The 57,671-nt window shown below is 72.9% G+C and carries 38 protein-coding genes and 1 pseudogene (2 of these 39 running past the window's edge); 20 read left to right on the top strand and 19 right to left on the bottom strand.

Translation table 11 applies throughout. The features are described 5' to 3' along the window. A protein-coding gene (locus BKI49_RS02880; protein ID WP_095932568.1) for an MFS transporter crosses the window boundary here: on the bottom strand, positions 1–428 show its start. 1,054 nt of this gene lie to the left of the window's left edge; 428 of the gene's 1,482 nt are visible here — the first part of the coding sequence; it begins with the start codon at positions 426–428; the stop codon falls past the left edge of the window. A gap of 85 nt (positions 429–513) precedes the next feature. Here BKI49_RS02880 and BKI49_RS02875 point away from each other — a divergent pair, with 85 nt between their 5' ends. Then, complete coding sequence (locus BKI49_RS02875) at positions 514–927, top strand: MarR family winged helix-turn-helix transcriptional regulator (RefSeq protein ID WP_095932567.1); 414 nt, start codon at positions 514–516, stop codon at positions 925–927. A gap of 79 nt (positions 928–1,006) precedes the next feature. Here the strand turns inward: BKI49_RS02875 and BKI49_RS02870 are convergent, their stop codons facing one another. Together BKI49_RS02870 and BKI49_RS02865 are read right to left on the bottom strand one after the other, a co-directional pair. Next, a complete protein-coding gene (locus tag BKI49_RS02870; protein WP_095932566.1) occupies positions 1,007–1,747 on the bottom strand; it encodes a maleylpyruvate isomerase family mycothiol-dependent enzyme in 741 nt (246 codons plus the stop codon). Between the two features lie 121 nt (positions 1,748–1,868). Beyond that, the gene (locus BKI49_RS02865; protein WP_179332308.1) at positions 1,869–3,068 is read right to left on the bottom strand and encodes an MFS transporter; all 1,200 of its coding nucleotides are present in this window, start codon (positions 3,066–3,068) and stop codon (positions 1,869–1,871) included. A gap of 665 nt (positions 3,069–3,733) precedes the next feature. Here BKI49_RS02865 and BKI49_RS02860 point away from each other — a divergent pair. From BKI49_RS02860 to BKI49_RS02805, 8 genes and pseudogenes are all read left to right on the top strand, one after another. Then, the gene (locus tag BKI49_RS02860) at positions 3,734–4,849 is read left to right on the top strand and encodes a GNAT family N-acetyltransferase (protein ID WP_095932565.1); all 1,116 of its coding nucleotides are present in this window, start codon (positions 3,734–3,736) and stop codon (positions 4,847–4,849) included. A gap of 503 nt (positions 4,850–5,352) precedes the next feature. After that, a complete protein-coding gene (locus BKI49_RS02855) occupies positions 5,353–6,798 on the top strand; it encodes a glyceraldehyde-3-phosphate dehydrogenase (protein ID WP_095932564.1) in 1,446 nt (481 codons plus the stop codon). 595 nt (positions 6,799–7,393) lie between these two features. After that, the gene (locus tag BKI49_RS02850) at positions 7,394–9,118 is read left to right on the top strand and encodes a fatty acyl-AMP ligase (RefSeq protein ID WP_095932563.1); all 1,725 of its coding nucleotides are present in this window, start codon (positions 7,394–7,396) and stop codon (positions 9,116–9,118) included. Between the two features lie 237 nt (positions 9,119–9,355). After that, positions 9,356–23,779 carry a type I polyketide synthase gene (locus BKI49_RS35645; RefSeq protein WP_257004588.1) on the top strand — a complete coding sequence of 4,808 codons (14,424 nt, stop codon included), beginning with the start codon at positions 9,356–9,358 and terminating at the stop codon, positions 23,777–23,779. Positions 23,780–23,855: 76 nt separating this feature from the next. Continuing rightward, on the top strand, positions 23,856–26,693 hold the full coding sequence (locus BKI49_RS02820; protein ID WP_306453533.1) for a thioester reductase domain-containing protein: 2,838 nt from the start codon (positions 23,856–23,858) through the stop codon (positions 26,691–26,693). Beyond that, positions 26,690–27,826 carry an alpha/beta hydrolase gene (locus BKI49_RS02815; protein WP_095932562.1) on the top strand — a complete coding sequence of 379 codons (1,137 nt, stop codon included), beginning with the start codon at positions 26,690–26,692 and terminating at the stop codon, positions 27,824–27,826. Before BKI49_RS02820 ends, BKI49_RS02815 begins: the two co-directional genes overlap by 4 nt. Positions 27,827–27,890: 64 nt before the next feature. After that, positions 27,891–28,670, top strand: a complete 780-nt coding sequence (locus tag BKI49_RS02810) for an alpha/beta fold hydrolase (RefSeq protein WP_095932561.1) — start codon at positions 27,891–27,893, stop codon at positions 28,668–28,670. Positions 28,671–28,795: 125 nt separating this feature from the next. Then, a pseudogene (locus tag BKI49_RS02805) lies at positions 28,796–29,940 on the top strand (MFS transporter); the annotation flags it as partial. A gap of 38 nt (positions 29,941–29,978) precedes the next feature. Here BKI49_RS02805 and BKI49_RS02800 read toward each other — a convergent pair. Further along, entirely contained in the window at positions 29,979–30,758 is a 780-nt protein-coding gene (locus BKI49_RS02800) for a DeoR/GlpR family DNA-binding transcription regulator (RefSeq protein WP_095932560.1), read from the bottom strand. Between the two features lie 123 nt (positions 30,759–30,881). Here BKI49_RS02800 and BKI49_RS02795 point away from each other — a divergent pair, with 123 nt between their 5' ends. After that, on the top strand, positions 30,882–31,772 hold the full coding sequence (locus tag BKI49_RS02795; protein ID WP_095932619.1) for an SIS domain-containing protein: 891 nt from the start codon (positions 30,882–30,884) through the stop codon (positions 31,770–31,772). 32 nt (positions 31,773–31,804) lie between these two features. Beyond that, positions 31,805–32,656, top strand: a complete 852-nt coding sequence (locus BKI49_RS02790; protein WP_095932559.1) for a class II fructose-bisphosphate aldolase — start codon at positions 31,805–31,807, stop codon at positions 32,654–32,656. A gap of 2 nt (positions 32,657–32,658) precedes the next feature. Here the strand turns inward: BKI49_RS02790 and BKI49_RS02785 are convergent, their stop codons facing one another. Both BKI49_RS02785 and BKI49_RS02780 read right to left on the bottom strand, forming a co-directional pair. Further along, complete coding sequence (locus BKI49_RS02785; protein WP_095932558.1) at positions 32,659–32,958, bottom strand: hypothetical protein; 300 nt, start codon at positions 32,956–32,958, stop codon at positions 32,659–32,661. Further along, the gene (locus BKI49_RS02780; protein WP_095932557.1) at positions 32,955–33,788 is read right to left on the bottom strand and encodes a phytanoyl-CoA dioxygenase family protein; all 834 of its coding nucleotides are present in this window, start codon (positions 33,786–33,788) and stop codon (positions 32,955–32,957) included. The genes BKI49_RS02785 and BKI49_RS02780 overlap by 4 nt, the downstream gene beginning before the upstream one ends. Positions 33,789–33,859: 71 nt before the next feature. Between BKI49_RS02780 and BKI49_RS02775 the strand changes: the two genes are divergently transcribed. Continuing rightward, positions 33,860–34,633, top strand: a complete 774-nt coding sequence (locus BKI49_RS02775; protein ID WP_095932556.1) for a helix-turn-helix domain-containing protein — start codon at positions 33,860–33,862, stop codon at positions 34,631–34,633. On the opposite strand, the gene BKI49_RS02770 is transcribed toward BKI49_RS02775, so the two are convergent. Further along, on the bottom strand, positions 34,623–35,765 hold the full coding sequence (locus BKI49_RS02770) for a methyltransferase (RefSeq protein ID WP_179332307.1): 1,143 nt from the start codon (positions 35,763–35,765) through the stop codon (positions 34,623–34,625). The two genes, BKI49_RS02775 and BKI49_RS02770, sit on opposite strands and share 11 nt — an antisense overlap. Before the next feature lie 65 nt (positions 35,766–35,830). On the opposite strand from BKI49_RS02770, the gene BKI49_RS02765 reads away from it, so the two are divergent. Both BKI49_RS02765 and BKI49_RS02760 read left to right on the top strand, forming a co-directional pair. Beyond that, positions 35,831–36,541: an alpha-ketoglutarate-dependent dioxygenase AlkB family protein gene (locus BKI49_RS02765; protein ID WP_095932554.1), complete on the top strand. Its 711-nt coding sequence runs from the start codon at positions 35,831–35,833 to the stop codon at positions 36,539–36,541. 13 nt (positions 36,542–36,554) lie between these two features. Continuing rightward, positions 36,555–37,796, top strand: a complete 1,242-nt coding sequence (locus tag BKI49_RS02760) for an ROK family protein (protein WP_095932553.1) — start codon at positions 36,555–36,557, stop codon at positions 37,794–37,796. A 60-nt stretch (positions 37,797–37,856) separates the two neighbouring features. Here the strand turns inward: BKI49_RS02760 and BKI49_RS02755 are convergent, their stop codons facing one another. From BKI49_RS02755 to BKI49_RS02745, 3 genes are read right to left on the bottom strand one after another with little or no spacing between them, the layout of a single operon-like run. Continuing rightward, a complete protein-coding gene (locus tag BKI49_RS02755) occupies positions 37,857–38,780 on the bottom strand; it encodes a phosphotriesterase family protein (RefSeq protein ID WP_095932552.1) in 924 nt (307 codons plus the stop codon). Between the two features lie 2 nt (positions 38,781–38,782). Continuing rightward, positions 38,783–39,367 carry a DUF4865 family protein gene (locus BKI49_RS02750; RefSeq protein ID WP_095932551.1) on the bottom strand — a complete coding sequence of 195 codons (585 nt, stop codon included), beginning with the start codon at positions 39,365–39,367 and terminating at the stop codon, positions 38,783–38,785. Positions 39,368–39,423: 56 nt separating this feature from the next. After that, positions 39,424–39,999 (bottom strand): TetR/AcrR family transcriptional regulator, encoded by a 576-nt coding sequence (locus tag BKI49_RS02745; protein WP_095932550.1) that lies wholly within the window; start codon positions 39,997–39,999, stop codon positions 39,424–39,426. A 171-nt stretch (positions 40,000–40,170) separates the two neighbouring features. Here BKI49_RS02745 and BKI49_RS02740 point away from each other — a divergent pair, with 171 nt between their 5' ends. Genes BKI49_RS02740 through BKI49_RS02730 form a run of 3 tightly spaced genes read left to right on the top strand, consistent with a single transcriptional unit; the run spans position 40,171 to position 43,789 of the window. Next, complete coding sequence (locus BKI49_RS02740; protein WP_095932549.1) at positions 40,171–40,476, top strand: SHOCT domain-containing protein; 306 nt, start codon at positions 40,171–40,173, stop codon at positions 40,474–40,476. Then, positions 40,473–41,231, top strand: a complete 759-nt coding sequence (locus tag BKI49_RS02735; protein ID WP_095932548.1) for an ABC transporter ATP-binding protein — start codon at positions 40,473–40,475, stop codon at positions 41,229–41,231. The genes BKI49_RS02740 and BKI49_RS02735 overlap by 4 nt, the downstream gene beginning before the upstream one ends. Next, positions 41,228–43,789 (top strand): ABC transporter permease, encoded by a 2,562-nt coding sequence (locus BKI49_RS02730; protein ID WP_095932547.1) that lies wholly within the window; start codon positions 41,228–41,230, stop codon positions 43,787–43,789. Before BKI49_RS02735 ends, BKI49_RS02730 begins: the two co-directional genes overlap by 4 nt. Positions 43,790–43,887: 98 nt before the next feature. Here the strand turns inward: BKI49_RS02730 and BKI49_RS02725 are convergent, their stop codons facing one another. Then, positions 43,888–44,433: an ATP-binding protein gene (locus BKI49_RS02725; RefSeq protein WP_095932546.1), complete on the bottom strand. Its 546-nt coding sequence runs from the start codon at positions 44,431–44,433 to the stop codon at positions 43,888–43,890. A 482-nt stretch (positions 44,434–44,915) separates the two neighbouring features. Then, the gene (locus BKI49_RS02720) at positions 44,916–45,239 is read right to left on the bottom strand and encodes a hypothetical protein (RefSeq protein ID WP_028799621.1); all 324 of its coding nucleotides are present in this window, start codon (positions 45,237–45,239) and stop codon (positions 44,916–44,918) included. A 357-nt stretch (positions 45,240–45,596) separates the two neighbouring features. Here BKI49_RS02720 and BKI49_RS02715 point away from each other — a divergent pair, with 357 nt between their 5' ends. Next, entirely contained in the window at positions 45,597–46,724 is a 1,128-nt protein-coding gene (locus BKI49_RS02715; RefSeq protein WP_095932545.1) for an L-cysteine desulfhydrase Cds1, read from the top strand. A gap of 420 nt (positions 46,725–47,144) precedes the next feature. Here the strand turns inward: BKI49_RS02715 and BKI49_RS02710 are convergent, their stop codons facing one another. Together BKI49_RS02710 and BKI49_RS02705 are read right to left on the bottom strand one after the other, a co-directional pair. After that, on the bottom strand, positions 47,145–47,624 hold the full coding sequence (locus BKI49_RS02710; RefSeq protein WP_095932544.1) for an SRPBCC family protein: 480 nt from the start codon (positions 47,622–47,624) through the stop codon (positions 47,145–47,147). A gap of 156 nt (positions 47,625–47,780) precedes the next feature. Continuing rightward, complete coding sequence (locus BKI49_RS02705; protein ID WP_095932543.1) at positions 47,781–48,611, bottom strand: DeoR/GlpR family DNA-binding transcription regulator; 831 nt, start codon at positions 48,609–48,611, stop codon at positions 47,781–47,783. A gap of 283 nt (positions 48,612–48,894) precedes the next feature. Between BKI49_RS02705 and BKI49_RS02700 the strand changes: the two genes are divergently transcribed. Next, positions 48,895–51,258: a hypothetical protein gene (locus BKI49_RS02700; RefSeq protein ID WP_095932542.1), complete on the top strand. Its 2,364-nt coding sequence runs from the start codon at positions 48,895–48,897 to the stop codon at positions 51,256–51,258. Here the strand turns inward: BKI49_RS02700 and BKI49_RS02695 are convergent. The 4 genes from BKI49_RS02695 to BKI49_RS02680 form a co-directional block, all read right to left on the bottom strand. Further along, positions 51,228–53,654 carry a right-handed parallel beta-helix repeat-containing protein gene (locus BKI49_RS02695; protein ID WP_095932541.1) on the bottom strand — a complete coding sequence of 809 codons (2,427 nt, stop codon included), beginning with the start codon at positions 53,652–53,654 and terminating at the stop codon, positions 51,228–51,230. The genes BKI49_RS02700 and BKI49_RS02695 overlap by 31 nt on opposite strands. A 165-nt stretch (positions 53,655–53,819) precedes the next feature. Beyond that, positions 53,820–54,425: an Rv1733c family protein gene (locus tag BKI49_RS02690; protein ID WP_179332306.1), complete on the bottom strand. Its 606-nt coding sequence runs from the start codon at positions 54,423–54,425 to the stop codon at positions 53,820–53,822. A gap of 185 nt (positions 54,426–54,610) precedes the next feature. Next, complete coding sequence (locus BKI49_RS02685; RefSeq protein WP_095932617.1) at positions 54,611–55,435, bottom strand: MOSC domain-containing protein; 825 nt, start codon at positions 55,433–55,435, stop codon at positions 54,611–54,613. A 45-nt stretch (positions 55,436–55,480) separates the two neighbouring features. Further along, on the bottom strand, positions 55,481–55,921 hold the full coding sequence (locus tag BKI49_RS02680; RefSeq protein ID WP_028799613.1) for a DUF6643 family protein: 441 nt from the start codon (positions 55,919–55,921) through the stop codon (positions 55,481–55,483). A gap of 294 nt (positions 55,922–56,215) precedes the next feature. Between BKI49_RS02680 and BKI49_RS02675 the strand changes: the two genes are divergently transcribed. Next, on the top strand, positions 56,216–57,637 hold the full coding sequence (locus BKI49_RS02675) for a TerD family protein (RefSeq protein WP_179332305.1): 1,422 nt from the start codon (positions 56,216–56,218) through the stop codon (positions 57,635–57,637). A 5-nt stretch (positions 57,638–57,642) separates the two neighbouring features. Here the strand turns inward: BKI49_RS02675 and BKI49_RS02670 are convergent, their stop codons facing one another. Next, positions 57,643–57,671, bottom strand: partial view of a glycosyltransferase gene (locus tag BKI49_RS02670; RefSeq protein WP_179332304.1) — the 3' portion only. Its footprint extends 1,147 nt past the window's final position; only the last 29 of its 1,176 coding nucleotides appear in the window; its start codon lies beyond the right edge, outside the window — the gene reads right to left on this strand; its stop codon occupies positions 57,643–57,645.

The following is a 57,671-nucleotide window of genomic DNA, read 5'->3' as shown; positions in this document are numbered from 1 at the left end:
CGGAGCGGGCCCTCGGCGAACGTCGTGGTGATGATCGACAGGCCGGCCGGGGCGGTGAACGCCGCGCTGAGGCCCTTGATGAAGCGGCTGGCGATGAGCAGCGGGCCCGAGTCGACGAGGCCGCCGAGCAGGGAGGCGAGCGCGAAGACCGCGAGAGCGACCAGGAAGACCTGGCGCCGGCCCAGCAGGTCGGCGGTGCGTCCGCCGAGGAGGAGCAGTCCGCCGTATCCCAGGATGTAGCCGCTGACGATCCATTGGAGCGTCGAGGTGGAGAGGTCGAGTTCGGAACCGATGGACGGCAGGGCGACGCCGACCATCGACACGTCCAGCGCGTCCAGGAACATCGCGGCGCAGAGCACCAGCAGGGTGCCCCACAGCCGAGGGGTCCAGCGCCCCTGTGACGCGGAGTGGGTGAGCGGAGAGGTCATGCGGTCGAGACTACATGCACATGCATTGAATGCAAATGCATTTAATTCCGATGCAACAAAGCGGATTCTTTGCTACGGTGCGGCCATGGCGGCGAAGAAGGCCGAGCAAGGGCTCGTCAACCAGTGGCGCGACATCCTCGCGGTGCATGCCCGCACCCTGTGCGAACTGGACCGCGAGTTGCATCAGCACGGCCTGGGCGCCAGCGACTTCGAGGTGCTCGACGTCCTCGCCGAGGGCACCGCTTCCGACGGCGGCGCCTCCTACCGCGTCCAGGAGATCTCCGAGCGCGTCCACCTGAGCCAGAGCGCTCTGTCCCGGCTCATCGGCCGCCTGGAGAAGGACGGTCTCGTCACGCGGGGGATGTGCGCGGAGGACCGCAGGGGCGTCCGCGTGTGCCTGACGCCGAAGGGGCGCGCCCTGCACGGTGAGGTGCTTCCCGTGCAGCGCGCGGTGCTGACCCGGATGCTGGCCGGTGGCGCGCCCTCCGGCTGCGAGTGACCGGACCCGTCGCCCGGGGTCGTGTGACCAGCCCGGTCGCCCCGGGCTGTGGTCCGGCCGTCTCGGATCCGGTAGATGTTCAGCTCCAGGTGATCCCGGACTTCTCCCGCCACACTTGGGCCGTCGAGGCGTCGCCCGTCAGGCCCGGGAACGGCAGGCGGTTCCACAGGGACAGGTAGAGCTCGTCGACGGGGCCGGCCAGCTCGCAGTCCGCCGCTCCTCGCTCCTCCCGCTCGCAGATGGGCGGCTCCTGCGAGAGCCGTAGGGTCCAGACCGTGTCCGGGACGTCCGTCGCCCGCACCCGCAGGACGCGCGGCTCCTGTGTCCGCACCTTGCTCCGCGTCCGGCCGTGGAAGCCGCGCAGCAGCTCGTCGATGCCGTCCACCGCGAACTCCGCCGCGACGGGGCTCCGTTGCGGGCCGAGTGCCGACTCGGCGTCGACCCGATGCACCGTCGTCTCGTGGGCCTGCCGCCGCGCCCAGAAGGCGAGCGGCGAAGGGGCCGGCAGAAAACTCCAGCACTGTACGTCCGGCGTGGCGCCCGCCAAGGTGTCGACGAGCCGTCGGTGTCCGTCCCTGAACCAGCTCAGGAGTTCGTCGCCGTCGAGATCCGGCAGGCCACCGTCGGGGTGGTACGAGGAGTGCCTCTCGGCGACGAACGAGGTCGCCCACCGGTGCACCATGCCCGTGTGTCGCACCAGGTCCCGTACCTGCCAGTCGGGGCAGGTCGCGACCTTGGCGTCGGTACCCGCCTCCTCCGCGGAGGCGGCCAGCAGCCGGCCCTCACGGTCCAGGGTCTCCACGAACTCCGGAATCTCCATGCGGCGAGTCTGCCCGATGGGGCGCGGCCGAAGACAGGAGGCACGATGGTCCGCCCGGTGCGCACTGGGCGTTCGTGGAGTGTCGGCGTCGCCCTCACCGGGCGCTCGCAGGGTGCCGGCTTCAGCCCACTGCCGCCCGTCGGGTCGCGAACCCGATGACGGCGGCCACGGCCGCCAGCGCCGCCACACTCGTCAGGGCGGTGGGCAGGGAGTACCAGTCGGCCATGAACCCGATCGCGGGCGGTCCGAGGAGCATGCCGCCGTAGCCGAGCGTGGACGCGACGGCGACGCCGCTCGGTCCGGCGAGCGACCCCGCGCGTTCCACGGCGACCGGGAAGATGTTGGCGAGCCCCAGCCCGGTGACGGCGAAGCCGAGGAGGGCCGCCCAGACCGAGGGGGCGAGCGAACCCAGCAGCATGCCGAGCGCCGCCGTGGTGCCGCCGGCGACGAGAGTGCGGGTCCGCCCCAGGCGTTCCAGGAGGGTCGTGCCACTCAGCCGGCCGATCGTCATGGCGAGGGCGAAGCAGGAGTAGCCGGCCGCCGCGACGCCCGGGTGCGCGTCCAGGTCCTGTTCCAGGTGCAGCGCGCCCCAGTCCGCGAGGGCGCCTTCTCCGTACGCGGTGCACAGGGCGATCAGACCGAAGACGATCACCAGCAGGCGGACGCGGCCGTCCATGGTCCGACCCGCGTCCGCGTCCCGGGCCTCGCGATCGGGCGGCGTCGGCACCTCCTGGCGGAGCAGGGTCCGTCCGGCGACAGCCGTGACGAGCAGGCCGATCAGACAGAGACCGAGCAGATGGCGGGTGGCGGACAACTGGCCGGCCACCAGACCGCCGAGTCCCGCCCCGATCATGCCGCCGAGGCTGAACGCCGCGTGGAAGCTCGGCATCACCGGGCGGCGCAGAGCGGCCACGAGGTCGACGGCCGCACTGTTCATGGCGACGTTGATCCCGCCGTAGGCGGCACCGAAGACCAGTAGTACGGCGGCCAGCGCGCCCGCGGAATGCGTCAGCGGAGGCAGTGTGACGCTGAGCGACAGCAGGACCCCGCACACCACGGTCATCGGATGGCTGCCGAATCGGCGGCACAGCCGCCCGGTGAGCATCATCGTGATCACGGCGCCCGCGGAGACGCCGAGCAGGGCGAGGCCGAGGGTGCTCGCCGAGGCGCCGGTCTGTTCCTTGACGGCCGGGATGCGGACGACCCATCCGGCGAAGACGAAGCCGTCCAGGGCGAAGAAGGTGGTGAGGGCGATACGGAGGCGGGTGAGGTCGTGACCTGGCGTGATGTGCAGGGTGAGGGGTTTGTTTATTAGCGGCACAAATTCAGGCTAGGCGGGTGGGCCGAGAGAGGCAAGAGAGTTGACGGCTGAACGATCGGAGGCGGGCGGGTGGAGACGGGTGGTCGGCCGTGTGTCGCGGTGCCCTTCTGTTCCCGTGACTTCGTCGCGCCCTGGCCCCCCGTGACTCCGTCGCGCAGCTCCGGTCGCCTCGTCGCGCGGACGGACGGGTGGGCATGCCCGGCCCATGTCCCGTCGATGGCGTCCGGCTGCCGAGGCGTCGAACCGGTGTGACGGGTGGGCCTCCGGTGGCGGAGCGCGGCCATGGTGGCGAGCGGGGCGCGTGGGGTGGCCTCCGGGGTCTACGGAAGGCGCCAAAACCCGGGATGTGCGGGTCGGACGGCCCTGAGCGGACCCGTCCGCCCGATCCGCCGACTTCCGTTGCGGTAGGTGCCCTTGACAGCGTGCGTACTGTTTCGCGACGTTTGAGCCCTGCCGAACCGTTCAGGTCTCGGCCGCCGGTCGAGTGGGGAGCGTGTACACGGCGGGGATCGGCAGAAACCAAGGAATGGCAGCACGCGGACAGCGCGTCATGGGGGGAGAGCGGTCGTCCATGCGTTCCATGAACAGTGATCCACACGCCTCACCGGCCTGCGCCGCGACCGGTACGTCCCTCGCGGAGCCTCTGGAAGGGCGGTTGATCTGAGGTGGACATAACGATCCACGGACTCGACGAACTCGGTGCCTCGCTGTCCAAGGCGTGGCATCAGGCCATGGACGAGTCGCCCGTGTACGCCAACCCGTTCCTGGCGCCGGAGTTTGCGATCGGGGTCGGCAGGCACCGCGCGGGGGCGCAGGTCGCGGTCCTTCGGGAGGACGGGGAGGCCGTGGGCTTCTTCCCGTACGAGCGCAACGCCTTCGGCGTCGGCCGGGCCGTCGGACTGGGGCTCTCCGACTGCCAGGCCCTCGTGCACCGCCCCGGTGTCACCTGGAACGCTCAGGAACTGCTGCGGGCCTGCGGTCTGTCCATCCTCGAATTCGATCATCTCGTCGAGGAGCAGAAGCCTTTCGCCAAGCACGTCACGGGGACCTTCGCCTCGCCGGTGATCGACCTGGAGCGCAGCGACGGCGACTACGCGCGCTGGCTGCGCGCCACGTACCCGGGGCTGGCCAAGACGACGCTGAAGAAGGAGCGCCGGATCGGGCGCGACGCCGGCGAACTGCGGTTCGTCTTCGACGAGCGCGACCCGCGGATGCTGCGTCGGCTCATGGAGTGGAAGTCCGCGCAGTACCGCAGGACGGGGCGGATGGACCGGTTCGCGCGACCGTGGATCGTCGATCTGGTGGACCACCTGTTCGACGTCCGCGAGGAACATTTCACCGGCGTGCTGTCCGTGCTGTACGCCGGGGACCGGCCGGTGGCCGCCCACTTCGGGCCGAGGTCGCGGACCGTGCTCGCGGCGTGGTTCACCGCGTACGACCCCGACTTCCACTACTACTCACCCGGGTTGATCATGCATCTGCGGACCGCGGAGGCGGCCGGCCGCGACGGCGTGCGGATCATGGACCTGGGGCGCGGTGACAAGGAGTACAAGGACTGGCTCAAGACCCGTGAACTGCGCGTGGGCGAAGGCTTCGCGGCCCGTCCCCATCCGGTGGCGGCGGCGCACAGAATGTGGCGCAGACCGGTGCGCGGTCTGCGCAACACGGTCCTGGCGCATCCCGCGCTCAGGGAGAGGGCCGACCGTCTGCTGAAGGCGGCCGGTTCGATGCGTGCGTCGCGTCGGCAGGGTTCCGGCGGAGCGGGGGCGCGGTCGCGCTGAGCGGGCTGCTTCCCTGAGAGCGGGGACTGCGCGTGGGGCGACTGCCCGGTGCCGGCTGCGCCTCCGCGGTTCTGCCGATGGGTTCGCGGGCGGACCGGGTGTGCGTGCGCCGGCTGCGTCGCCCGCGGTCCTGCGGATGGGGTCGGGTGCGGGCTGTGCGGGCGTGTGCCCACCGCGACGTCTGTGTTCCTGCCAGGGGCGCGGAGCCGAGTCGTCCGTGCGGCGACCGCGTCGCTGCCACGAGCGCGTCGCGAGAGCGGATCGCCCACGGCAGGTGGGCAGGCCGCGCCACCCCAACTCCCCGTCGTGGTCCGCCTCTTGATCCCGGACGGACGGCGACGGCGACGGTGTCGTGAGCCGCGCGTCTCCTCCGGCCTGGTGTGAAGATATGTGTCGATATGGACGAATGATGCATCGTGGCGCTGTCTCAAGTGATCCTGCCCGCGGGGTCAGATGAGGGTCGGGTTAGCATATGAGCACCGCCTAGCTCGAAAGATAAACCTGTGACTGTCAATGACGACTCGTTCACCAACTGGAAGAACCGCGAGGAGATCGCGGAGTCGATGATCCCGATGATCGGGAAGCTGCACCGGGAGCGTGACGTCACGGTCCTGCTGCACAGCCGGTCGTTGGTGAACAAGTCGGTGGTCAGCATCCTGAAGACCCACCGATTCGCACGGCAGATTGCCGGTGAGGAACTCTCGGTCACCGAAACCCTGCCTTTCCTGCAAGCTCTCACCACGCTCGATCTGGGCCCCTCCCAGATCGACATCGGCATGCTCGCCGCGACGTACAAGGCCGACGACCGCGGCCTGTCGGTGGCCGACTTCACCGCCGAGGCCGTCGCCGGTGCCATCGGCGAGAACAAGCTCGACCGCTCCACCGGCCGTGACGTCGTGCTCTACGGCTTCGGTCGCATCGGCCGCCTCGTCGCCCGTCTGCTGATCGAGAAGGCCGGTTCCGGCAACGGCCTGCGCCTGCGCGCCATCGTCGTCCGCGGCGGCGGTGACCAGGACCTCGTCAAGCGCGCCTCGCTGCTGCGCCGCGACTCGATCCACGGTCAGTTCAACGGCACGATCACGGTCGACGAGGCGAACAGCACGATCGTCGCCAACGGCAACGCGATCCGGGTGATCTACGCCAACGACCCGTCGGACGTCGACTACACGACGTACGGGATCAAGGACGCCATCCTCATCGACAACACCGGCAAGTGGCGCGACCGCGAGGGTCTCTCCAAGCACCTGCGCCCCGGTATCGACAAGGTCGTCCTGACCGCTCCGGGCAAGGGCGACGTCCCGAACATCGTCCACGGCGTCAACCACGACATGGTGAAGCCGGACGAGCGCATCCTGTCCTGCGCCTCCTGCACCACCAACGCCATCGTCCCGCCGCTGAAGGCCATGGACGACGAGTACGGCGTCCTGCGCGGCCACGTGGAGACCGTCCACTCGTTCACCAACGACCAGAACCTGCTGGACAATTACCACAAGGCCGACCGCCGCGGCCGCTCGGCGCCGCTCAACATGGTGATCACCGAGACCGGTGCCGCCTCCGCCGTGGCGAAGGCGCTGCCCGACCTCAAGGCGCCGATCACCGGCAGCTCGATCCGGGTCCCGGTGCCCGACGTCTCGATCGCGATCCTGAGCCTGCGGCTCGGCCGCGAGACCAGCCGTGAAGAGGTCCTCGACTACCTCCGCAACGTCTCGCTGCACTCGCCGCTGAAGCGGCAGATCGACTTCACCACCGCCCCCGACGCCGTCTCCATGGACTTCGTCGGTTCGCGCCACGCGTCGATCGTGGACGCCGGCGCCACCAAGGTCGACGGTGACAACGCGATCCTCTACCTCTGGTACGACAACGAGTTCGGCTACTCCTGCCAGGTCATCCGCGTCGTCCAGCACGTCTCCGGGGTGGAGTACCCGACCTACCCGGCCCCGGTGGCCTGACTCGTAGGTCTCTGGCAGACACCCGGAAGGTTCCGGACAACCCTGGAGGCCGGGGAAGTCCACCGGGTCCTCGCGACGGGCGGGGTGGTCGGAGAGACGGGCGGACTCGTTCCGAGTCCGGTCGCTCTCCGACCACCCCGCCCGTCGTCGTGTGCGGGGAGACCTGGTCCGAAGGGTTCGCCGGGCCGTTCCGTGCGGGCGTCAGGATGCGCCAGGATTGGCCGTATCTATGCGTTGACTGTGCGTCAGATCGCCCAATTCCTCGTTAAATACCCGGGGTTACATCTGACCGGGCGGCGAGTCTTGCTATCGTCCTACTCGTCGGTAGCAAGCTGCACGGGGGTCGCGAGGCACCTGCGCGCGTAACGCAGCTGCTCCTCGGGCGGGTTGGCCGAGACGGACGTTCTGGCAAGGGGGCCAGGCGGCCACGGTCACCACGCGGACGCATCGAAGCGTCCCTCCGGCATGCCTTCGAACTCCAGTTCTCTCATGCTCCAGCTCCACGGACCTCATTTCCCGGGACCTCGTCACCCGGTCCCGATTCCCCGGACCTCGCTTTCCGTGCCCCATGATCCGAACAGGTGAGACTCGTCAAATGGCCCGTTCCCTGGTCGACTTACTGACCGTGCACGCTTCGCAACAACCCGAAGCGACCGCCTACCGCTACCTCGTCACGGGCGACGGTGACGGGGAGGTCCAGGACATCACGTACGCGAGGCTGGCCCGTCGTTCCCGTGCCGTCGCCGCCTGGCTCCAGGACCGCGGCCTGGCCGGTGCGCGCGCCGTGCTCCTCTATCCGCCCGGTATCGAGTTCATCTGCGGCTACCTGGGCTGCCTTTCGGCCGGAGTCGTCGCCGTGCCCGGCGTGCCCCCGCAAGGGCGGTCCCAGAACCACCGCGCGCTGATCCGGACGAAACGCCTGATCGCCGACGCGGACGCCACGGTCGTCCTCGGTGGACGGGAGGTGCTCGCCGCCCTGAGCGCCATGGCCGAGCACCTGCCAGAACTGGCCGGGATCACCTGCGTCGCCACCGAGGACATCCCCGACGAGGCGGCCGACGCCTGGCACGAACCCGACCTCGCCCCCGACCAGGTCGCCTTCCTCCAGTACACCTCCGGCTCCACGTCCGCCCCGCGCGGAGTGATGGTCACCCACGGGAACCTGCTGGACAACGAGCGGATCATCACGGAGCGGATGGGGCACACCCCCGACGCGATCGCCGAGCACCGCGGCGAGATGTTCGTCAGCTGGCTGCCCGTGTACCACGACATGGGCCTGATCGGCCCGGTCCTGAACACGGTCTACCTCGGCGTCACCGCGACGCTCTTCTCCCCACTGCACTTCCTGCAACAGCCCGGACGCTGGCTCGACGCCGTGACCCGGTACCGCCCGCACACCAGCGGCGGCCCCAACTTCGCGTACGAGCTGTGCCTCAAGCACGCAACGCCCGAGCTCCTCGACGGCCTGGAACTCAGTTCGTGGAAGGTGGCGTTCAACGGCGCCGAACCGGTGCGGGCCGCCACACTGCGGCGGTTCGCCGACACCTTCGGCCCGGCCGGCTTCCGCCGCGAGGCCTCCTACCCGTGCTACGGACTGGCCGAGACGACCTTGATGGTCACCGGCGGATCCGTGGCGGCCCCTCCGGTCCTGGTCGACGCGGCGCCCGGCGGACCGCACGCGGGAGAGGCGGACGCGGCGGCGGTGGGCTGCGGGCGGCCCGGCCCCGGCACCACCGTGGTGATCGCCGAACCCGAGCGGCAGGAGGAACTGCCCGAGGGAGAGGTCGGCGAGATCTGGGTCGCGGGCGCGAGCGTCGCCAAGGGCTACTGGCGCAACGCCCTCGCCACCCGCGAGACCTTCCGTGCCACGCCGAAGGACCGCCCGGACCGTTTTCTGCGCACCGGCGACCTCGGCTTCCTGCGCGACGGCGAACTGTTCGTCACCGGTCGCCTGAAGGACCTGATGGTCATCGACGGACGCAACCACTACCCGCAGGACCTGGAGCTCTCCGCCGAGATGTCCCACTGGGCGCTGCGTCCCGGGTGCACCGCGGCGTTCTCCGTGGACGGCGGGACCGCGGGTGAACAGCCCGTCGTCGTGGCCGAGTTGTCCCCCGAGGCGGCAGGCGAGTCCGAGAAGATCAGCGACCTGATCCGCAGCGCGATAGGCCGGGCGCACGGGCTGCCGGTCCGCGACATCGTGCTGGTGCACCCCGGCACCATCCCCAAGACGTCCAGCGGCAAGATCCAGCGCCACGCCTCCCGGGAGGCGTATCTCGCCGGAACCCTCTCCGTGCTCGACGCCGCCGCCTTCGGATGACGTGGTGGGCCCGAGGCGCCGCGCGGCGCACTCGGCCGTAAAAGCCCCGCGGTGGGGGCCTGTTGCCCCCGCCGTCGTCCCGCCGTGCCGTTCGTGCGGAACCAGCCCGACCGTACGGAACCCATCCTGATCGTCCGGAACCCAGTCTGCTCGCAAAGAACCCAGCCTGCTCGCACAGAACCCAGACGGGTCGTGCGGGACCACGCTGAGCCCGAGTTCACGAGGACACCTCTTCAGATGCCTTCGCACGAATCCGAGAAGCCGTCACCCGAGACCCCCGTCACGACCCCTGAGGAAGCGCGGGCCTGGCTCACCTCGGCCGTCGCCCGGGCGGCCGGGCTCGACCCGCCGGCCGTGGACCCCGACCGGCCGATCGCCGAACTCGGACTGGGGTCAAGGCAGTTGGTGACCCTGGTGACGGAGCTCGCCGCACGGACCGGCCGGACACCCGAGCCGTCCCTCGTCTTCGACCACCCCACCATCGCCGCACTCGCCGAGGCGGTCCTCGCCGACGGGACCCCCGGCGTGACGCCTGTCCCGCAGGGCACGGCACCGGACCGGCTGCGGACGCGGGGCGACGACGACGTCGCGATCATCTCCATGGCCTGCCGCTTCCCCGGCGGTGCCGACGACCCCGAGGCGCTGTGGCGGCTGCTGGCCGCGGGCGAGGACGCCATCACCGAAGTACCGGCGGGCCGTTGGGACACCCGGGACCTCTTCGACACCGACCCCGAGGCCGTCGGCAGGACGTACACCCTGCGTGGGGGCTTCCTCGCGGACATCGACCGCTTCGACGCCTCCTTCTTCGGGATCTCACCCCGGGAGGCGGCGGCCATGGACCCGCAGCAGCGCCTGCTGCTGCGGACCGCCTGGGAGACCGTCGAGCGCGCCGGGATCGTGCCCGGGACCCTGAACGGCAGCTCCACCGGTGTCTACGTGGGCCTGTACGACAGCGGGTACATGGCGTCCGCCCAACTGGGCCTGCTCGACGGGCACGTCGGCACCGGATCGGCGTCCAGCGTCGCCTCCGGACGGATCGCCTACACCCTCGGCCTCCAGGGCCCTGCGGTGACCCTGGACACCGCCTGCTCCTCCTCCCTCGTCGCCCTGCACCTGGCCGCGCGGGCGCTGGCCGCGGGGGAGTGCGACATGGCGCTGGCCGGCGGTGCCACCCTGCTCGTCACCCCGCGTGGCCATGTCGAGTTCAGCAAGCTGCGCGCGCTGTCGCCGTCCGGGCGGTGCAGCCCCTTCTCCGCCGACGCGGACGGAGTGGTGTGGGCCGAGGGCTGCGGTCTGGTCCTGCTCAAGCGACTCGCGGACGCACGCCGTGACGGCGACCGGGTGCTCGCGGTCGTCAGGGGCTCGGCCATCAACCAGGACGGCCGCAGCCAGGGACTGAGCGCCCCGAGCGGCCCCGCCCAGGAACGAGTGCTGCGCGCGGCGCTCGACGCCGCCGGACTCGGACCCGACGACCTCGACCATGTCGAGGCGCACGGCACCGGAACGCGGCTCGGCGACCCCATCGAAGGCCGGGCCCTGGCCGCCGTCTTCGGCCCCGGGCGCCCCGCCGACCGACCGCTCGGCGTCGGTTCCCTGAAGTCCAACATCGGTCACACGCAGGCCGCGGCGGGCATCGGAGGCGTCCTCAAGACCGTACTGGCGCTCGGCCACGAACTGATCCCGGCCTCCCTGCACGCGGACCGGCCGACGGAGCACGTCGACTGGGCGGGCGGTGGCCTGCGCGTGCACAGCAGCGCCCAGCCCTGGCCACGACGCGGCGACCGCGTACGGCGGGCCGGGGTGAGCGCGTTCGGGATCAGCGGCACGAACGCCCACGTGGTGCTGGAGGAGGCACCGGCGGAACTCGCCCGCCCGCTCACCGGGCGGCCGCGTGCCGTCCGGCGGGACACCGGGCAGGACTCCGTGTCCGACGGCGCGCCCTCGACGTTCCGCGGGGCGCGGACATCCGCCGAGACCGCTGAGCAGCCGCAGCCGCAGCCGCGGTCCGAATCCGGGCCGGGCGAGACGTCGGCTCCTGTCCCGCAGGCGTACGTCGAGTCCAGTGAGCAGCCCCAGCCCCAGCCCGAGCCCCAGCCGCAGCCGCGGCCGCGGTCCGAATCCGGGCCGGGCGAGACGTCGGCGCCCGTGTCGCACGCGTCCGCCGAGTCCGCTGGACAGCCGAAGCCGAAGCCGACGCCGAAGCCGGATCCGGACCCGGCGCCGCAGTCCGAACCCGTCCCCGCCGAGCCGTCGGACGGTGGGCCCGCCGCGCCGCGCGGCATCCTCTTCCCGCTCTCCGCCCGAACTCTTCCCTCCCTCCAGGGGCAGGCGCGTCGGCTGCTCGGGGCGCTCGGCGCGGATCCGGGGCTGCCGCTGCCCGCCGTCGCGAGGACGCTCGCTCACCACCGCACGCACTTCGAGCACCGGGCCGTCGTCCGGGCGGGCGACCGCGACGAACTGCTGGCGGCGTTGCGGGGACTGGCCGACGCGCGGCCGGACACGGCGCTGACCGTGGGACCCCAGCAAGCGGCCCCGCCGGGAAAGGTGGCCTTCGTCTTCCCCGGCCAGGGCGCCCAGTGGGCCGGCATGGCCCGCGATCTCCTCGACGCGTCCCCCGTGTTCGCCGACGAACTCGACCGCTGCGACGCCGCGCTGCGTCCGTTCACCTCCTGGTCGGTGACGGCCGTGCTGCGCGGTGACGAGGGCGCCCCGTCGCCGGACCGCGTGGACGTCGTCCAGCCGCTCCTGTTCGCCGTGATGGTGTCCCTGGCCGCCGTGTGGCGGGCCCGAGGCGTGCGTCCCGACGCCGTGATCGGGCACAGCCAGGGCGAGGTCGCCGCGGCCTGTGTCGCCGGAGCGCTCGGCCTCAACGACGCGGCGGCGGTGGTCGCCCTGCGCAGCCAGGCCCTGACCGCGCTGTCCGGCACCGGCGCGATGGCCGTCGTGGCGCTCCCGCACACCGAGGTCGGGTCCCACCTCGCCGAGCTCGGCGGCCGGGTGTCCGTCGCCGCGGTGAACAGCGGCCGCTCGACGGTCGTCGCGGGAGACGTGGAGCCCCTGCGGACGCTGCTCGCCGACCTCGACCGCCGGCAGGTGTTCGTACGCCGCCTCGACGTCGACTACGCGTCCCACAGCGCCCAGGTGGAGTCCGTCCGCGGCACGATTGTCGACGAACTCGACGGCGTCACCACCTTCCCGTCCTCCGTCGCCTGGTACTCGACGGTCACCGCCGAGCCGGTCACCGAGGAGCTCGCGGCCGACTACTGGTACACCAACCTCCGTGAACCTGTCCGGTTCGGACCCACCGTGGAGCGCATGGTCGCCGACGGGTTCCGTCACTTCGTCGAGCTCAGCCCCCACCCCTCCCTGTTGACGGCCGTGCGCACCGTCGGCGACGAGCTCGACGCCGACCTGCTCGCCGTCGGCTCGCTGCGGCGCGACGAGGACGGGCCCGCCTGCCTCGACCGGGCGGCGGCCGAACTCCACGTCCACGGACGACGGATCGACTGGCGCCGGCTCATCGCCGCGACGGAGCCGGCCGACCTGCCGACGTACGCCTGGGACCCGCAGCGCCACTGGATCGAGCCCGAGCCGGCCGTGGCGGTGCCTGGCCTCCTCGACCGTGCCGCGCATCCGCTGCTCGGCGTCCAGCTGCGGTCCGCCGACGAGACCCGCTGGACCTTCCGCAACGAGTGGTCCCCGGCCACCGCCGACTGGCTGCCCGACCACACCGTGTTCGGCCGGACCGTGGTGTCCGGCACCACCCAGATGGAGCTGTGCCGCGCCGCGCTCGACGCGGCGCGCCCGGACGACCCTGCCGACGTCACCGACCTGGTGCTGCTCGCGCCCCTCGTGCTGCCGGACTCGGGCACGGTCGAGGTGTCCGTCGAGGTCGACGTCTCCGGTCCCGCACCGGAGATCACCGTGCACAGCCGCCCGCGCGGGCAGGCGGACCCGAGCTGGACCCTGCACGCCACCGCCTCCGCGGCGGCTCCTGCCCCGGACACGGCAGGCCCGGCGCCGCGGTGGCCGCGGACGGCGGAACCGTCCTGGAGCGCACAGACCTACGAACGGCTCGCCGCCCTGGGTCTTGGATACGGTCCTGCCTTCCGAAGCGTTCGGTCGGCGGCCACCACGGGTGAGGGCGAGTTGCTCGCCCGGCTCTCGTTGCCGGCCACGGCCCGGGACACGGCCGACCCGTACCCGGTGCACCCGGCCCTGCTCGACGCCGCGCTGCACGTGGCCGCCGCGCTCGACGCGGCGGACGGCCGGGCACGGCTGCCGGTCGCGGTGGGCCGCTGCGCGCTGCCGCCCGGCGGCGCGCACGACCTCACGGCGCTCGTGCGCCGGTCGGAGACATCCGGGACACGTACCGGGGAGGGGGAGCCCGGCGAGGACCTCACCCTGGACGTGACGCTGTGGGATGCCGACGGCCTCCCGGCGGGCCGGCTGGACGGCGTCCGGCTGCGGGTCGCCGATCCGGCCGACCTCGCCCGGGGCTCCGGGAACGCCCGCCACCTCTACGAAGTCGCGTGGACGCACGTGCCCGACGAGCCGGTCACGGAAGCCGCCCACGAGTGGGCGGTCGTCGGCGACCGGTCCGACCCCGAGGTGGAGGCGGCCCGGCGCGTGCTCGCGGCCGCGGGGACCGGCGGGCGCGAGGAGGACGCCGACGCCGTCGTACGTTTCTGGCCGCGTGCGGTGGCCGGCACGGAACCGGCCTCCGCCGCACACGAGTTGGCGGCGTCGGCGCTGGCCGAGCTGCGTGCCCTGATCGCGCTTCCGCGGGGCGGGGCACCCGCCCGGACCGTGTGGGTGACCCGGGGCGCGGTCGCCGCCGGGGACGCGGACGAGGTGCCGGGCCTGGCCCAGTCGGTGCTGTGGGGCCTGGCGCGCAGCGCCCGCGCCGAGCACCCCGACCTGGGGCTGACCCTGGTCGACCTCGACGGCTCCGATCCCGCCGGAGCTCTGCCTGCCGCCTTGGCGCGGGCCGACGAGCCCGAACTCGCCGTACGCGACGGCGCGTTGCTCGCTCCCCGGCTGGTTCGTGCGGCCCGCCCCGAGGCGAGCGGCGCGGCCGGGGCCGTGCCCACCGACGGCACGGTGCTGATCACCGGAGGCCTGGGCGCCATCGGCCGGCACATCGCCCGCCTTCTCGCCGAACGCGGCGTCCCGCGGCTGCTGTTGACCTCACGACGTGGTCCGGACGATCCACGGGCGGCCGACATCGTCGCCGAACTGCGCGCGCTCGGCGCCGAGGCCGAGGTCGCCGCGTGCGACGTAGCGGACGCGGCGGCCGTGGCCGACGTCCTGGGCCGCGTCGGCGCCGAGTCGCCGCTGCGCGGCGTCGTGCACTGCGCGGGCGTCCTCGACGACGGGGTGGTCGCGGACCTCACCCCCGACCGCCTCGCGAACGTGCTGCGCCCCAAGGTCGACGGCGCCGGCCATCTGCACCGGCTCACCGCCGACGCGCCGCTCGCCCTCTTCCTGCTGATCTCCTCCGCCGCGGGAGTCGTCGGCAGCGCGGGACAGGCCAACTACGCCGCGGCCAATGTCTTCCTCGACCAACTCGCCCTCCACCGGCGGGCCCTGGGCCTGCCCGGCACCTCCGTCTCCTTCGGAGCCTGGGCCGGTGAAGGCCTCGCCGCCGAACACGCCGACCTCGCACGGATGGCCCGGACCGGCCACCGCGCCCTCACCGCCGACGTGGGCCGGGAACTCGTCGAACTCGCCCTGTCCCAGGGCGCGCCCCACCTGGTCGCATGGTCCCTGGACCTGCCCCGGCTGCGGGAGGCCACGGCCGCCGCGGACGGCGCGACGACGGCCCTGTGGCGCTCGCTGCTGCCCGCGCCCCGCCCCGGCCGCGGCGGCGAGCTCGCCGACCGCCTGGCCCGGCTGCCGGAGCCCGAACGTGCCGCCCGCGTCCTGGCCCTGGTCCGCGAGGAGACCTCCCGCGCCCTCGGCCTGCGTGCGGCCGAGTCGGTCCGTCCCGATCAGCCACTGCGCGACCTCGGCATGGACTCGGTGACCGCGGTGGAACTACGCAACCGGATCAGCACCCGCATCGGCGCCAGGCTCCCCGCGACCCTGGTGTTCGACCACCCCACCGCGGCCCGGATCGCCGAACACCTGCTGGCCACCGCACTCGCGACGAGCGGGCCGGCGGCCCGGGCGACGGCGTCCGGCACCCGGCCCGCCGGCGGTCCGGCCCCCGCCTCCGACGAGCCGGTGGCCGTGGTCGCGATGGCCTGCCGCGCACCGGGCGGCGTCGACGACCCGGACGCGCTGTGGCGCCTGCTCGCCGAGGGCCGCGACGCGGTCGGCGCCTTCCCGGAGGGCCGCTGGGACGTGGAGGCGCTCTACGACCCCGACCCGGACGCCCTGGGCAAGACGTACGCCCGCGAAGGCGGGTTCCTGGACGACGACGCCCTCAGGACCTTCGACGCGGCCTTCTTCGGGATCACACCGAGGGAGGCGGCGGCCATGGACCCCCAGCAGCGTGTCCTGCTGGAGACGGCGTGGGAGGCGCTGGAGCGTGCCGGGATCGTGCCGGGCGAACTGGCGGGGAGCAGCACCGGCGTCTACGTCGGCATGTTCGGCAGCGACTATCTCGCGGGCTCCCGGCTCGACCAGCTCGACGGCTACGTCGGCACGGGTTCCGCGCTCAGCGTGGCCTCCGGCCGGCTCGCCTACGCCCTGGGCCTGCACGGCCCCGCCCTGACGGTGGACACCGCGTGCTCGTCGTCGCTGGTGGCGCTGCACCTGGCGGCGCAGGCCCTCAGGTCGGGAGAGTGCGACCTGGCGCTCGCCGGGGGCGTGACGCTCATGGTGACACCGCAGACCTTCGTGGAGTTCAGCCGGCTGCGCGGACTGTCCCCGACCGGGCGGTGCCGTTCCTTCTCCGACGACGCCGACGGCGCCGTCTGGGCCGAGGGCGCGGGCCTGATCGTACTGAAGCGGCTGAGCGACGCACGGCGCGACGGCGACGAGGTGCTGGCCGTGCTGCGCGGCACGGCCGTCAACCAGGACGGCCGCAGCCAGGGGCTTTCCGCGCCGAACGGCCCCGCGCAGGAACAGGTGATCCGCCGGGCGCTGGAGGCCTCGCGGCTGGAGCCCGCCGACATCGACCACGTCGAGGCACACGGAACGGGCACGACGCTGGGCGACCCGATCGAGGCGAACGCCCTGTCGGAGGTCTTCGGCCGTTCCCGTCCCGCCGGACGACCCCTCCACGTGGGCTCGCTCAAGTCCAACATCGGTCACGCACAGGCCGCTTCGGGCGTCATCGGGCTGATGAAGGTCGTGCAGTCGCTGCGCCACCAGGTGCTGCCGCGCACCCTGCACGCCGACACGCCGAGCCGCCACGTCGACTGGGAGGACAGTGGGCTGCGGCTGCTGCGCGACGAGGTGCCCTGGCCCGCCTCCGCCGAGCGCGTCCGGCGTGCCGGCGTGAGCGCCTTCGGTATCAGCGGCACCAACGCACACGTGATCGTGGAGGAGGCTCCCCGCGCCGAGGAAGCCGTACCGCAGGGGCAACCCGCCCCGGGGCAGCCGCTGTTCGTGCTGTCCGCGCGCGGCGGGACCGCCCTGCGGGGGCAGGCCGCTCGGCTGGCCCGGCACATCGGCGGCGGTGACGAGTTGCCCGCTGCCGCGCACACGCTGGCCAGGCACCGCAGTCACTTCGAGCGGCGCGCGGCGATCGTCGCGCACGACCGGGACGAGCTGCACGCCCGGCTCGACGCGCTGGCCGCGGGACGGGCACCGCTGGCACCGCGACGCGAGGAGAGCACCGGCAAGGTGGCGTTCGTCTTCGCCGGGCACGGCGGCCAATGGCCGGGCATGGGCCTCGAGTTGATGGCCGGGTCGCCCGCCTTCGGCGAGGAGCTCGCCCGCATCGACGCCGTCGTGCACCGGCACACCGGCTGGTCCGTCCTCAACGTGCTGCGCGCGCCCGAGGAGTTCTCCCCCCTCGACCGGACCGAGTACCTCCAGCCGGTGCTCTTCGCGGTGAACGCGGCCCTGGCCGCCGGCTGGCGGGCGCTCGGCGTCACCCCGGACGCCGTGGTCGGACACAGCCTGGGCGAGATCGCCGCCGCCTACGTCGCGGGCGCCCTCACTCTGGACGACGCCGTGAGGGTGGTGACCGGGCGCGCCGGAGCGGTCGCACCACTGGTCGGCGAGGGGGGCATGCTGTCCGTCGAACTGCCGCGGGCCGAGGTCGAGCGACTGCTCGCGCCGTACGCCGGCCGGCTCTTCGTCGCGGCGGTCAACAGCGGCCGTTCCACTGCCGTCTCGGGCCGGGCGGACGACCTGGCCGAGCTGCGCCGGCACCTCGACGAGCGGAGTGTCCCGGCCCGGCCGCTGTCGACGCCGTTCGCCTCGCACACGCCGTTGATGGAACCGCTCCGCGCGGACCTGCTCGACCGGTTCTCCCGCATCCGGGGCATCGTGGCACCGACCACGCTGTACTCGACGGTGCGCGCGGAACCCGTACCGGGCGACCTGCTCGACGCCGCGTACTGGTACGCCAATCTCCGCGAACCCGTCCGGTTCGCCGACACCGTCCGCGGCATGCTCGACGACGGCTACCGCTGGTTCGTCGAACTGAGCCCGCACCCGTCGCTCCTCCCGTCCATCGAGGCGGTGGCCGCCGAGGCGGGCACCGACGCGGTCGGCGTCGCCTCACTGCGCCGCCGGCAGGACGGACGCGACGTCCTGCTGCGCAGGCTGGGGGAGTTGTACGAGCGCGGGTACACCCCTGACTGGCGGACGTTGTTCCCCGAGGGGCAGAGGACCGACCTGCCGACGTACGCCTTCGCCCGTGAACGGCACTGGCTGGCCCCGGCGCCCGCGAGCGGCGGCGGCTCACCGCTGCTGGGCACGCACGTCGAGTCCAGCGACGAGCCCGACCGGCACCTCTTCCAGAGCGAGATCGACCTGCGCGACAGCAGGTTCGCCTATCTGACCGACCACCGCGTCGGCGGCGAGGTGTGGCTGCCCGGTGCGGCGTTCCTCGACATGGCTCTGGCCGCCGCGTCCGCCGTGCGGGACGGCCCCGACACGCGGCGAGCCGAAGTGAGCCTCGCCGACGTGCGGTTCCTCCACCCGCTGCGCCTCGATGAGGACCGGCCGGTACGACTGCAACTGGTCCTGCGGCCCGCCGCCGACGGTTCCCGGAGTTTCACCATCGCCTCGGCGACCGCGGGGGAACGGCCCGCGCGCTGGCAGCGGCACGTCGCCGGACGCCTCGTTGTCGACACCGGCGAGCTCACGGAGCAGTCCACCGCCGAACCCACGGCGGAGTCCACCGCTGACGCCATGGGGGGATCCGCCGCCGAAGCCACCGCGGAGTCCAAGGCCGAAGCCACCGCGGAGTCCAAGGCCGAACCCACCGCGGCGCCCACCGTCGGAGCCATCGGCGAGGCGTACGAGACGCCCCGCGCGCTCCGCGAACGGTGCTCGCAGGAAGCGGACCTGCCCGCCGTCTACGCACGCCTCGCCGCCCTGGGCATCGAGTACGGCCCCGCCTTCCGCGGCCTGGAGGCGGGCCACCGCACGGACACCGCGGCGCTCGGCCGCCTCGCCGACCGGGCCGCCGCCGGCCACCTGCTGCACCCCGCGGTCCTCGACGCCGCCTTCCACAGCGCCGCCCTGCCGGCCGGTGCCCCGCAGGAACGGGCCTTCGTGCCCGCCGGCGTCGGACGGCTCCGTTTCACCGGGCTGCGCACCACCCCCGTGTGGGTCACCTGCGTCCTGCGGTCCCTGGACGGCGACACCGCGACCCTGGACCTGCGGCTCTGGGACCAGGACGAACAACTTGTCCTGGAGGCAGTGGATTTCGAGCTCACCGCACTGTCACCACTGGACGGCGCGCTGTTCGAGACCCGCTGGCAGCCCCGGCCGGCCGCACAGGAGCCGCCGCCCCCGCAGGGCAGTTGGCTGATCCTGGCCGACGAGACCGGGACGGCCGACGAACTCGCCGAACGGCTCGGCACCTCGGTGCCCCATGTGATCGCCCGTCGCGGCGACACGTTCCGCAGGCAAGGACCGGGCCGGTACGTCCTCGACCCGGCCGACCCGGGCCAGCTGGCCCGGCTGCTGGACGAGGCGTTCGCCGACACACCGCCCGAGCGGGTGGTCCAGCTCTCCGCCCTCGACGCCCCGCCCGTCACGGACGCAGGCACGGCCGAGGAGTCGGCCCGGCTGTGCTGCCTGAGCACGCTGCATCTCGTACGCACCCTCACCGACCGCACCCGGGGCCCGGCCCCCCGGCTGTTCGTGATCGCACGGGGCAGCCAGGCCGCGGGAGGCAGCGAACAGGTGACGCACCCCGAGCAGGCGCTCGCCTGGGGGTTCGGGCTGGCCGTCGCGCAGGAGTACCCCGAGCTGTCCACCACCCTCGTCGACCTGCCGTCCGAAGGCGGCACCGACGCCCTGTGGACACAGCTGAGGCACGCCGACGACGAACGCCTCGTCGCGCTGCGGGAGTCGGGCCGCCTCGTGCCCCGCCTGGCCCGCACCCGCGCCGACGAGAGCGGGCACGGCGCCGTCACCGCGGACGGCGTGTACCTCGTCACCGGTGGCCTGGGCGGTCTCGGACGCGTCGTCGCCGAACGGCTGACCCGGCGGGGCGCCCGCCGACTCGCCCTGATGAGCCGGGGCACGCCCGACGCGGACACCCGGGACTGGATCCGCGGCATCGAGGAGCGGGGCGCCACCGTGCACCTCGTACGCGCCGACGTCGCCGACCGCGACGGCCTCTCGGCCGCCCTGGACGCCCTGCGACGCGAAGCCGGCCCGGTCGCCGGGGTCGTCCACGCCGCCGGTGTGCTCGACGACGCCACCGTGGCCCGGCTGACCGACGAACGCGTCCTGGGCGTCCTCGCCCCCAAGGTGCTGGGCACCGCCCTGCTCACCGAACTCGTCCCGGAGGCCGGGAACCTGGTCCTCTTCGCCTCCGCGGCCGGACTCCTCGGCTCGGCCGGACAGAGCCCGTACTCGGCGGCCAACGCCTTCCTCGACGCCTGGGCCCATCACCTCTCCCGCACCGACCGCCGCGCGCTGAGCCTCGACTGGGGTGCCTGGGCGGGAGTCGGCATGGTCGCCGAGTCCGGCACCCGGGCCGCGGAGACCGGCCGCTCGGGCCTGCTCGCCTTCTCACCGCAGGACGGCGGCGACATGTTCGAGCGCGTGCTCGGCACCGCACGCCGTCAGCTCGCGCCCATGGCGCTGGACTGGGAGATGCTGGCGCTCGCCCCGGACGTGGCGCGCTCCCGCCCGGTGCTCGCCGACCTCGTGGCCGCGCCGGCGCGCACGGCGGACCTGGACGGCCTCGTCAGGAAGGTGTTCGAGGCGACGCCGGGCCACGACCGCGCCACCTGGCTGGAGGCGTACGTACGCGCCCGGGTCGAGGAGGTCGCCGGAGGCGTCGTGGACGTGTCCGCCACCACGGCCCTGAAGGAACTCGGCCTCGACTCCCTGATGCTGGTGCGGCTGCGCAACGCCTTCGCCCGGGAACTGGGCGTCGAACTCCCGACGGCCGAGATGTTCTCGGCGAGCGACATCCGCTCTCTCGCAGGCTCCCTGGGCGAGGCACTGCCGGAACGCCCGACCTCGGCACCGGATAACCGGGAGGGCACGGCGGCCCACCCGCCGACGGGCGTGCCGGAGACCGAACTGCGACCCGTCACCCGTGACGTCGTACGCCTCCTGCGCAGCGCCCGGCCGGGCATGCCGGACGCCGCGCACGCCGTGGGCCTCGCGGTCCGGCTCACCGCACCCACCGACCGGGAGACACTGACCGGCATCGTCACCCGCCTCGCCGGACGGCACGCCGCACTGCGCACGGCGATCGTCAGCGACAGCGAGGCCGGGAGGCGGCTGCGCGTCGACCGGGAGCTCGCCACACCGCTGCTGCGCTGGACCACCATGGACGACCCGGCCGGACTCGACGCCGCGGCCCGGCTGAAGGAGCTGCTGGAGCCGCCCTTCGACCTGGCCCGGCCGCCGCTGTGGCGGTTCGAACTGCTCGACGGCGGCGCGCACGGCCAGATCCTGGTGTTCGGCGCCCACCACGCGGTCAGCGACCTCCAGTCGCTGCTGCTCGTGGCCGGGGAGATCGACGCCGAGCTGTCCGGCACCCCGCTCGGGAACGACGTCACCAACCGCGACATCGACCTGCTCATCGAGGCCCAGCAGCCGGGCGGCGACACCGCGGTCACCGAGTGGCGCGAGGCCTTCCACGGCAGCGAACGACTCGACCTCACCCTCGCCCGGCCCCGCCCGAGGACCCGCGCGTACCGTGCCGGCAGCGTCACCCTGGAGATCCCCGCCGGGCTCACCGAACACGTGGCGGAGGCGGCGGGCCGGCTCGCCGTCACCCCCGCCGCCTTCTGCCTCGGAGTCCTCACCGTGCTGCTCGCGAGGACGCGGCAGCGCGAGCGCTTCGTCCTCGCCGTGCCCGTGGACACCCGCATCCACGCCGACGCGCACGACGCCGTGGGCTTCTTCGGCGTGCCGGTGCCGTTCCCGGCCCGCGCCGGGGCGGACGAACGTGTCGAGGACGTGGTGCGCCGCACCGACAGCGGCCTCGACCGCATCCTCGCCCGGGGCGCCATGTTCTCCGACGTCCTGCCGGCCCTGGCCTCGCAGGGGCTGCACCGCCCCGAAGCCCCGCTGGTGGAGGTGTACTTCAACTACGTCCGCTCGTCGGCGGCCGGCCTCACCCACCTGGAAGTGCTCCCGGCCGGGACCGGCTACACCGACCTCGACCTGATGGTCACCATGACGCCCGACGCGCGCCGCGTCCGGCTCGACCACAACCTCGACATCCTCGACGCGGCCACCTCCACCGGACTCGGGGAGGAGTTCCTGCGCCTGCTCGCCGAGGCGGCGCAGGATCCGACGACGACGGTCGAATCCGCGAGAGGCACGGCGACGGCGGACGGTGCGGGAGACACGGCGACGACCAGTGCCGCGAGGGGCACGGCGACGGCGGGCGCCGCGGGAGACGCAGCTGCGGCAGTCGACGCGAGGGGTAGCGGCAGCGGTACGAGCGCGGAGGCCACCGTGCCGCGTGCGTTCGCCCTCGCGGCCACCTTCGCCCTCGGTGACCTGCCCCGCCTGTGTGAAGCGGCGCTGTGGGACGACACCCCGGACGGCGGCCTCACGGTCACGGAAGCCCCGTATCACCAGGTCCTCGCCGCCCTGCGGGACCCGTCGGGTGTCCTCGCCGACCCGGCCGTGGAGATCGGCGTGGTGCTGCTGCGCGCGGCGGATCTGACGCGGTTCGGGCCGGTGGACGACGGGCTGCTCGCCGAGCTGCGCGCCGCGTACCCCGCCGCGGTGCGGGACCTGACCGAGCGGACCCGGAAGCCGCTGATCGTCGGCTTCCTGCCGTCCGCCCGCGAGGAGGAGGACCGCTTCGCCCGCTGGGAGCGCGAACTTGCCTCTGATCTCGCCGAGTTGTCCGGCGTCGCGGTGCTCCGGCCCGACGACTGGACTCGTCGGCACGCCGTCGAGGACCGCTTCGACGAGCGCACCGAGCGCCTCGTCCACCTCCCCTTCACCCCACGCTTCCAGGCGGCGGTGGCCCTGAGCCTGGCCGACGTCGTCCGGGCCGTACGCCGTGCCGCGCCGAAGGTGATCGCGGTGGACGGCGACGAGACCCTGTGGGGCGGAGTGGCAGGGGAGATCGGTCCGTCGGCCGTGGACCTGACCGGCCCGCGCGCCCTGCTGGCGCGGCGGCTGCTCGACTGGCGTGCCGCGGGTGCGCTGCTGGTGCTGGTCAGCAACAACGACGAGGACACGGTCCGGTCCGTCCTCGACCGGCCCGAAAGCCTCCTGAAGGCCGAGCACTTCAGCGTGCTCTCCGCCGCCTGGGGCCCGAAGGCCGGCCGTCTCGCCCAGGTGGCGCGCACGCTCAACCTGGGACCGGACAGCTTCCTGTTCCTCGACGACAACCCGGTGGAGATCGCGGGGGTGCGGTCGGCACTGCCTCAGGTGCTGTCGGTTACCTGCCCACCGGTCGCCGAACTGGAGGAGTTCCTCGGCCGGTTGTGGCCGCTGGTCCCGGCCGCGGCTACCGCCGAGGACGCACTTCGGGCCCGCTTCTACGAACAGGAACGGGAACGGGACGCCGCACGCGACCAGGCCGGATTCGAGGAGTTCCTCGACCAACTGGGTCTGGAGGTCGACATCCGCGAGCTGAGCGGTACGGACGTGCCGCGGGCCGAGCAACTCGTACGCCGCACGAATCAGTTCACCCTCCGAGCGCGGTCCGCCGACGGCGGCGACCTCGCCCGGTGGCGGGAGCGCGGAGAGGTGTGGACGGCCGCGGCCCGGGACCGCTTCGGCGACTACGGCCAGATCGGGCTGCTCGCCGTTCGCGCCGAGGGCGACCAACTGGACGTACTGGCCTGGATGCTGAGCTGTCGCGCGCTCGGCCGGGGCGTCGAGGAACACCTGCTGCGCCGACTGGCCGACCACGCCGAGCGGCTCGGCTGCGCCAAGGTGCGGCTGACCGCGGAGCGCACCCCGCGCAATGCGCCCGCCCGCCGGCTCCTCGCCGCGCTCGGCGGCGGCGATCCGGACGACGAGCGGCTGGAGAGCGTGGTCGCACCGGAACAGCTGCGGGCCTTCCGCTCCTGGCGGCAGCCGTGAAGTCCGCGGCGAGCAGGAGCCGGCCTCCCGGCGGCAGCAGTGAAGAACACGACCGTGCACACCGTGAAGGGTTCTCATGCCTGACGTGAACGACGACGCCCCGGCGCAGACCGGGCAGCGCGCGACCGCCGAGTCGATCGAGCGGGGCGGTGGAGGGCTCGACGTGGACGCCCTGCTGGCCAGGGTCCGGTCGGCCACCACACCGCCGGGAACCGGCCCGCACGCTCCGGCCGATGCCGCGGTCGCCGTGGGCGTACCCGGCCCCGCGAGCCATGGTGACGGCGACACCGCCGGGGCGGGGGCGACGGCGACACAGCCGGGGCCGGGGACGGACTCCGGCTCCGGCGCGGGTGCCGATGCACCCGGCAGCGGCACGGCTTCCGGTGCCCGGAGCGAGGGGAATTCACCCGGTGCGGCCTCCGGCAGCGGCGTCGGCACGGCCTCCGGCAGCAGTACCGATACGGAGTCGCCCGGCAGCGGCGGGGCATCCGGCCCGGCGCCGCTCCACGCGGGCGGCGCCGACGCCCTGCGGGACGTGGACGCGCTGGCCGCCGCCATCGCGGCCGCCGCGGCTCCGTACGTGCCCGACGGGCAACTGCCGCTCGACGCGGACTTCTTCGACGCCGGGGGCAGCTCCGTGGGCGCCGTGGAACTCGTCGCGGAGCTGGAGCGGATACTCGGGACGGAGGTCGGTCTGGACGACGTGTTCGCCGACGCCCGTCCGCTCAGCCTGGCACGACGGTGGCTCCCGGCCACCGGATCCGGAACCGCCCTCGCGATCGCGCCGGAAACCCCGGTGGTCGAGCCGAGTCCAGCCGCGCCGTCCGCTCCGGTGGACGGTCGGGCGGGCGGCGCGTCCACTGGCCTCGTGACGCCCCCCGACGGCCGGGCAGTTGCCGTGACCACCCGCCCTGCGGCCACCGCCGGCACCCGCCCGACGCGCCCCGCCGGCCCGCGGCCCGCGCCCCCAACACGTCCGCTCCCCGCCGTAGCCCCAGGCCCCCTCCCCGTCCCGTCCCCGCACACCCCGCCGTTCACGGCGGCCGCCTCCGCACCCGACGGCCGCGCCGCCGCGTTCGCCACGGCGCGCCCGGAGGATCTGGACCAGATCCTCGCCGACCTCGCGCTCGCGGACCGGCTCCCCTGGACCGGCGCCCCCGAACCGCTGCCGCCCCGCCGGGTCCTGCTGACCGGCGCCACCGGCTTCCTCGGCGGCCACATGCTGCTGGACCTGTTGCGGCACACCGACGCCCACGTCCACTGCCTGGTGCGCGCCGCGGACGAGGAGTCGGCCACCGCACGGCTCGGCGAGCAGCTCAGGAGCTACCGGCTTCCCTGGTCGTCGGAGGTCCGCCGCCGGGTGACGGTGCTGCCCGGCGACATCCGGAGCCCACGGCTCGGCCTGTCCGACGAGCTGTGGGACACCCTCGCCCACGAACTGGACAGCGTCGTCGGTGTGGCGGCGGCCGTCGACTTCCTGCGCGGCTACCCATCGCTGCGGCGCAGCAACGTCCTCGGTGCCCTGGCCCTCGCCGAGCTCGCCGCGACCGGACGGCCCAAACCGCTCCATCACATCTCCTCGATCGCCGTCTTCAACGAGGTCGGCATCGCCTCGATGGGCGAGGACGACCCCCTCGCCCGCATCGACCGTCTCGTCTCCGGGTACGACCAGAGCAAGTGGGCGGCCGAGGTCGCGCTCCGCCGGGCCCGCGACCACGGCCTCGTGGTCACCGCTCTGCGCCCGGGCGGCATCGGCGGTCACACCAGGACCGGCGCCTACAACCCCCAGGACCTCAGCAGCGGCCTCATCTCCGCCTTCGGCCGCTTCCGCACCGTGCCCGCCTTCCGGCACCTGAACGCGGCCCCGGTCGACTGGGTCAGCCGCGTCGCGGTCGCCGCCGTGTGCGACCCCGACGCCTGGGGGTACGACTACAACCTGACCGGTGTGCCCAACACCCTGGACGACGTCGTACGCGACATGGCGCTGGGCGGCATGCATGTGCGCGTGCAGGGCTGGGACGAGTGGCGCGCCGACACCCTGGCCCGCCTGGACGCCGAACCGGTGCCCGAACTCGCCTTCCTCGGCCGTGTGTTGCGCAGCCCCACCGCCCTCAAGCTGTGCGAGGCGACCCTCACCGGACCGGCGGCCACCGACGACCGGACGACGGCGCTCGTCGAGTCGCTCGGACTGCCGGGGGCGGCTCGCTACGACGCGCGGGCCCAGCTCAGCACGTTCGAGCGGCTCGCCGAGGACGGTCTCGCCCGGCTGCCCGGCAAGGACGACCAGCCGTACCTCTGGTTCGCCGAGACGACCGAAGGAAGCGTCGGCCCGGTCGGCGCGCCGCCCGAGGTGCCCTGCTCCATGGCGCTCACCCTGTCCATCGCGAGCATGTACCAGCTCGTGAAGGAGCGACGGGTGGACGTCGCCGGCACGCTGACCTGCACTGCCCTGCACCCCGAGCCGCTCACGGTCGAGGTCGGCGACCTCTGGGTGCGCCCCGAGGAGGGCATTCCGCAGGAGCACGGGATGCGCCACCAACTCCTGCGCTACAGGCTGTCGTTGCGGGACGCGGACGGCGGGAGCTGGTGGCTGGAGGGCCACAAGTACGCGCGGGCCCGCCGCGACGTCTGGCGGCAGGCCCGCGCGCTGACCGTCGAGATCGGCCGCGAGGGCGAACCGGCCACTCTGGCGGGCGAGATGGTCGTACCCGCCGACCGTTACGTGCGCGACCAGATCGACGGCATCAAGGTCGACCCGCGCCTGACCGGCCCGGAGAAGCGCGCCGCCAAACTCACCTGGCTCGCCTGGTTCGGCGCGGAAGTGGGCCGCGGACTGCTCGGCCCCTTCGCCCGCGCCGCCGCGGACCTCCTCGACCTGCGCCGCACCCCCACCCTCACGGAGCACAAGCGATGATCTTCAGGACGACCGGCTCACCGGCCCGGACCGCCCGGCGCGGGGCGAGGACCGCCACGGTCCCGCGCCCCCTGCGCCACCGCCTCGATCCGGCGGCCGTCGAGGAGATCCCGTTCCGCGCGGGCGACGGCGTCAGGCTCGGCCTGACCCGCATCGGCGACGGGTCGGGCGAGGGCCCCGCGGTGCTGCTGCTGCACGGACACACCGCGTCCGCCGACATGTTCCTGCTGCCCGAGACCCGCAACCTGGTCGACGTACTGCTCGACGACGGCTACGAGCCCTGGCTGCTCGACTGGCGGGGCAGCTGCCGACTCCCGTACAACGAGACCGGCCGGAGATACACATACGACGACGTGGCCCTGTACGACATCCCCGAGGCCGTCGCGTACATCAGGCAACGCATCGGGGACCGGCCGCTGTTCGTGGTCGCCCACTGCATCGGCTCCCTCGCGCTGTCGCTGAGCATGACGGCGGGGCTCGTTCCCGGACTCGCGGGCGTGGTGTCGCAGGGCGTGTTCCTGACGCCGAAACTCGCGGGGCGCACCTCGCTGCGCATGTCCGTGGCCGGGGAACTGCTGAAGGGCCGGATCGACCACATCCCGGTCGACTTCCGCACGGTCGGTCTGAGATCGAAGTACACGCCGCTGTTCGCGCTGGCCGGCCGGAAGGCCGGCTGTCCGGACCCGACCTGCCAGATCCTGCACAACTCAGCATGGGGCACGGGCGCCTCGCTCTTCGTGCACGAGCACCTCTCCGAGACCACCCACCATCGGCTCGCCGAGCTGCTCGGCCCCGCCCCGCTGTGGATCCTGCCGCATCTGCGCCGGATCGAACTGGCCCGTACCGTGGTCCGCTGGCACGACACCGACCATCGCTACCGGACCCTGCCGGCGAACGCGCTGGACGCGGCGGCCCGCATCGACACTCCCGTCCTGCTCCTCGCGGGCAGCGAGAACGGGCTGTGGCTCGACTCCCAGGAACTGTGCCGCGACGTCCTCGCCCGGCGGCAGCCGCAATTGGACGTGTCCTACACGGAGATCCCCGGCTACGGCCACCTGGACACGTTCCTCGGCCGGGGCGCCGCCCTCGACGTGTTCGGTCACATCCTCGATTTCCTCGGCGAACGCCGATGACGCCGGGCCGGGCCGACAGCTACCGTACTCGCCAGTAACCGGACCTCACTCCAGGAGGAGCCCCATGCCGCAGCTCGAAGTCGACGGCGCAGCCCTGACGTACGACGACGAGGGCCCGCGCGACGGCGACGGCGTGCCCCTGGTCTTCGTGCACGGCTGGACGGCGAACCGGCACCGCTGGGACCACCAGGTGGCGCACTTCTCCGACAGCCGGCGGGTGATCCGCCTCGACCTGCGCGGGCACGGGGAGAGCAGCGGGTCGGGGGTGCGGACGATCGCGGAGCTGGCGAAGGACGTCCTCGCGCTCCTCGACCATATGAAGGTCGAGCGGTTCGTACTGATCGGTCACTCCATGGGCGGGATGATCTCGCAGACCATCGCCCTGTCCCACCCCGAGCGGCTGGAGCGCATGGTGCTGGTGAACTCGATCAGCCGGATGACCTACAGCCGGGGGAGGGGGCTGCTCATGGCGGCGTCCACCCTCGCCCCCTTCAAAGTGTTCATCGCGGCCAACATCCAGCGCGCCTTCGCACCGGGCCATCCGCGCGAGGAGATCCGGGAGTACGTCCGGGCCTCCGGCGACACCCCGCGCGAGGTGGTCATGACGCTCTACGGCGCCATGCGGGCCTTCGACGTCCTCGACCGGGTCGGTGAGATCCGCACCCCGACCCTGATGGTGCACGGCTACCACGACATCCAGTTGCCCGTGTCGCAGATGCTGCGGATGGCGAAGGCCTACCCGGACGCCGTGGTGCGGATCCTGGACGCGGGCCACGAACTGCCGGTCGAGAAGCCGGAGGAGCTGACGGCGGCGGTCGACGCTTTCGTGACCGGCCGGGGGTGACACGGCGGGCCGCCGCGGATGTCCCGCGGCGGCCCCGGCTACTCGTGCCGGGCCCCGCAGACCGCGTCGACCCCGGCTTCCCGTGACCTCCGTGTCCCCGCGACGGCCTTCGTCGCCAGTCAGTTCCACGGCGATTCGGCATGGCGGTGGGCATCTGGGCGATGGTCTCCGCGGTGTCCACGGCACTCGGCCCCATCGTCGGGGGCCTGCTCGTCGAGCACGTCGGCTGGGAGTCCGTCTTCTACGTCAACGCGCCGATCGGCGTCGTCGCCCTGGGGTTCAGCGCCCTGGTGCTCCCGCAGAGCAGGAACGGCACCGGCCGGCACGCCTTCGACGTCGTCGGGGTCGTCCTCCTCGCCCTCGGTCTGCTCAGCGCTGTGTTCGGCGTGGTCAAGGGAGAGACCTGGGGCTGGTCGTCGGCCGGCACCTGGGGCGCCATCGGCGCCGGCGTGGCGATCCTCGTCCTCTTCGGCCGCACCAGACCCGCATCGAGCACCCGCTGCTCCCGATGCGCCTCTTCCGCAGCCGGGCCCTGACGACGGGCACGGTCGTCACCGCCCTGAACTTCTTCGTGCTGCTCGGCGTGATCTTCTTCGTGATGCTCTACCTGCAGAACGTACGCGGCTGCACACCCGTCGAAGCCGGCGTCCGCACCCTGCCGCTCAGCCTGGCCTCCCTGATCGCCTCCCCGCTGGGAGCCGCGCTCACCGGCCGCTTCCGAGCCCGCCTCACCATGCCGCTCGGCATGCTGCTCCAGTCCGCCGCCTGCTTCGGGATGCTGACGTGGCGGACCGACTCCTCCTACGCCACGATGTGGCCGCCGTTCGTCGCCCTGGGGCTGGGCGTCGGCATGGTGCCGGCCGCGTCCTCGGACGCCATCGTCGGCAACGCCCCGGTCCGGGACGGCGGTGTCGCGGGCGGACTCCAGGCCACGTCGCTCCAGATCGGCGGTGCGCTCGGCACGTCCGTACTGATCTCGGTGATCAGCGCGAGGGTCGGCGCCACCCTCGGCACGGAACTGACCGGGGCGGGCGTGCCGTCGGCCCTGGCCGGGCAGCTCGGCGGGGCCACGGACGCGGTGTCGATGGGCGTGGCGCCGGTCGCCGACGGGATGCCCGCGCGCCTCGCGGCGGCCGTGGCCGAGGGCAGCGGCCGGGCGTTCCTCGACGGCGTGCACTCGGCCGCGGTCCTCACCGGCGTGCTGTGCCTCGGAGGAGCCGCGCTCGCCGCCGCCGGGATCCGGCGGGGCGCGGCGGCCGAGCCCCGCTGAGCGAAGGGCGGCGGTGCCCACCCGCCGGGCGGGCACCGTCACACGGCGACGACCGCCACCCCGGCTTCCTCGAACAGCCGCACCGTCTCCTGCCGCACCGCTGAGTCGGTGACCAGCGTGTCCACCGAGCCCGCCGCGCAGATCCGCGCGAACGCCCGCTGGCCGAGCTTGCTGGAGTCGGCGGCGACGATCACGCGCTCGGCGCGCTCGCACAGGAGGCGGTTGATGGCGGCCTCCGCCTCGTCATGGGCGGCGGCGCCGTGCGTGGCGTCGAAGGCCACCACGCCGAGAACGGCCACGTCGAGGGTGATCTGGCCCAGCACGCCGTCCGCGAGGGGGCCGATGAGTTCGTACGACTGCGGACGGGCGACCCCGCCGGTCACCACGATCTTGAACTGGGGGCGCACGGCCAGTTCGTTGGCGATGTTCAGAGCATTGGTGACGACGGTCAGCGCGGGGGACCCCGAGGCCAGATCCGGGCGCACGGCCAGGGCGCGGGCCACCTCGGTGGTCGTGGTCCCACCGGTCAGGCCCACCGCCTCACCGGGGGAGATGAGTCCGGCCACGGCCGTGGCGATGCGCTGCTTCTCGGAGGCGTGGCGGGCGGTCTTGTAGCGCAGCGGCAGTTCGTACGAGACGCCGTGCACCACCGCGCCGCCCCGGGTGCGCACGAGCATCTGCTGCTCGGCGAGCTGGTCGAAGTCGCGCCGGATCGTCGCGGCCGACACCTCCAGCTGGGCCGCGGCCTCCTCGACATCCAACCGCCCCCGCTCCACGAGCAGTTCCAGCAGCGCCTTCCAGCGGGCGTCGCGCGACATCCGCACTCTCCGTTCCTCGTTCCTCCGTGACCCTAGCGCACCCCACTCCCACCACGAATGCTTGATTGTGCTCGAAACCTCGCTATATCTTGCATGAACAAGCATCAGTGGGAGGGGTACGACATGACCCATGTCGAGCAGGAGCTGACCAGCCAGCCCGAGTGCTGGATCCGCGCCGCGGAACAGGCCACCGCACACGGGGCGGCACTGCCGGCGGCGGGGGAGCGCGTCGCGATCGTGGGGTGCGGCACCTCCTTCTTCATGGCCCAGGCCGTGGCGGCACTGCGGGAACAGTCCGGCCAGGGCGAGACCGACGCCTTCGCCGCCTCGGAGTTCCCCGGCGCCCGCGCGTACGACCGAGTCGTCGCCCTCACCCGTTCGGGGACCACCACCGAGGTGCTGGAACTCCTCGCGCGACTGCGCGGGAGCACGCGCACCACCGCCATCACCGCCGACCCGCGCACACCCGTGATGGAGTCGGCGGACGACGTCGTCGTGCTCGACTTCGCCGACGAACGCTCCGTGGTCCAGACCCGGTTCGCGACCACCGCGCTCACCCTGCTGCGGGCCCACCTCGGCCTGCACACCGACGCCGTCGTCGCCGACGCGCGCACCGTGCTTCGGACCCCGCTGCCCGCGGGGCTCGTGGATTGCACGCAGTTCACCTTCCTCGGCCGCGGCTGGACCGTCGGCCTCGCCAACGAGGCCGGCCTCAAGATGCGCGAGGCGTCCCTCGCGTGGACCGAGGCCTATCCCGCGATGGAGTACCGGCACGGCCCCATCAGCATCACCACCCGCGGCACCGCCACCTGGATGCTCGGCGACGCGCCGGACGGGCTCGCCGACCAGGTGCGCGAGACCGGCGGCCTGTGGGTGGACGGAGGCCTCGATCCGCTCGCCGAACTCGTCCGCGCGCAGCGGCTCGCCGTCGCCGTCGCCTCCGCCCGCGGCCTCGACCCCGACCGGCCGCGCCACCTCACCCGCTCCGTGATCCTCAGCCCGGCGAGTCACTGAACCGGCGGACCGCCGCCAGCAAAGGAGGAGTTGTGCCACTCGCCGCAACCGGTGAACTGGTCGCCGAGGCCGCAGCGGCACGGACCGCCGTCGCCGCGTTCAACGTCATCACCCTGGAGCACGTCGAGGCCGTCATCGCGGGCGCCGAGTCCGCCGGCTCGCCCGTCGTCCTCCAGGTCAGCGAGAACGCGGTCAAGTTCCGCTACGGAAGGCTGCTCCCACTGGCCCGGGCCGCCTCGGCGGCGGCCGAACGGGCCTCGGTACCCGTCGCGTTGCACCTCGACCACGTCCAGAGCGACGACCTGCTGCGGCAGGCACCCGGCGCCGGATTCAGCTCCGTGATGTACGACGCCGCGCGCCTGCCCTACGACGAGAACCTCACCGCGACCCGGGTCGCCGCCGACTGGGCCCACGCCCGAGGCCTGTGGATCGAGGCGGAGCTGGGCGAGGTGGGCGGCAAGAACGGCGAGCCGGCGCTGGACGCGCACGCACCGGGCGCCCGGACCGATCCCGCCGAGGCCCGTGCCTTCGTGGCCGATTCCGGTGTGGACGCACTGGCCGTCGCGATCGGCAGTTCGCACGCCATGACCACGCGCACCGCGGCCCTCGACCACGACCTGCTCAAACGGCTGGCCGCGACGCTCGGTGTGCCGCTCGTCCTGCACGGCTCCTCCGGGGTGCCGGACGACGAGCTCCGGGCGGCCGTCGCGGGCGGCATCACCAAGGTCAACGTCGGCACCGCCCTGAACCTCGCGATGACCGGCGCCGTCCGCGAGTTCCTCGCCGCCCACCCCGAGGCCGTGGACTCGCGCAAGTACCTCAGCGTGGGGCGGGAGGCGATGGCCCGGACGGTCGCGCGGCTCATCGGCGTCCTACGGGCCTGACGTCACACGGGGCCGCCGCCCGAACCGGCGCCGGCCTCGACGAGCTTCTCGAAGAAGAACTCGTGCTTGAGGAACGACACGTCGTACTCGTGCCCTGGATGCGGCGGGAGCAGCTGCGCCGCCTGGAACAGCCGCCAGCCGTCCTCCAGGGCGTGCACACCCGACTTGTAGGGCGGTTCGTCGCCGTCCCCGGTCGTGGGGGAGGTACGGCCCGTCCCGTCGTAGGACGACCAGCCCACCACCTCGGAATCGAGCGCCGAGGTGGCGAGGTACAGCACCAGAACCTGCTGACGGGTACTCATACGGCTTCCTCCTGAGGGCGGTTGGAGACCCGGGTCACCCAGTGGTCCAGGTCGTAGGAGTCGTCCCCGGTCAGTGAGCGCCACAGCAGGACGCGGTTGTAGACCTCCAGCCGGCCGGTCGCCGGCTCGTACCAGGGGAATGTCGTGGCGAGTTCCTCCGCCACCCGGGGGTCCCCGAGGTCCGAGGTGTCCCACAGCCGCCGCTGGCGTACCGACGGATTGAAACGGATCTTGAACATGTAGCGCGCCCTGTCGCTGTCGTTGCGCCGCCCGCCGTGCCACAGCCCATGGTGCAGAAACACCACGGTGCCCGCCGGGCAGACGAGCCGGCTCTGCCCGCGCAGATTCTGGTAGCGCCCGGTGTCCGACTCGTTCGTGCGGCGCAGATGACTGCCCGGGACGCTGAGGGTGCCGCCCATGTCGAGCGTGACGTCCTGCGGGTAGTACATCAACTGGACGTCGAAGGCATCGGTGCGTACGTCGATGATCGCGTCGCCGTGCAGCGGCTGCGCCTGCCCCTCGCGCGGCTCGCGGATGTGCACGGCATGATGGTCGACGGACGGGCCCGGGCCGACGAGACTGCGCAACGCACCGGCGACGAAAGGTAGTTCCAGGAGTCGGCGGACGAACGACCCCTCCGGGTAGGCGTCCGCGACGGGTGTGCCGTACGGCACGTCGGGAAGTCCCCCGCGCAGCACCTCCATCCCTTCGGCGTTCATCTCGGCGGGCACCACGGCATCCAGTCGCAAGGAGCCGTGGGCCACGAAGTGCGCCATCGCGACCGAACTGAGAAGGGTGCTGCCCGTCGATTGCTCCCACGTGGTGGTCATGAGCGCCAACGTAGGTCCGTCCGCGTCGTCGGCGCGTTGGCCCCATTCACCACTGCTGGTAATTTCTCACCATGCGGGAGACGCAGCTGCACCTCGGGGAGCCGCCCGCCGTCGTCAACGCGGGTGTCGGCGTGCACGGGGTCGCGAGCCCCACGGACGTCTTCCGGCTGCCCGAGCTGTGGCAGCTGCACCTGTACCAGTACGACGCCGAACTGACCGTCGACGGCACGACACACCTCGTCCGCCCCGGCCGGGTGAGCCTCGTACCGCCCGGCGCCACCGTCCGCTACCGCTACCAGGGCCGCTCCGAACACCTCTACGCCCACCTGCGCATCGCACCCCGCGGCCCTTCGCGCACGCTCCCCGTCGTGCAGGACACCGGGGCCGAACTCCCCGCGCTCTCCCAGCTGATGCGGCACGCGATCGCGGCGGCCCCCGGCGCGCCCGAGCGCACCCGGGCCGAGATCTGGACCGCGCTGTGGCGCATCGCCGACCTCACCCCGCGCGCCTCCGCCGAAGCAGGCCCGCACCCCGCGGTGGGCACGGCGATCGCCCACATCGAGGCCCACCTCGCCGCCCCGCTCACCATCCCCCGGATCGCCCGGGCCGCCGGGGTGTCCCACAACCACCTCACCCGGCTCTTCCGCGCCGAGACCGGCACCACGGTCGTGGCGTACATCCGTCGCCGCCGACTGGAACGCGCCCATCACCTGCTGCGCGCCTCGACCCTGTCCATCCCGGCCGTGGCCGCCTCCGTCGGCATTCCCGACCTGCAGGCCTTCAACAAGGCGTGCCGCCGCGAACTGGGCGCCTCCCCGCGCGCGCTGCGCGGCACTACTTCCTGACGGCCCTCAGGATCACGAACTTCGCGTCACCGGCCACGAGTTCACTGTTGCCGAACAGCCGGCGCAGCTTCAGGTGGTAGCCGAGGTGGCGGTTGCCGATCACCCACAGCTCACCGCCCGGCCGCAGCGCCCGCCGGGCCCCCGCGAACATCCGCCACGCGGTGGTGTCCGTCGTCGCCATGTGCGAGTGGAACGGCGGGTTGTTCAGGACGAGATCGACGCTCCCGGCGGGGACGTCCGCCAGACCGTCACCCACCTGGAACTCCGCCCTGCCGTCGGCGTTCGCCCGGTAGGTCGCCTCCGCCGACGCCACCGCCTGGTACGACTCGTCCACGAACAGCACCTCGGCCTCGGGGTTGGCCAGAGCGACCGCCGTGCCGAGCACACCGTTCCCGCAGCCCAGGTCCGCGACCCGCTCGGCGCCGCGGCTGCGCGGCAGGTGCTGGAGGAAGAACCGGGTGCCGATGTCGAGCCGGTCGGCGCAGAAGACACCCGCGTGATTGACGACGGTGCGGCCCGAGACCGGTCCGACGCCGTCGGGGAGCCGGTAGCTGTACGGCCACGGGTTGGCTTCCCGCGCGATGCCCGGGTACGGGGTGCTGAAGATCAGCCGGGCCTTCTTCTCGGCGAGCGACGTGCGGGTCGGACCGATGATCCGCTCGAAGAGGTGCAGCGTGGAGGTGTGGATCTCCTTGACCATCCCGGTGCCCACGACGACCGTGCCCTCGTGCACGCCGGGTGCCAGCCGGTGCAGCTGGTCCTCCAGGAGGGCGAGGCTCTTCGGCACCCGGACCAGCAGTACGTCGATCCGACCGGGAGGGGCGTCCTGCGTGGTGAGGAGCCGTACACCGGCCTCCTCGGCACCGGCACGCGCCAGATTCGCCCGCGTCGCCTCCTGTCCGAGGAACGAGTCGGTGATCTGCGTCGGCCGGTGCGCCGAAAGCGCCGTGGTGAGCGCGCCCCACCGGTCGCCGACGACCACGACCGACCCCGTCAGCGGGGTCCCGCTCTCGGCGAGATGCCGCAGCAGATAGGTGTCGGCGGCGTCCCAGGCACGCAGCCGGTCGCGGGGGTCTTCGGGGAAGCGGGCCAGCGCGTACTCGCCCCACGGAGTGGTCATACGGTCGTTCATGGTGCGTCAAGGCTAACGGAGGCGCAGCTCAGTACCCGTCCGCCGGGTGCGTGATGATGGGGTCCATGGACAGTGAGCTGTTTCCGCGCGCCCGTACGGAGATCGCGCCGGGCGCGGTGCACGTCCCGGACTGGCTCGACGCGGACCGCCAGCGGCAGCTCCTGGAGGCCTGCCGCGCATGGGCCCGCCCACCGGCAGGGCTGCGCACCGTCCGCACACCCGGCGGCGGCGCCATGACCGCCCGGCAGGTCTGCCTCGGGTGGCACTGGTACCCGTACGGGTACGCCCGCACGGTGGTCGACGGTGACGGGTCTCCGGTCAAGCCCCTCCCGGAGTGGCTGGCCGCACTCGGCCGCGACGCCGTCCACACGGCCCTGGGGCCCCAGGCCGCCACGACGGCGCCGTACGACATCGCCCTGATCAACTTCTACGACGCCGACGCCCGCATGGGCATGCACCGCGACAGCGACGAGAAGTCGGACGCCCCCGTGGTGTCCCTGAGCCTCGGCGACACCTGCGTCTTCCGCTTCGGGAACACCGCGTCGAGAGCCCGCCCGTACCGGGACGTGGACCTGCGCAGCGGCGACCTCTTCGTGTTCGGCGGGGCGTCGCGGCTCGCGTACCACGGAGTGCCGCGGGTGCACGCGGGCACCGCGCCGCCCGAGTTGGGGCTGACCGGACGCCTCAACGTCACCCTCAGGGTCAGCGGATTCCGGACACTCGACCGCACGGGGCCGCCCGGCGACCGCACGGGCGACCGAACGAGCGGATCATGACAGACTCGCCCTCATGAACGGCAAGGCGGGCCCCCGGGCGACGGGGGATGGGAACACGCGGACGCGGCTTGACCGGGGGCGCGGGGCGCTCGGGCCGGCGCTGGAGCTCGTGCACACCGGGCGTGCGCCGACGCGAGCCGTGCTCACCGCCGAACTGGGCGTCACCCGGGCGACCGCGGGTGCGGTCGCCGCGGAGCTGGAGGCACTGGGGCTGATCCGGGTCGACGCGCGCCCCGGGGCGGCCGCGGGTTCGCAGGGTCGGCCCTCGCACCGGCTGGAGGTCGCCGAGGACGGACCCGTCGCGCTGGCGGCGCAGGTGCACGCCGACGGCTTCCGTGCCGCGCTCGTCGGCCTGGGCGGCCGGATCGTGGCGACCGCGCCCGGCTGCGAGACCGTCGACGCCGACCCGGCGAAGGTCCTCGGCTCGGTCGTCGAGGCGGGCGCGGAGCTGCTGCGCGAGACGGGGCGGCGCTGCGTGGGCGCCGGACTGGCCGTGCCGTCCGCCGTGGCCGAGCCCGACGGGCTCGCCCTCAACCCCCTGCACCTCGCCTGGCCCGCGGGCTCCCCGGTGCGCCGGATCTTCGCGGAACGGGTGCGCGCCGCGGGCATCCAGGGGCCCGCGTTCGCTGCCAACGACGTGAACCTCGCCGCCCTCGCCGAGCACCGGCACGGTGCGGGCCGAGGCTCCCGGGACCTGCTGTGCGTGGCCACCGGCCACCGGGGTGTCGGCGGCGCCCTGGTGCTCGACGGGCGGCTGCACACCGGCAGTTCGGGCCTCGCCCTGGAGGTCGGCCACCTCACCGTGAACCCCGAGGGCCGCCCCTGCTACTGCGGCAGCCGCGGCTGCCTCGACGTCGAGGCGGACCCGCTGGCCTTCCTCACGGCGGCGGGCCGCGAACCCGGACCCGAGGTGTCACTGCTCCAGCAGGCGAACGACCTGATCCGCGACGAGTCCGCCGATCCCGGCGTCCGTACGGCCGTCGAAGCATTGATCGACCGGCTGGGTCTCGGACTCGCCGGTCTCGTCAACATCCTGAACCCGGACCGCATCATCCTCGGCGGACTGCACCGGACCCTGCTCGACGCCGACCCGGACCGGCTGCGCGCCGTCGTCGCCGACCGCAGTCTGTGGGGCCAGAGCGGTGGCGTACCCATCCTCGCCTGCACCCTCGACCACAACAGCCTGGTGGGCGCGGCCGAGTTGGCCTGGCAGCCGGTGCTCGACGACCCGCCCGCCGCGCTGGCGGGGGTCTAGGCGTACTGCCCCGCGCGGCGGCCGCGAGTGTGACGGTGCCCTCCCTCGATCGAGGGCACCTCACCACGCGGTGGCGAACGCCCGCGCGGGGTTCTCGGTGAGGATGCGGTCCACCAGGTCCTTGCCGACGGCGAGTTCGAGCCGCGGACGCACCCGCCGCAGTAGATACGGCATGCCCGGACCGCCGTCGACCGAACGTGCCGCGGCGGTCGTCGTGTCACCGCCGAGCAGCAGCCGGTGGCCGAAGCCGGAGTCGGCGAGGGCCCGCAGGGCGTCGGGCATGGACCAGTCGGTGGCGTGATGGGTGCGGGAGGGGCCGTCGAAGGCGAGGAACGCACCCGACCCGGCGGCCTCGCGCTGCACCACGAAGTCCGGTGAGCGATTGAGGTGGCCCAGTACCACCCGGTCCGGCGGCACCCCCAACTCGCCGCACAGCAGGTCGAGTACGTCGAGGGCCCCGGTGCCCAGCTCCAGGTGGACGGCGATCGGCGCGCCCGTCGCGTGGTGGGCCTCGGCCGCCGCGCTCATCGTCCAGCGGGCGTGCGCGTCCAGGGCGTGGAAACCGCCCGCGACCTTGATCAGACCGGCCCGCACCCCGGATGTGCCGATGCCCGAGGTGAGTTCGGCGACGAACACCTCGGCCAGCCTGCCGCGCAGTTCGGCGAGCACCTCCGGTCCGTAGTGCACCGCTTGGTGGAGCCCGGTCGCGGCCACCACATGGACGCCGGTGTCCCGGGCGAGCAGCGGCAGGTCCGCGGCACGCCGCCCGAGACCGTACGGCGTCCACTGGACCACGGCGGCGCCTCCCCGGTCGCGGAACGCGGCCAGCTCGGCGCGGGCCGCCGACGCGTCGTTCAACTCCTGGCCGGGGAGCCGCGGGCTGGCGAAGAAGAGGTGGTCGTGGGCGTCGCACACCCCGAGGTCCTCGGGGCGCACGTCACCGAGGACCGTTCGCACCGTCGCGGCCGTCGTGGCGGGAGGCATGCTCACCACTGCCGTCCGCGCGGGAGCCGGTCACGCCCCGGCGCAGACATGTGCAGCACCTGGAAGGTGTCGCCCGTGACCTTGGGGGAGTCGTGGTCCCACAACGAGAAGTGGACGAGCTGCCAGTGCCGCGGGTCGACGGCCGCGGCGGCGCAGACCGCCCCGTCCAGCGCGGCGGTCCGCCCGGCCTCGCGCACCGCCTCCTCCATGGCCTCGGACAGCTCCACTCCCGGCTCCAGGTGCTCCCTTCGGCGCACCGCGACCCGGGCGGGCGAACCGGCGGCGCCGCCCTCCTCGTACGCCAGACCGGTCCAGTGCTGGACCGCGGGCCGGCCGAAGTCGTCGACGAGCCGCTGGAACGCGCCGCCCCAGAGGAAGCGGTTCATGCCTTCGGTGGTGTTCCACAGGTAGAAGGGCGCGTACTGGTTCACCGGCGAGCCGTCCACCCCGCGCTCGCGCATCAGATACGTCTTGAAGCCGAGTCCGTCCCAGTCGTCCAGCAGGTGCCCGACCCTGGCGACACGGTCGCGGATGACGCCCATGTCGTAGTCGGCGGGGAAGGTCAGCTCGTACTGCATGGCGTGCATGCGATGCCCCTTCGGGGAGAGGTGTCGGGTCCGGGGGAGAGCGTCCGCGCGCGGTGTCAGCGCAGCGGGGCGAGCAGGGCGAGCAGTCCCCTCACCGCTGTGTCGAAGGCGGCGGGCGATCCGGAGGCGCGCGCCAGCACATAGCCGCCCTGGACGGTCGCGAGGATCGTCGCGGCGATCTCCTCCGCGTCGAGCGCCGGCGCGAACTGGCCCTGCTCCTTGCCCTCTTCGACGATCCCGGCCAGGCGCTCGCGCAGCCGGTCGAGGGTCTCGTCGACGGGCGCGCGCAGTTCGTCGCTCGCGATCACCTCCGGATCCATCGTCAGCCGCCCGACGGGACAGCCGCGCAGCACGTCGCGCTCGCGGCGCAGATACGCCTCGATGCGCTCGCACGGTGATCCCGGCGCGCTCAGCACGGCCTCCGCGCCCGCCCGCATCTCCTCGGCGGTGCGCCGGATCGCGGCGAGGGCCAGATCGGGCTTGCCCTTGAAGTGGTGGTACATGCTGCCCTGGCCGGCACCCGCGCGCTCCAGGATGGCCTTGGGGCTCGTGCCCACGTAACCACGCTCCCACAGCAGCTCGCGAGTGGACTCGATCAGTCGCTCCTCGGTGCTCATGAGCTCACTGTACATACTGATAGGTACAGGGTCGAGGTCGCGCAGGAAGCAGCCGACGGCCCCCCGCGTACTCCCGGGGAGGTACGCGTACGGCCGCTGGCCGTACGACGACTCGGACCCCCTCCCGGAGCCAGTCTCGATGCATCGCAACGAACCCATCGCATCCCACCGAGGAGATGACCCGAGATGCAGACCCTGGCGAACTGGGACGGCGGGCCCGGCCCGTGGATCCTCTTCTTCCCGCTCATCTGGGCGGCCGTCGTGATCGGCGTCGTGACCGTCCTGCGCCGCACCGCCTGGCGCGGCCGGCGTGGCCCGTGGCGCGGGACGGGCGCCTTCGGCCCCGCCGACGGCCGTCCGGTCGGCGACGAGCCGATCGCCGTGCTCGGCCGCCGTTTCGCCTCCGGAGAGATCGACGAGGACGAGTACTGGCGCCGTCTCTCCGTCCTCGACGAGCAGTTCGGCCGCACGGGCAAGGGCGGTGCGGCGTGACCACCACGACCGCCACCCGGGACGCGGCCCGCGTCACCGACGCCGTCAAGGTGTACGGCAGCGGGGACACCGCCGTGAGGGCCCTGGACGGGGTGAGCGTCGGCTTCCCGGCCGGCCGCTTCACCGCGATCATGGGGCCCTCGGGCTCCGGCAAGTCCACCCTCATGCACTGCGCGGCCGGCCTGGACACCCTGACCTCGGGCACCGCCCGCATCGGCGGCACCGAACTGGGCTCCCTCGACGACCGCCGTCTGACCCTGCTGCGTCGCGACCGCATCGGCTTCGTCTTCCAGGCCTTCAACCTGGTCCCGACGCTGACCGTCGCGGAGAACATCACCCTGCCCATGGACCTCGCCGGGACCAAGGGATCGCGCGACTGGATCGACGCCCTCGTCGACGTGGTCGGGCTGCGCGACCGGCTCCACCACCGCCCTGCCGAGCTCTCCGGCGGGCAGCAGCAACGCGTCGCCGTGGCAAGGGCGTTCGCCGGACAACCCGACGTCGTCTTCGCCGACGAGCCCACCGGCAACCTCGACTCCCGCTCCGGCGAGGAGGTCCTGAACCTGCTCGGCCGCGCGGTGCGCCAGATGGACCGCACCGTCGTCATGGTCACGCACGACCCGGTCGCCGCCGCCCACGCCGACGAGGTCGTCTTCCTCGCCGACGGACGCCTCGTGGACCGGATGGAGTCGCCGACGGCCGACAGGGTCCTCGACCGGATGAAGGCCTTCGACGCCAAGGGGGCACCGTCATGAACGCCGCGCTCCGCATCAGTGTGTCCTCCCTGAGGGCGCACAAGCGCCGCTTCGCCGGGACGTTCTTCGCCGTCTTCCTCGGCGTCGCCTTCCTGGCCGGAACCCTCGTCATGGGCGACACGCTGCGCGCCGGCTTCGACTCGATGTTCGGCAACGCGGCCGAGGGCACCGACGCCGTCGTCCGCAGCGCCGACACCATCACCACACCCGGCGAGAGCCAAGGCGTACGCCGGCCCGTCGACACCGCCCTGGTGAAGACCATCGAACGGACACCGGGGGTCGCCGCCGCGGCGCCCGACATCCAGGGAGCGGGCCAACTCGTCGGCTCCGACGGCGAACCCGTCGGCGGTCAGGGCCCGCCCACCCTCGCGGGCAACTGGATCGACGACCCGCGGCTCAACGCCTACCGGCTCGCCGAGGGCCGCGCCCCCGCGAAGTCCGGCGAGGTCGTCGTCAACCGGGGTGCCGCCGAGAAGGGCCACCTGAAGATCGGTGACACGACGACCCTGCGCACGCCCGACCCGGTCCCGGTCACGATCGTGGGCCTCGCCACCTTCGGCGGCGAGGACGGCATGGCGCAGGTGACCTTCACGGGAATGACGCAGGCCGACGCCGAGAAGTACCTCACCGCGAAGCCCGGCGAGGCGGCGAGCATCCGCGTGAGGGCAGGCCCGGGTGTCGATCAGCGCGCGCTCGTCAAGGACCTGGAACCCGCCCTGCCCGAGGGAGTCGAGGCGATCACCGGCCAGGAGTCGGCGCAGGAGAACACCGACATGATCTCCAGTCAGTTCCTGACCCTCTTCACCACCTTCCTGCTCGTCTTCTCCGGCATCGCGCTCCTCGTCGCGACCTTCTCCATCCACAACACCTTCGCGATCGTCGTCGCCCAACGCGCCCGTGAGAACGCCCTGTTGCGCGCCCTCGGGGCCTCCCGCCGCCAGGTGACCGTCTCGACCCTCGCCGAGGCGAGCGTCGTCGCCGTGATCGCGTCGGCCGTGGGACTCGCGGGCGGCGTCGGCATCGCCGCCGGACTCCAGGCGCTGTTCCCGGCCATCGGATTCCCCTTCCCCGAAGGGGAGTTGGTGATCGGTGCCCTGTCGATGCTGCTGCCGCTCGCGGTCGGCGTCGTGGTCTGCCTCGGCTCCGCACTGTTCCCCGCCGTCCGAGCCGGGCGCACCGCGCCGCTCGCCGCCCTGCGGGAGACGTCGGTCGACCGGTCCGGGACCTCGCGCGCGCGTGCCGTGGTCGGTGGCGGCCTGGCCGCACTGGCGCTCGGCAGCACCCTCACCGGCGTACTGGCGGATCCGTCCCTGTGGCTCGCCGGGCTCGGCGCGGTGCTGGCCCTCGCCGCCTTCGTGGTGCTGGGCCCGGTCGCCTCCACGACCGCCGTACGGATCCTCGGCAGCCCCCTCGCCACACTGCGCGGCGTCACCGGGGGACTCGCCCGGCGCAACGCCCTGCGCAGCCCCGGACGGACCGCCGCCACCGCGAGCGCGCTGATGATCGGCGTCGCCGTCGTCTCGCTCTTCACGGTCTTCGGCGCCTCGCTCAAGGCCACCATGGACCAGACCGTCTCCCGGTCCTTCGCGGGTGACGTGGCGGTGAGCACCCCGTCGTTCGGCGCCGGAGGCAGTGGGCTGAGCCCGAAACTGGCCCCCGCGATCGCCCGGCAGCCCACCGTCGAGAACGCCGTCGGCCTGGGCCGCGGTGTCGCCGAGGTGAACGGCAGCGGGCGCGCCCTCACCGTCACCGATCCGGTCACGCTCGGCAAGGTCTTCGACCTCGGCGAGGTCCGCGGCTCCCTGGCCGGCCTGGGCACCGACGGCATCGCGGTCACCGAGCAGGAGGCCGACCGGCAGCACCTCAGGACCGGCGGCACGGCCCGGCTCACCTTCACCGACGGCGAGCAGCGGGACTTCACCGTCCGCGCCGTCTACGGCCGCTCCGAACTGGCGGGCGACTACGTCATCACCCGCGCGGCCTGGGCCCCGCACCGCATCCAGGACTCCGACACCCTCGTCGCGGTCTCGTTCAAGGACGGGGTGAGCACGGCCGACGGCAGGGCGGCGGTGGAAAAGGTCGCCCAGAGGTTCGGCAACCCCGAGGTGCAGACCCGCGACGAGTACGCGCAGTCCTCGGCCGGCGGCATCGACATGATGCTGACCCTCGTCTACGCACTGCTCGCGCTCGCCGTGCTCATCGCACTGCTCGGCATCGCCAACACGCTCACGCTCGCGGTCCACGAGCGCACCCGTGAACTGGGCCTGCTGCGGGCGGTCGGACAGACCCGGGCCCAGCTGCGCGCCATGGTCCGCTGGGAGTCGGTCCTCGTGGCCGCCTTCGGCACGGCGGGCGGGCTCGCCCTCGGCGCCTTCCTCGGATGGGTGCTCGTCAAGGCGTCCGACGGCGCGTCGGACAGCAGCTTCGCGTTCGCGATGCCGCCCGTGCAGCTGGTCGTGGTGGCGCTGGTGGGCCTCGCCGCCGGAGCCCTCGCGGGCCTGCGCCCGGCGCGAAGGGCCGCACGCCTGGACGTGCTGCGCGCCATCGCCACCGAGTGAGCCGCTGGGTGATGTACGGCCCCGGCGGCGGGGTGTGCCGCGGGAGGCCGAACGGCGCACATGCTCCCGAGGTGTGCGAGAGGCTGTTCACCGCCCGGTCAGCCGGCAACGGCTGACCGGGCGGGAGCGTGTTCCGGCCGGAGTCCGTCGACGGTCTGGCGGAGCGCGGTCGCGCAGGCGGTGTCGTACGGGGTGCGGGCGGGCGCGGCCACCGCGGGCGCCGCGAGCACGGGCGTCGCTGCCGGCGCCGCGGGCGCCGGCAGCGTGAACCACACGACCTTGCCCGACTCGCCCTCGGGCCGCACACCCCAGCTCTCGCTCATCGCGGCGACCATGGCGAGGCCACGGCCACAGGTGGAGGTGGGGTCCACGCTCCGCACCTCGGGCAGGCGCGGGTCGTGGTCGTACACCGAGACCGTGAGCCGGTCGAGCAGCAGCTCGATGCTCACGGTGCACAGCTTGTCGGGCTGGGCGTGCTGATGGACGTTGGACAGCAGCTCGGTCACGCCGAGCGCGGCCCGGTCTATCAGGGCGTCCATATGCCAGTAGCGCAACTGCGCAGATACGATTCTGCGGACCTGGCCGATCCGCGACGGCAGGGCTTGGAGCTCCACCGTGCAATGCCTGCTTGGCTCGCTGATCACGGCTGCGACTCCCCGAATTGAGGTCCGGAAGAAGGCGGAGATCGGATCCAGCAGAGTGGCTGAGTGGAACGGCCGCCTGCTGTGGTGGCCGGCGGGCTGGTTCGCAGCGTTATCGCCGGTAAACCCAGAGTGATGTGAGAACAGCGTGACTCAGGGGGTGCGGTCCCGCAACTCGCGGCGCTGTCAGTCGCCTACGCCGTGTGCGTCCACCTGGGCCGACCGCCCTCGCGTACTGCTTCGGATGCTGTGTCCTGACGTGCCGACCGGCTCGGGTCCCGCGGTGCCGCCGGTCCGTTCCGGGTGCCCTTTCGTTCCTCTGCCCCGAGGCTCCCGAGGCTGCGGAGCCCCGCGGCCGCGCGGCGGGAGGAGGTCGGGAGCCGTGCCCTGCGGCCGTCCGGCCCGCCGCGGCCGGGCTGCCGCCGTCCGACCGCTGTGCGCCCCGGGTCGTGGCCGGCCCCGGTGTGCCCCGCCGGGTGCCGCCTTCAGCCGCTGCGCCCTGCCGCCTTGCGCACCGCCTCGATGAAACGGCGCGCCGAGGGCGGCCCCGGTGCGCCGGGCGCCGGGTCGTGCTCGCCGAGGGTGAGCGAGTAGCGGGTGCCGTTGACGTCCGCCAACGCGCGGTCCTCGTGCGCGAACCACGGCTTGGACGCGCGCACCGCCTGCACGGGAGCGCTGTCGATCTCGCTGCCGTAGCTGGTGAGCAGTTGCAGCCTGCCGTCGCTGATCCGGACCTGTCCCGCCCGGGTGAGCGAGCGCAGCCTCTTCCCGATCCGCACGCCCGTGGCCGTGAACTCCGGCTCCGCCATGATGCCCCGCCCCCTTGTGCGCTTCGGCTCTGCCCTGTCGCGATCCCGCGTCGATCCGTGATCCAGTGTGCACCGCACCGGACCGTGGTCCCGCGCCGCGGGCGGCACGCGGGACGCTTCCGTGCGGTGCAGTCTGCCCGCAGGTTGCGGCGAGCACCAGTGCGCATGACGGTCCGGTGGTCGCGACGGGAGCGCGCGCCGGTGTGCGCCCCCATGGCCGCACGGCCCGCTCCCCAGGCCCGTCTTTGAGATGCTCAAAGGTGTGTTTATGCAGGTGAGAAGCGTGTGGAAGCTGATTATGATCGAGGTGTCCGACACGGTTGAACGGCGTCGGCGCGATGCGTAAGGAGCCCCGCCGTGAGCACCCCTCCCCAGCAGATCCGGACCGGCGCAACCCTCGACGTCGACCGCAGTGACGCGGATTACCGGGCCTGGCTGAAAGAAGCCGTCCGCAAGGTCCAGGCGGACGCGAACCGCTCGGCCGACACACACCTGCTGCGCTTCCCGCTGCCCGAGAAGTGGGGCATCGACCTCTACTTGAAGGACGAGTCGACCCACCCCACCGGCAGCCTCAAGCACCGGCTCGCCCGCTCGCTGTTCCTGTACGGGCTGTGCAACGGCTGGATCCGTCCCGGCCGCCCCGTCATCGAGGCCTCCAGCGGTTCGACCGCCGTCTCCGAGGCCTATTTCGCCAAGCTCATCGGGGTCCCGTTCATCGCGGTCATGCCCCGCACGACGAGCGCGGAGAAGTGCCGCCTGATCGAATTCCACGGCGGGCAATGCCACTTCGTCGACGACTCGCGCAAGATGTACGAGGAGTCGGCCGCGCTCGCGGTCGAGACCGGTGGTCATTACATGGACCAGTTCACCTACGCGGAACGGGCCACGGACTGGCGCGGCAACAACAACATCGCCGAATCCATCTTCCGTCAGCTGGAGTTGGAGCGCTTCCCGGAGCCCGCGTGGATCGTCGCCACGGCCGGCACCGGCGGCACCTCGGCCACCCTCGCGCGCTACGTCCACTACATGCAGTACGACACCCGCATCTGCGTCGCCGACCCGGACAACTCCTGCTTCTTCGAGGGCTGGACCACCGGTGATCCCGAGGTCACCTGCGACTGCGGCTCGCGGATCGAGGGCATCGGCCGGCCGCGCATGGAGCCGAGCTTCGTGCCCGGCGCCATCGACCGGATGATGAAGGTGCCGGACGCGGCGAGCGTCGCCGCCGTACGCGCCCTCGAACAGGCCATCGGACGCAAGGCGGGCGGCTCGACCGGCACCGGTCTGTGGAGCGCCCTGAAGATCGTCGCCGAGATGGTGGCCGAGGGACGGAAGGGGAGCGTGGTCACGCTCCTGTGCGACCCCGGGGACCGCTATCTCGACAAGTACTACTCCGACGAGTGGCTGGCCGAACAGGGTCTGGACATCGAGCCGTACACGGCGGCGATCACGTCCCTGCTGGAGACGGGCGTCTGGCCGGACTGACGGTACGGGGGTCGTGGCGGCGGCATCGAGACCAGGGCGGGGCGCGGGGGCCGGCCCGACGGCATGGGTGGCCGGGTCCGTGGCACGGGCGGGTCGACCATGGCACCGGGCGGGCCGCGGGCGGATGTCGCGCCGTGGGTGGCGAGCGATGCGCGGCCGTCCGCGGCGGGGCGCGTCAGCCCTACGGTACTGTCGCCGCGCCCGGCCGTCACGGCGTAGGCCTCGGCTACAGGCCGACGGGGGGCACGGCGCACACCGAAACTTTCGGCTCCGCGCCGACGAGCGGCACGGCGCACACCGAAACTTTCGGCTCCGCGCCGACGGGCGGCACGGCGCACACCGAAACTTTCGGCTCCGCGCCGACGGGCCGCACAGCGGACACCGTCGGCCCGGCGCCGCGTCGGGCGACGTCCGTCGACGTCAGGCGGGCGCCGACGTCAACCGGCGGTCCAGGGCCGTCACCGCGTCGCGGAAGGCGCGGCCGAGACCCGCGCGGCCGAGCGTGAGGGCCGCTCTGAACAGAGCCGTCCCGTCCGCCGCGAAGGTCCACTGCACCCGGGTGCCCGACGGGTCGGGGGAGAGCCGCCACTCCTCGACGAGGGCACGCAGTCCCGGGGCGTTCGTGGCGTCCACCCGGTACGCGTACACCTCCGGCGCCCGGGATATCAGGACCGACTCCGTGAAGCGCGTGCCGCCCCTGAGCCGGACCTCGCGGCCGGCGCCGTCCGCGATGGGCCGGGCGAGCGTCACCGCCGAGAACCACTCGCTCCAGCCGGGCACGTCCTCCGCGAGCGCGTGGAAGACGGCTTCGGGAGGGGCCTTCACCACCCGCGCGAACACCAGACGCAGCGGTGCGGTCTCGACGAAGTCGGGTCCCACGGGACGCAGACGGCGGGCCATGAACGAAACCCCCTAGCGGGACCGGAGTCCCGGGTGGCAGTCAGCGGGCGATGACCAGTGCGCACCTGCCCCACCGGCCGCACGAGCGACGGCGTCCGCTGCGCGACTCGGCACAGCGGCGGCGGCGCGGGCCACGTCACCATAGCTGTCGGACCGTCAGATGTCTGTACCGTCTCCGGGCTCACCGGCCACCACCAGGCGCCTCAGATGTTCCGCGATCTCCACACGCGCCGCCGCGGGCATCCCGGCATCGGTGACCAGCGTGTCGACCTGATCGAGCGCGGCGAACGAACTCAGGCCCACCGTCCCCCACTTCGTGTGGTCGGCGACCACGACGACGCGCCGAGCGGACTGCACGAGCCGCCGGTTCGTCTCGGCCTCCGCGAGGTTCGGGGTCGACAGACCCGCCTCGATCGATATGCCGTGCACGCCGAGGAACAGCACGTCGAAGTGGAGAGCCCCGATGGCCTGATCGGCCACGGGCCCGACCAGGGAGTCGGACGGTGTGCGCACACCACCGGTCAGGACGACCGTCGCGGCTCCCTGCCGCTGACCCGACGTGCGCTGCGCCGTGTGGAACACGTCCGCAACCCGCACCGAGTTGGTGACCACGGTCAGGTCCGGGACGTCGAGGAGCTGATGCGCCAGCGCGTACGTCGTCGTACCGCCCGAGAGCGCGATGGCCGAGCCCGGCGCGACCAACTCGGCAGCGGCGCGCGCGATGTCCTCCTTGGCGGTCAGTTCGAGCCCGGACTTGGCCTCGAAGCCCGGCTCGTGCGTGCTCGCCTCGACCACCGGCACGGCACCCCCGTGCACCTTCTCCACGACCCCCTGGCGGGCGAGGGCGTCGAGGTCGCGGCGGATCGTCATGTCGGAGACGCCGAGCCTGCGCGTCAGCTCGTTCACACGGACGCCACCGCGGCGGCGCACCTCGTCCAGGATCAGGGCGCGGCGCTGCTCCGCGAGGAGGTTCTGATTCTCACTCACGTCCGCTCCGGTCCTTTCGCCGCACGCTGTCCGACACTCCGTCCGAACCCACTCCCACGTGGACATTCTCCTTGTCCGAGGTCTGGAGGACGACCCATCCTCGCACGGGTCACCGACAGTCGCTCCACTGCCCGCACGGACATCGGGTGCGCACCCCGCGGCGCGACTGTCACACGTATCGGGGAGATTCGGTGACTACGCGTGTGCACACCCCACGAAGTGGAGATCCTGGTGCCGGCACACGACGCATGCGACACACGCGGCACGGGGGAAGTGCGAAACAGTGGAACGTGCAAGGGAACATGCCTCGACGGGGGAGCCGGACACCCCCGCTCAGCGGACCGCGGCAGGCGGAGCCGCCCTGGAACTCCTGGTCCACGGGGTGGGCGGCACGACACCCGAGGTGATGCTGAACGATCCACGGACTGTCCGGGTCACCGGGGACGACACGGCCGCCGTCTACCGCCGCGTCGACGACGCGGAGGCGGAACGGCGTCCCGCCGAGCACCGGGACGGGCCGGTGCGCGAGGCCTACGTGTGGTGCAACCTCACGTCCGGCAACGGGACCCGCGCCCTGTGGCTGTTGCTGCTGCCGTTCATGGTCGTCAACCTCGCTCACTGGATGCGGCCCGCCACACGCGGACGCACGCGCACCGTCCGCCTCTACGGCCTCCTCGTGCGCCTCGCCGCGCTCAGCCTGACCGTGCTCCTGGTGGCCGCCGTCTGCGAGGTCGCCCTCGACCTCACCGCCTGGCAGTGCGCGGGCACGCGCGCGTGCGCCCGCGAGCACACCTGGCTCGGGTTCCTCTCGCCGACCGTGTCCGGCGGCGGATGGTGGAGCCAGCCGGGCCGCCGGCTCGCCCTCGCCGGTCTCGTGCCCGCCGCGCTGACCGGACTGCTGTGGTACCTGTCGCACCGCACCTGGAGCGCCTACGAGTCGCACCGGCCGATGTCCCGCGCCGCGGAGCCTGCCGAGGAGACCGGCCGTACCGGACTCGGCCGTCCCGGCTTCTGGTACGGGCGCCGCCTGGTGGCCCGACTGCGCGCCGCCCACACGGCGGCGGGCTTCCTGACCGTCGCCGCGGCGGTCGGCAGCTCCGCCGCCCGCCACGACCGGAGGCCCGGCGGTCCCGCCGTCCTCGATGCGCTGGGCACGCTCCTGGAGGCGACGCTCGTGGTGGGCGCCTTCTTCGTGCTGTGGGTGGTCTGCCGGCGCGGACGCAGCGAGAACCGGCTCGACAAGGAGCTGGACCACATGCTGGTGCGCCGGCTGCCCGTCGGATCGCTCGTCCTCCTCGTCCTGACCTCGGTGTACGCCGGCTGGTCCCGGCCGGGCTGGCGTTCCACGGGACGCCTGCCCGGCGACGTGACGTTCGGTGGCATCGCCTTCCTGCAGGGCCTGATCGTCATCGCCCTGTGCGGGGTGGCCCACACCCTGTACCGCACACGTCCCGACCCGCGCACCGCGATGCGCGGCATCGCCGGGCCCGCCGTCGCGATGCTCGCCTGCGCGCTGGGCGGTGTCATGTCCGGAGGGGTCTCCCAGCGTGTGGCCGACTGGCTGGACGGCACCCGGGACTCGCTCCCCGGCCCGCCCGTCCTGCTGACCTGGCAGGCCTCGGCGATCCCGCCGATGCTCCTCGTCCTCCTCGTGCTCGGCGGCCGGCTCGCCCGGCACACCTGGCGGCTGCGCGACCGCGAGATGGCCGCCGTCGCACTCGACCACGAGGGACAGCCCCGGGACATCGCCCGTACCCGCCGCATCGCGGGCGCCCGCGCGATGGCCACGCTCACCGACCTGGCCCCCGTCATGACCGGCGTCCTGTCGTCCGTGACGCTGCTGCTCGGTGCCGCCGCGCTCGTCGGGGCCTTCGCCACCGGCGACGCCCCGGGCGACGCCGCGCAGGGTGCGTACGGCTTCGTACGGGGCGGAGCACAGACCGCACAGGCGCTCGGCTCCTGGCTGATCGGCCTCGGCTTCATACTGTTCGTCACCTGGGGCCGTCGCGCCTACAAGGACCCCGCGGCCCGCCGCACCATCGGCATCCTCTGGGACGTCGGCACGTTCTGGCCGCGCGCCGCCCACCCCTTCGCGCCGCCCTGCTACGCCGAGCGCGCCGTGCCCGACCTGACCTGGCGCATGGCCACGTGGATCCGCACCACCGGCGGACGGCTCGTCCTGTCCGGACACTCCCAGGGCAGTGTGCTGGCGGCCGCGGCGGCCTGGCAGCTGAAACCGTCGGTCCGCAAACGGATCGCCCTGCTCACCTACGGCTCCCCGCTGGAGCGCCTGTACGGCCGCTGGTTCCCGGCCCACTTCGGCCCGGCCGCCCTGACCGCTCTGCACCACGAGGTCGCCTGCTGGCGCAATCTCTACCGGCTGACCGACCCCATCGGCGGCCCGGTCCTGCTGCCGGGCGACTGCGGCCCCCAGGTGGACCACGAACCCCTGAAAGACCCGCTCGCCTACGGACGGACCGAACAACATCCGCTGCCCGCACCGATCCTCGGCCACTCCGACTACCAGGCGGACCCGGCCTTCGACGTCGAGCGGGCGCGGCTGCTGAGCCGGCTGAGGCCCGACGTCCCCGCTCCCCGCCCGCAGGACAGCGGCCCTCAGGGCAGCTCCGGCAGGTCTTCCGGGTAGAGCAGTGTGAGGTCGTCGGTGTCCGGCTCCGCCAGCTGGGCGACCCGTCCCGCGTGCCGCTCCACCATCGCCTCGAAGGTCTGCCGCGCGGTGCGGCCGTTGCCGAACGCGGGGCCCTTCGGGATCGCCGTGAAGTACTTCTGCAACGCCTCGGCCGCGCCCGGGGCGAGCCGGTACTCGTGCTCCTCGGCCTGCTGCTCCACGATCCGCAGCAGCTCGTCGGGCGCGTAGTCGCCGAAGGTGATGGTGCGTGAGAAACGGGACGCCACACCGGGGTTGACCGAGAGGAACCGCTCCATCTCCTCCGTGTAGCCCGCGACGATCACCACGACCGCGTCCCGGTGGTCCTCCATGAGCTTCACCAGGGTGTCGATGGCCTCGCGCCCGAAGTCCCGCCCCGAGTCCTCCGGCGACAGCGCGTACGCCTCGTCGATGAACAGGACACCGCCGCGCGCCCGGTCGAACGCCTCCTGGGTGCGGATCGCGGTGGAGCCGATGTGCTCGCCGACCAGGTCCACCCGGGACACCTCGACCAGATGGCCCTGTTCCAGGACGCCCAGCGAGGCGAGGATCTCGCCGTACAGCCGGGCCACCGTCGTCTTGCCGGTACCGGGGGAGCCGGTGAAGACCAGATGGCGGCGGACCGACGCGGCCTTGAGGCCCGCCTCCTGCCGACGCCGTCCCACCTCGATCATGTCGGTGAGCGCCCGCACCTCCCGCTTGACGCTCTCCAGGCCCACCAGCGTGTCGAGTTCACCGAGGACCGCCTTGGACGTGCGTGCGGGCTGCGCCGGCGCCTCCGCGGTGACGAGGGGCTCGTGCTCGGTGGTCCGCTGGCCCGGGATGGCACCCAGCAGACCCGACGACGGACTCGACGTCTGGACGGCCGCCTCGGGCACCGGCGGACGCAGCCCGGCGCTCTCGTCGCTCGTGCAGTCCTCGACGACCGGGCCACCACCGGGTGCGCTGCCGTCCGCGAACTCGTAACCCCCGCGCGCGCACCGCTCGGTACGGCACTTCCTCAGCGTCGAACGGCAGCCGTCGATCACATGGAAGCCGTAGCCCCCGCTGTCGGTGACCCGGCAGTTGAGAAAACTGCCCCGGCCGTCGGCCGACACGTAGAAGCCCGCCTCGGCGGTCGAGGTGACCGTGCAGCGCTCGATGGTGGGATCGGCGCCCTTGGTGACGATCACACCGGTCTGTGTGCCGTCGACGGTGCAGCCGGACAGGGTGCCGCCGCTGCCGTGGTCACGGAACCACGCACCCGTCGCGGCGTCCCGGATCCGGCAGTCGTCGAGTTGGGCGGTGGCGCCGTCGCTCACCGAGACCGCCGTGTTGCGTACTTGGGAGATGTCGCTGTCGACGACGTCCGCGCGGGAGCCGCGGTCGAGGACGAACAGGGCGTCGGGCACGTCGTGCACACGGCAGGAGTCGAGGACCGCGGTCGCGCCGTCGCTGACCCACACCGCCGGATAGTCGCCGGTGCTGTCGAAGATCTCGCACTGGTTGGCGTCGACACGGGTGCCGGGGTCCCACACCGACAGGCCGTTGCGCCCGAACTGCCGCACGGTGGTGCGCGTCAGCGTCAGCACGGAACGCGAGCGCAGATCCACCGCGTTCTCAGGGATGTCGTGGATGCGGCAGTCGGCGAGCGTGAGGACCGCGTCCGTGTCGAGCGTGACGCCGTCCGCCGTCGTGCGGTGCACGTCGCAGTCGGTGAGATGGGCCGTGGCCCGCCCCGTGATCTGCACCCCGGAGCCCTTCACCTCGTACACCTCGCAGCCCACCGCTTCGAGCGAGGAGCCCTCGCCGGTGGCGGACAGGCCGGCGCCGGAGGCGTGGTGGACCCGGCAGCGGTCCAGGCGCGGACGGGCGCCGCCGCGGACCGCGACCCCCGACTGGCCGGCCGCGACGACCTCGCACTCCTCGAACACCCCACCGCCGCCGTCCAGTACGGCGATGCCGATGCCGGCGGGGTTGTCCACCGTGCAACGGCGCGCGGTGGGCCGGGCTCCGGACCGCACCTCGATCCCCGCCGCGGACCGCGTGACGATCCGGACGTCCAGCAGTTCGGGCGTGCCCTCCTCGACGAGCAGCGCGGGTGCGGCCGAGTCCTGGCCCTCCACGTGCAGGTCCTGGACCACGGCGGAGGCGCGCACGGTCAGCGGGACGCCGTCCACGGGGGCGATGCGCACGGAGCCGGGGGAACCCTCGGGGCCGCGCAGTGTCACCGCGCGCTGCACCACCAGGTTCTCCCGGTAGGTGCCGGGAGCGACGGTGAGGACGTCTCCGTCGGCCGCGGCCTCCAGGGCGGCGGCCAGCGATGCGTACTCACCCGTGCGGCGCCGCCACCGCGAGGTGCCGGTGTGCGTCACCTGGACCGTGCCCTGTGCCATGGCGCTGTTGTGCCCCCACCTCGTCGTACGCGGGTCCTGCGAGGCCCTGCTGACAGCCCGTCGCCCAGGTCCCTGCCGGACAGCCTCTCACGACGGTGCCGAACCGCTCGGCCGGTCCACCGTAGCGTGCGCGGGGACACCGGGATGACCGTAGCGGGAAGGCCGTCAGCTGCCGGTGCCTGCCTTGCCCCAGTCGGGACCCGCCTTGTCCCATGCCTGGTCCCAACGGGCGTACCGTCCGCGGACCATGCGCCAGACGATCATGCGCCTGGCCCCTTCGACAAGTCCCGCGCACAGCAGTCCCGCTCCGATTCCTGCCAGCACGGCGTGTGTCGTCGCGGTGGCGCCGTCCAGCGGGCGGCCGACTATGTTGCCGTGGGTGTCGGTCCAGAGCCTGAAGTGGTCCCCGTGACGGGGGGACTTGAGGTCGGCTATCACCGCGCCGTGCTGGGCCGTGCCGTCCGGCGCCGTCCAGTCGGCCAGGACGCGGCTGTGGGCGTCCCGCGAGGACGACGTCTCCGGATCGGGCTCCAGCGGACTGCGGGACAGCTCCTTGACGACGGTGGCCGCCACCAGGTGGTGCGTCCTGTGCTGGTCCCGAACGGACTGCTGGAGGGCGTCCTGGGCCGAGGCGCCGACCGCGGCCCCGACGAGGGGCGCGACGGCGAGGACCAGCAGCACGGCCGCCAGGCCCAGCCAGGCCTCCACGAGATCGGTCGTGCGGCGCAGCGGATTGTGCCGCCAGCGCCAGAGTCCGCTGATCGCTCGCACCGTCCCGCACCCCCCTTCCGCGTCCGTGATAACCCGCAGCAGGTCCGTCCACGCGGCAGCCCGGGGAAGAGAGAGCGAAATCACCCTCCCCGTGGCCCTCTCATGGACTTCTCATACTCTCAACGCTCGTGCCCCGGGCAGGGGTTCCCCCTCGGTGCCCCTACTTACGGAACTCGGCCGCGAGGCTATTCGAGGACGGTGACCGGATCCCCGACGCGCAGCGTGCCGCGGGACTCGGGCACGAGATTCTGACCGAAGATCAGCTGGTTCCCCACGCGGCGGTGGCGCCCGAGCGTCCGCAGGGGCTCCTTGCCGCGCTCCGCGGAACTCTGGTCCGTGGTGGTGACGACGCAGCGGCCGCACATCTTGGCGACCCGGAAGGTGACCTCGCCGATGGCGATCCTCGACCAGTCGTCCTCGGCCCAGGGGTCGGTTCCGGACACGACCGCGTTCGGCCGGAAACGGTTCATGGGGAGGGGGCCCTCGTGGGCGTGGTCGCCCTGCGCGATCAGTGAGTTGAGGGCGTCCAGCGAGGCGAGCGTGGTGACGAGCAGGGGATAGCCGTCGGCGAAGCTGACGGTCTCACCCGGGCGTGCGAAGTCCGGGTCGACGGGACGGCAGGTGGCCGGGTCGTCCATGTGGACGAGACGCACGTCGGTGCCCAGATAGGCGCTGCACCACACATGCGCGGCGTCGTCGGCGAGGACGCCCTCCACCTTGTCCCCGAAGATGTCGAGCACCGTCGTGCCGGCGCGCGCGGGCACGGTGACGTCGATCGGCTCGCGGCCGGGCCCGGACAGCCGCAGGCCGCCGCCGGGCAACAGCTCGGCGGCGGCCAGTGCGAGACGTGGCTGCTGGCGTTGCGTGACGACCTTTCCCCCGTCGTCGATCAGTGCCCAGCGGCGGTCTCCGGCCAGCCCCCAGGGCTCCACGACGGCCTCCCGGGGCGACTCGCCCCGGAACGCCTTGACCGGATGGACATGGATCGAGTGCAGTTGCGCGTTCCCCATGACCGCCATGGTGCCAGCAGGCACCGGTGAAACGTCGCGGATACCTCAGTAGCCGCGGTACTGCTGCCCGTTGTACGGATCCTGGTAGGGAGCCGGGGCGGGTCGCGGGGCCGCGGGGCGCATCGCCTCGTAGCCCGTGCCGGTCGCCATCGGGCGCTGCTGCTGCGGCTGGGGGCCGGGGTAGCCACGCGGGCCGGCCGCCTGCTGCGGGATGTAGGGAGCCGGGGCCTGTTGCAGCGGAGCGGGCTGCTGGGCCTGCGGGTACCCGTAGGCGGGTGCCTGCTGGGACGGGCCGGCGGGCAGTGCGGGGAGTGCCGACGGCAGGGCAGGGAGATGGCTGCCCGTCTCGTAGGCGGAGGGGACCCGGATCGGTGCGATCTGGGGAGTGCCCCGCTCGGCGACGAGAGAGTCGTAGATCGGGGTGTCCGGGAAGAAGGACGGCGCGGAGTAGTAACCGCCGCCGTATGTGGAGCGGGGGGAGGTCATGGCACATAAGTTAAGCCCACGATGTGCTGGTTGGGGAGACCGATAAGAGGGTTGTTTTCCGTGTCGGCAGTGACGCGGGATCCCCAATCCGAGCGAACTCGGCAAAAAAGGACGTCGAACGGCGCTCGGATCGTGTAAAGGCCGAGTTCGCGGCGGGTTACCGGCGGTTGACCACGGATCTTCCTGCACGGGTCATGGGAGTTCTCCGGGGTGGGGGATTAGGTTGTGCGGGAAACGGAGCCGGCGGACCGGCCGCGCGGCGGCCCGGTACGGAGACACGTGATGGGGGCGTACATGTCAATGTCAAAGGGAGCGAATGTTCCCGTGCCGACGACCGCGCTGCGCGTCGAATTGGGATGGCGTTCAGGACCCGGTGTGCCGGACGCGGATGCGTCGGCGCTGCTGCTGGTCTCGGGCAAGGTCCGTTCGGACGGCGATTTCGTCTTCTACAACCAGCCCGCGCACGCGTCCGGCGCCGTGCGGCACGAAGGCAAGCGGGACGCGGGCGGGCAGGTCACGGACGCGCTGCTGGTCGATCTGACGCGGGTGGAGTCCGCCATCGAGACGGTGGTGCTCGCCGCCTCCACCGACGGGAGCGCCTTCGGGCAGGTGCCCGGCCTCGGCATCCGCGTGCTCGACGCGCAGCGGGGCACGGAGATCGCGCGGTTCGACAGCACCGACGCCACCGTCGAGACCGCCTTCGTCCTCGGCGAGTTCTACCGGCGCCAGGGCGCCTGGAAGTTCCGCGCAGTGGGGCAGGGTTACGGCAGCGGGCTCGAAGGACTGGCCACCGACTACGGGATCACGGTGGACGAACCCCAGCACGCCGCACCCCCGGCCCCCACCGCACCGCCGGTGGCCCCGCCCGTGACCATGCCGCCGCCGGCACCGCCCGTGGCCCCCTCGCCCTACGCGACCACTCCGCCGCCCGCGCCGTACGGCAGTACCCCGCCGCCCGCTCCGTACGGGAGCACGCCCCCGCCCGCTCCGTACGGCAGCACGCCGCCGCCGGCCCCCTACGGCGCGCCGCCGCCCCCCGCCCCGTACGGGAGCACGCCCCCGCCTCCCACCGTCCCGGTCAGCCTCTCCAAGGTGACGCTGACCAAGGAGGCCCCCTCGGTCTCGCTGACCAAGCAGGGCGGCACCTCCGGCGCGATGCGCGTCAATCTCAACTGGCAGGTGCGCAAGCAGTTCTCGGGATGGGGCAGCAAGCGGGGCCGTGCTGTCGCGATGCACTCGGACCTCGACCTCGACCTGTGCGCGCTGTACGAGCTGTCCGACGGACGCAAGGGCGTCGTGCAGGCCCTGGGCAACGCCTTCGGGGCGCTGCACCAGCCGCCGTACATCCATCTCGACGGGGACGACCGCACGGGGGCCGTGGCCAGTGGGGAGAACCTCACGATCAACCTCGACCACAAGCAGAGCTTCCGGCGCATCCTCATCTTCGTCACCATCTATGAAGGGGCGCGCTCCTTCGCCGACCTGCACGCCACGGTGACGCTCCAGCCGTTCAGCGGCGCTCCGGTCGACTTCTCCCTCGACGAGTGCACCGTGCCCTCGACCGTGTGTGCCCTCGCCCTCATCACCAACACCGGCAACGACCTCATCGTCCAGCGCGAGGCCCGCTACCTGGTCCCGGAGCGCGGAGTGAGCCCCCAGCGCACCGTCGACTACGCCTACGGGTGGGGCATGAACTGGACTCCCGGCAGGAAGTAGGGCACTCAGCTCTCCTCGAGCGCGGTGTCGGGGC

Source organism: Streptomyces sp. Tue6028 (assembly GCF_002300165.1).
GTDB classification, from domain to species: Bacteria; Actinomycetota; Actinomycetes; order Streptomycetales; family Streptomycetaceae; genus Streptomyces; species Streptomyces siamensis.
The sequence above is the reverse complement of the archived record's forward strand: the minus strand, read 5'-3'. Positions and strand labels throughout refer to the sequence as shown.

Excerpts from the sequence above, each read along its gene's own strand:
- BKI49_RS02875 (WP_095932567.1), top strand. The coding sequence starts at position 514 with ATGGCGGCGAAGAAGGCCGAGCAAGGGCTCGTCAACCAGTGGCGCGAC.
- BKI49_RS02870 (WP_095932566.1), bottom strand. The coding sequence starts at position 1,747 with ATGGAGATTCCGGAGTTCGTGGAGACCCTGGACCGTGAGGGCCGGCTG.
- BKI49_RS02850 (WP_095932563.1), top strand. The coding sequence starts at position 7,394 with ATGGCCCGTTCCCTGGTCGACTTACTGACCGTGCACGCTTCGCAACAA.
- BKI49_RS35645 (WP_257004588.1), top strand. The coding sequence starts at position 9,356 with ATGCCTTCGCACGAATCCGAGAAGCCGTCACCCGAGACCCCCGTCACG.
- BKI49_RS02820 (WP_306453533.1), top strand. The coding sequence starts at position 23,856 with ATGCCTGACGTGAACGACGACGCCCCGGCGCAGACCGGGCAGCGCGCG.
- BKI49_RS02815 (WP_095932562.1), top strand. The coding sequence starts at position 26,690 with ATGATCTTCAGGACGACCGGCTCACCGGCCCGGACCGCCCGGCGCGGG.
- BKI49_RS02810 (WP_095932561.1), top strand. The coding sequence starts at position 27,891 with ATGCCGCAGCTCGAAGTCGACGGCGCAGCCCTGACGTACGACGACGAG.
- BKI49_RS02800 (WP_095932560.1), bottom strand. The coding sequence starts at position 30,758 with ATGTCGCGCGACGCCCGCTGGAAGGCGCTGCTGGAACTGCTCGTGGAG.
- BKI49_RS02795 (WP_095932619.1), top strand. The coding sequence starts at position 30,882 with ATGACCCATGTCGAGCAGGAGCTGACCAGCCAGCCCGAGTGCTGGATC.
- BKI49_RS02785 (WP_095932558.1), bottom strand. The coding sequence starts at position 32,958 with ATGAGTACCCGTCAGCAGGTTCTGGTGCTGTACCTCGCCACCTCGGCG.
- BKI49_RS02780 (WP_095932557.1), bottom strand. The coding sequence starts at position 33,788 with ATGACCACCACGTGGGAGCAATCGACGGGCAGCACCCTTCTCAGTTCG.
- BKI49_RS02775 (WP_095932556.1), top strand. The coding sequence starts at position 33,860 with ATGCGGGAGACGCAGCTGCACCTCGGGGAGCCGCCCGCCGTCGTCAAC.
- BKI49_RS02770 (WP_179332307.1), bottom strand. The coding sequence starts at position 35,765 with ATGAACGACCGTATGACCACTCCGTGGGGCGAGTACGCGCTGGCCCGC.
- BKI49_RS02765 (WP_095932554.1), top strand. The coding sequence starts at position 35,831 with ATGGACAGTGAGCTGTTTCCGCGCGCCCGTACGGAGATCGCGCCGGGC.
- BKI49_RS02760 (WP_095932553.1), top strand. The coding sequence starts at position 36,555 with ATGAACGGCAAGGCGGGCCCCCGGGCGACGGGGGATGGGAACACGCGG.
- BKI49_RS02755 (WP_095932552.1), bottom strand. The coding sequence starts at position 38,780 with ATGCCTCCCGCCACGACGGCCGCGACGGTGCGAACGGTCCTCGGTGAC.
- BKI49_RS02750 (WP_095932551.1), bottom strand. The coding sequence starts at position 39,367 with ATGCACGCCATGCAGTACGAGCTGACCTTCCCCGCCGACTACGACATG.
- BKI49_RS02745 (WP_095932550.1), bottom strand. The coding sequence starts at position 39,999 with ATGTACAGTGAGCTCATGAGCACCGAGGAGCGACTGATCGAGTCCACT.
- BKI49_RS02740 (WP_095932549.1), top strand. The coding sequence starts at position 40,171 with ATGCAGACCCTGGCGAACTGGGACGGCGGGCCCGGCCCGTGGATCCTC.
- BKI49_RS02730 (WP_095932547.1), top strand. The coding sequence starts at position 41,228 with ATGAACGCCGCGCTCCGCATCAGTGTGTCCTCCCTGAGGGCGCACAAG.
- BKI49_RS02720 (WP_028799621.1), bottom strand. The coding sequence starts at position 45,239 with ATGGCGGAGCCGGAGTTCACGGCCACGGGCGTGCGGATCGGGAAGAGG.
- BKI49_RS02710 (WP_095932544.1), bottom strand. The coding sequence starts at position 47,624 with ATGGCCCGCCGTCTGCGTCCCGTGGGACCCGACTTCGTCGAGACCGCA.
- BKI49_RS02695 (WP_095932541.1), bottom strand. The coding sequence starts at position 53,654 with ATGGCACAGGGCACGGTCCAGGTGACGCACACCGGCACCTCGCGGTGG.
- BKI49_RS02685 (WP_095932617.1), bottom strand. The coding sequence starts at position 55,435 with ATGGGGAACGCGCAACTGCACTCGATCCATGTCCATCCGGTCAAGGCG.
- BKI49_RS02680 (WP_028799613.1), bottom strand. The coding sequence starts at position 55,921 with ATGACCTCCCCCCGCTCCACATACGGCGGCGGTTACTACTCCGCGCCG.
- BKI49_RS02675 (WP_179332305.1), top strand. The coding sequence starts at position 56,216 with ATGTCAATGTCAAAGGGAGCGAATGTTCCCGTGCCGACGACCGCGCTG.